This window comes from Photobacterium iliopiscarium (assembly GCF_003026395.1).
Classification (GTDB): Bacteria; Pseudomonadota; Gammaproteobacteria; order Enterobacterales; family Vibrionaceae; genus Photobacterium; species Photobacterium iliopiscarium.
Genome location: NZ_PYOO01000017.1, coordinates 1 through 57,671, shown reverse-complemented (window position 1 = coordinate 57,671; position 57,671 = coordinate 1). Strand labels below are relative to the sequence as shown.

Here is a 57,671-nt window from a genome sequence, read left to right as displayed (position 1 = left end):
CCACATCTGGTTCTTAAAGTCACTTCCATCTCGTATTGGTTTGTTAATGGACATGCCTCTACGTGATATCGAACGTGTTCTTTATTTTGAATCATACGTTGTTATCGAACCTGGTATGACCAACCTTGAGCGTAGCCAGCTGCTTTCTGAAGAGCAGTACTTGGATGCACTTGAAGAGTGGGGCGACGAGTTCGACGCGAAGATGGGCGCAGAAGCGGTTAAAGCACTTTTAGGCAATATGGACCTAAATGCTGAAATCGAAAACATGCGTGAAGAGCTAGAAGAAACTAACTCTGAAACCAAGCGTAAAAAATTAACCAAGCGTCTTAAATTGGTTGAAGCATTCCTACAGTCTGGAAACAATCCTGAGTGGATGATCCTGTCTGTACTGCCAGTATTACCGCCGGATCTTCGTCCGTTGGTACCACTAGACGGCGGCCGTTTCGCGACTTCAGATCTTAACGATCTTTACCGTCGTGTTATTAACCGTAACAACCGTCTGAAGCGTCTACTTGACCTGGCTGCTCCTGATATCATCGTACGTAACGAAAAGCGTATGTTGCAGGAATCTGTTGATGCATTACTAGATAACGGTCGTCGTGGCCGCGCTATCACAGGCTCTAACAAGCGTCCTTTAAAATCTTTGGCTGACATGATCAAAGGTAAGCAAGGTCGTTTCCGTCAGAACTTGCTAGGTAAGCGTGTTGACTACTCTGGTCGTTCTGTTATCACCGTAGGTCCATACTTACGTTTGCATCAGTGTGGTCTTCCTAAGAAGATGGCACTTGAGCTATTTAAGCCATTCATCTACGGCAAGTTAGAAGCACGTGGTCTTGCGACTACTATCAAAGCTGCTAAGAAGATGGTTGAGCGCGAAGAAGCGATTGTTTGGGATATCCTAGACGAAGTTATTCGTGAACACCCAGTAATGCTAAACCGTGCACCAACATTGCACCGTCTTGGTATTCAGGCGTTTGAACCAATCCTTATCGAAGGTAAAGCGATCCAGCTTCACCCACTAGTGTGTGCGGCATACAACGCCGACTTCGATGGTGACCAGATGGCGGTTCACTTGCCATTGACTCTTGAAGCGCAGCTTGAAGCGCGTGCTTTGATGATGTCTACCAACAACATCCTTTCACCTGCATCAGGTGATCCGATCATCGTACCTTCTCAGGACGTTGTATTGGGTCTTTACTACATGACGCGTGATCGTATCAACGCGAAAGGTGAAGGCATGTACCTTGCTGGACCAGCGGAAGCTGAGAAAGCATACCTTACTAAGACGGCTGAGCTTCACGCTCGCGTTAAAGTTCGTATTACAGAATTTGTGAAAGATGAGCAGGGTAACTTCGTCGAGAATACTGGACTAGTTGATACTACTGTTGGTCGTGCAATGCTATGGCCTATCGTTCCTAAAGGTCTGCCATTTAGTCTTGTAAACACTGAAGCACTTGGTAAGAAGCAGATTTCTATGCTTCTTAACACTTGTTACCGTACTTTGGGCATGAAAGATACTGTTGTCTTTGCTGACCAAATTATGTACACAGGTTTTGCTTACGCGGCACTTTCTGGTGTATCTGTTGGTATCGACGATATGGTTGTACCTGCGGCTAAGTACACTAAGATCGCTGAAGCTGAAGCAGAAGTTGCTGAAATTCAAGAACAGTTCCAGTCAGGTCTTGTGACTGCTGGTGAACGTTATAACAAAGTTATCGATATCTGGGCTACAGCCAACGAACAAGTTGCTAAAGCGATGATGGATAACTTGTCTTTTGAAACTGTTATTAACCGTGACGGCGAAGAAGAACAGCAAAAATCGTTCAACAGTGTATACATGATGGCCGATTCTGGTGCGCGTGGTTCTGCTGCACAGATTCGTCAGTTAGCAGGTATGCGTGGTTTGATGGCTAAGCCGGATGGCTCAATCATCGAAACGCCGATCACTGCAAACTTCCGTGAAGGTCTAAACGTACTCCAGTACTTTATCTCTACTCACGGTGCTCGTAAGGGTCTTGCGGATACAGCACTTAAGACAGCGAACTCCGGTTACCTAACGCGTCGTCTAGTAGACGTTGCACAAGACGTAGTTATTACAGCAGATGACTGTGGTACTTACGCTGGTATTACCATGATGCCTCTTATCGAGGGTGGTGATGTTAAGGAACAACTAGGTGATCGTGTTCTAGGTCGTGTTGTTGCTGAAGACGTTCTACTTCCTGGTACAGAAGAAGTTCTAGCGCCACGTAATACACTTCTTGATGAGAAGTGGTGTGAGATTCTAGAAGCTAACTCTGTTGACCAAGTTAAAGTACGTTCTGTTGTAACGTGTGAAAACGACTTTGGTTGTTGTAAGTTCTGTTACGGTCGTGACCTTGCTCGTGGTCACCTGATTAACTCAGGTGAAGCAGTAGGTGTTGTTGCCGCTCAGTCTATCGGTGAACCTGGTACACAGCTTACAATGCGTACGTTCCACATCGGTGGTGCGGCATCAGCAGCAGCAGCAGATAATAAGATCGTAGTGAAAACTACCGGTTCTATGAAGCTGCATAATGCGAAGTTCGTAACTAACAATGCTGGTAAGCTTGTAATTACTTCACGTGCATCTGAGCTAAGTATCATTGATAAGCTTGGTCGTACGAAAGAGAACTACAAACTGTCTTACGGTACGTTGCTAACTAAAGGTGATGGCGCCGAGGTTGTTGCTGGTGAAACAGTAGCAAACTGGGAAGCACACACCATGCCAATCATCACTGAAGTGGCTGGTCGTATCCAGTTCGTTGATATGATTGATGGCGTAACAGTTTCTCGTCAAACAGATGATCTAACAGGTCTATCTTCAAGCGAAGTAACTGATCCAGCAGCACGCCCAGCAGCAGGTAAAGATATGCGTCCAGCTATCAAACTTGTTGATACTGATGGTAACGATGTAATGATCCCTGGTACTGAAATGCCAGCTCAATACTTCCTACCTGGTAAGGCGATTGTTCAGCTTGATGACGGCGCAATGGTTGGTATCGGTGATACATTATCTCGTATTCCACAGAAATCTAGTGGTAACCGAGATATCACGGGTGGTCTACCACGCGTAGCTGACTTGTTCGAAGCGCGTAAGCCTAAAGAACCAGCTATCTTGGCTGAGATTACGGGTGCAGTATCGTTCGGTAAAGAGACTAAAGGTAAGCGTCGTTTAATTATCACGCCAACTGATGGTCAGCCGTACGAAGAGATGATCCTGAAGCATCGCCAACTTAACGTTTTCGAAGGTGAAAAAGTTGAGAAGGGTGACGTAATTGCTGATGGTCCTGAAACTCCGCACGATATTCTACGTCTACGTGGTGTTCACGCAGTAGCAGAATACATCGTTAACGAAGTACAGGAAGTTTACCGTCTACAAGGCGTTAAGATTAATGATAAGCACATTGAGACTATCATTCGTCAAATGCTACGTAAGGTAACTATCACTGTTTCTGGTGACTCTGACTTCCTAGAAGGCGAGCAAGTTGAATTCTCTCGCGTAACGATTGCTAACCGTCAGCTTGAAGCTGAAGGTAAGACATTAGTAAGCTTCACTCGTGACTTACTAGGTATTACTAAAGCATCGCTTGCGACTGAGTCATTCATCTCAGCAGCATCGTTCCAGGAAACAACACGTGTACTAACAGAAGCAGCTGTTTCTGGTAAGCGTGATGAGCTTCGTGGTCTGAAAGAAAACGTAATCGTGGGTCGTTTGATCCCAGCGGGTACTGGTTTCTCTTATCACCAACGTCGCCAGAATCAACGTAATGTTGAACTGGAGCCAGTAGCACCACAAGTTGATGCAGAGCAAGCCTCTCAAGACTTAGCGGCACTATTGAATGCAGGTCTTAACGACGAGAATTAATTCTTATCGTGACTGATTCTAAAAGGCATCCTTCGGGGTGCCTTTTTTATTGGCTGCGATTTAAGGTTTAGTTTTGGCAGAGTTAGAAAGTGGGAAAAATGATCCCGAGGTGCGAGGTGATAGATTTTATTCGACATGAGAAATAGGTGGCAGCAAGCTCACTGCCACAATAATGAGTGATATTGCTATGGGTGCTGGTGGTTAAGCACCGGGTGGGCAAGCAAGGCTATCACTGATTAATTCAATCAACTTATCTTCTAGCGCAAAGCGTGATTCCATTAATTCACCAATTCTTGATAAGTCATTATCAAGGGTTTCTAATGGGTCATGATCATTAATGGCGCCATAGTGATCATTAAAGTTTAATAATGGTTCGGTGGTTAGGGCGATTTTTGCATAGAGGGCAGACATTTCTTCTGTGGGTGAAAAGCCTGTTTGATGCCAGCGTGCCATTACGTTATCGTAAATCTTGAAGTGACCTGCTGAAATATAATCAACGAGATCTTCACTAAATAAACATAATTTGGACGCGGTAGGTAGATGACGATTTTCATCGTTGGGTGTGATGCCGATTAATTTACAGTAATCGATCAGAAGTTGCTGGCGCATCATTAGCCATTGATCAATAACATCGTTATGGCCGCCCCATTCTTTTTTAACTTGTTCAAATTTACTAAGCATGAGCACATCCTCATGATCTATCAGCATCTTAATGTCGATGCTTGTGCGATCCGGCTCTTGATACAAGAGATATGATTTCGGATAAATATTCCGTTTCATAATTAGATTGCCAGTAAATTTACGCCGCTGCAAGGATGAAAGTAATAAAAATGTTAAAAAATGAGAATCTGGCTTATTGGTGTGTGACTAGAAATGGCAAGTTATTGTTACAAAACGGCTGTTTGCCTTTATGTTCAAGTGAACAGCTTATTTGTAGCACAATAACGAAACGTATCATTGGGTATTTTGATTCAATACCTGTGTATTGGTTGATTGCAGAAAGTGGTTTTGATGAGGCTGATTTCTTTAATTTAAGGCTATTACTGGCTGGTGATAGTACGTTATTTGCTTTGGCGGGTAGATCTATTCAACTTGCGTATATGCAGCAAAGTCAGCGCTTTTGTTGTCATTGTGGGCATCAGCTGCAATTAGATGCCAACGTGCTAGCGATGCATTGCTCAGATTGTGACAGTGTGCATTATCCTCGTGTATCACCTTGTGTCATTGTGGCGGTTCGCAAAGGTAACCAATTATTATTAGCTCAGCATCCTCGTCATAAAACGGGGATGTATACCGTGATTGCGGGGTTTATTGAGCCGGGCGAAACTGCTGAGCAATGTGTCGCGCGTGAAGTACTAGAAGAAACCGGGATAACAGTTAACAATATTCGTTATTTTGATAGTCAGCCGTGGGCATTTCCATCTAATTTAATGCTGGGGTTTACCGCTGATTACGCTGGTGGTGAAATCAAGCCTGATTATGAAGAATTAACCGATGCAATGTGGGCCACCGCTGAGCAGTTACCTGAAATTGCGCCTGTAGGTACTATTGCACGACGACTTATCGATACCGCTTTGATGTTGAATAATGAAAACGATACGCATTAATCAAAGTTTGACAAATAATTGCACTCGGTTGTTAAGATTAATGAGTGTTACAATATGACCCAGAATTAACCCGTGGAGTCTCAAATGAGCGAATTAAAGAATGACCGCTATCTGCGTGCGTTGCTGAAGCAACCTGTAGATTGCACACCAGTATGGATGATGCGTCAGGCTGGACGTTACTTACCTGAGTATCGTGCAACACGTGGTGTTGCTGGTGACTTCATGTCGCTATGTAAAAATGCTGAATTAGCCAGTGAAGTAACGCTTCAACCTTTGAAACGTTTTCCGTTGGACGCTGCGATTTTATTTTCTGATATTTTGACCATTCCTGATGCAATGGGATTGGGATTGTATTTTGAAGCTGGTGAAGGTCCTAAATTTAGTCATCCAATTACTTGTAAAGCTGACGTTGAACGTATTGGCGTACCTGATCCTGAAGGTGAATTACAATATGTGATGAATGCAGTTCGTCAGATTCGTCATGATTTGCAAGGTGAAGTACCCTTAATTGGTTTCTCTGGTAGTCCATGGACACTAGCGACATACATGGTTGAAGGTGGTAGCTCTAAAGCTTTCACTAAGATCAAAAAGATGATGTACGCTGAGCCTCAAACATTACATCTATTGCTAGATAAACTGGCTGATAGTGTGGTTGAATATTTAAATGCTCAAATCAAAGCTGGTGCGCAAGCGATAATGGTATTTGATACGTGGGGTGGTGTTTTAACCCCTCGTGATTACAATGAGTTTTCATTGCGTTACATGCATAAAATCGTCGATGGTTTAATTCGTGAGAATGATGGTCGTCGTGTGCCCGTAACACTATTTACTAAAAATGGTGGTATGTGGTTAGAGCAAATTGCAGCGACGGGTTGTGATGCGATTGGCCTCGATTGGACGATTGATATTCGCGATGCTAAACGTCGTGTTGGCGATAAAGTCGCCCTTCAAGGTAATATGGATCCATCGGTACTTTACGCTCAACCTGAACGTATTCGTCAAGAAGTTGCTTCTATTCTAGACGGCTTTGGTGATACAGGTACTGGTCATGTCTTTAATTTAGGCCATGGTATTCACCTTGATGTACCGCCTGAAAATGCAGGCGTGTTTGTTGATGCTGTACATGAGCTATCAAAGCCATACCATAAATAATTATCACTTTAGAAGTACGTTTTAAACGGGGTATTTCTTTTGCGGTTAAAAAAACCACGCCTTTTGGGTGTGGTTTTTTTTTGTCATTATTTAAAGGGTACTTAAAAAGTCGTACAAGCCAAGCAGGATCTTACTAGGATCGTTATTGTTATTAATATGTAAGCTACTGATAATATTAATAGTTAGTGGTCTAATCTATTAATAACCTCTTTTAAAATCAATCAGATAGTTGAGTTTTTGCTGTTGTTGAAAACGGAAGTAGTTAGCTTTAAATATAGTAAATACTTGTTCTGGGAAGCTTTCTGCTGCGATGTGCGGCGTAATGGTGATCTTTGGGTGATGCCAGAATGGATGATCGGGTGTGAGTGGCTCTGTTTTGAAGACATCAATAAAAGCATGACAGAGATATTGTTGCTCTAATGCCATTATTAACGCTTGTTCATTAACAGCATTACCACGACCAACGTTAAAAAATAGCGCATTTTTGCAATGGCTAAAGCGATCTTGATCAAAAAGATCATCGGTGTCTGTGGTCGCCGGTAAAATGGAAATGACATAGTCTGCTTGAGTCAGTGCGGTGTTTAAAGCTGTGATGGAATAAGTTTGTTGAAAATCCGTGCTGGCAGTGATGCCACTGCGGTTAACACCAATGATATGGCAGCCAAACACCGCTCCAACCTTGGCTAAATGCTGGCCTATGGTGCCTGTGCCGATAATCACCATGGTTTTACCCGCCATGGATTGATAAGGATGTGATTGCCAATGTGATCGTTGTTGTTGCGCTTTATATTGAGGAAAATGACGCTGGTGGTTGAGAATGTGACCCAAGATATATTCGGCAATCAGAGGGCCAAAGATCCCGCGAATATTAGTGAGTTGATAGTCTTGCCTTATCTCCGGTTTAATGAGCGCATCAATACCTGCATAAGTGGATTGTAACCATTGTAAATGTGGATATTCTGCTAAATAAGGGGCAATTAAAGGAGGATCAGCAAGCAAGACCATTGCTTGTTGCGGATCTTCGGTTATTTCCAGTTGTGGTAACTGTGCGTTAGTCAGTAATTGTACATAACGTTGCTGTTGGCGAGAGACGATCTTAATTTTGATCATGCTTTTCCTTTTGTAGCCTTCGTTTATCAAGTAAACTTCAATCTAAATCACTACTGTAGATTATCCCATGCTTAAGAATCCAATCCAGTTACGTTTAGAAAAATTAGAACCTTGGCAACATCTGACTTTTATGGTGTCGTTATGTGAGCGTATGTATCCTAACTATGCCTTTTTCTGTGCAGAAACACAGTTTACAGATGGCCAACGTTACCGAGTGATCTTAGATAGTGTGTGGGAGATCCTCACGATTAAAAGTGCCAAAATTAACTTTGAAGGTCAGCTTGAAAAGTTAGAAGACATGGTACCAAGTGAAAATGATTACGATCTATATGCTGTACGTCCAGCGATTGATGCTTGTGTAGCACTTGCGGATCTTTTACATGCGATGTTAGATCGTGATCTGATGATGGAAACTGTCGTTAAGTTAAGTGCTTTATCTGCTGAAACTGTAGCGGATTTAGAATCTGCGCAAACAGGCATTGAAATCACTAACGAAAATCAAAAAGAAAATGAAGCGGTATGTGCTGAGTGGGATACTCAGTGGGAAATTTTCCGTGCGTTAAAAGAAGCGGAAGGCCGTGATATTGATTTGATTAAAGATTTACGTGCTGAATTGCGTGATGAGCCAATCAGTAATATCGGTATTGAATTATAATTAGCCATTAAATGGTTAAATAAAAAAAGAAGCCAATGGGCTTCTTTTTTTTTGTCGGTGTTATTTTATTGTTCAATATGTTGCTTAATCATTATTTGAACTGTAATGAATAAGTGAGCTTAATGACGCAATAACTAGACATTATATTTTTCATGTTAATTATTTGTTGAATTCACATCAGTTGTTTATTCTGTTTTTAAATTTAAAAAGCAGTGAATATGACTGGTTATAGAGTGAACTTTACGCCATTCCACTTATTTTGTTTTGGCTATTGTAATTGTAGTCCTTTGGCGTTTATAACATAACCACTGCGTAGCATTTCCGTTACGCCATTCGTGGTCTGTTAGTTAGAAGGAGGCAAGTATGAAATATTCTATCGTAAACACTGTTGTATCTTGCTTCAGTTCAACTACCGTTGTTAATAGCAAATCTATTGCTACTTCGCTCCTCCTGCTCTCTTTGAATCTTATTCAAGGCTGACAGGCCATACCTATTTTTCTGTCAGCTTGTGAGCAAGCTAGCAGGATCTACTACGTTATATCCCATCTCGCTTTCTCCAAGCTGAAAAATAATTACCAAGGAATACTATGTTAAGTGCACGTAATATCGCCGCCTTAGGCTTCATGACTTTTGCCATGTATTTAGGCGCGGGAAATTTAATTTTTCCTCCCTATTTAGGTTACCAAGCAGGGGATAACTTCCTAAGTGGTATGGCAGGTTTTTTATTAACAGGCGTTGGTTTACCAGCAATAGCATTGGTGATTGTGGCTTGGGTGCGTGGGTCTGATAATTTAACTGCGGCATTACCTAAACCGTTAGCAACCAGCTTTTGGGTGATGTTGTTTATTGTTATTGGGCCTGCCTTTATTATTCCACGTACTATTACCGTGGCTTATCAATTTAGCTTGGCGCCTTTTATTGGTGATAGTGGTTTAATTCCTTTTTCTGCTTTGTTCTGTTTAGCGGCTATTTTATTTTCGTTATATCCAGGTAAGTTAGTTGATACCTTAGGAAAATGGTTAACGCCGCTGTTGTTGACTATTTTAACCATTATGGCGGTGGTGGCGGTGTTGTATCCATCGGGTCAAGTGGACGTTGCATCAGGCCCTTATGCGACGGGCGCGATGGCTGAAGGTATGACTCAAGGTTATATGACTATGGACGCACTGGGCTCAATTGGTTTTGGTTGGGTGATTTTCAGAGCGATTGAAGGTATGGGGGTTAAGTGCCCGAAAGCTATCGCGAAATATACCTTTATTGCTGCAATTATGTATGCATCAGCGATGGCGTTAGTGTATTTATCATTGGCATATATTGGCGTGACCAGTGCTAATTTAGGGACTGATTTCTCAAATGGTGGTGAGATCCTTACTGCTTTTACCAATGCGCATTTTGGTGCTTTCGGTATTATTATCTTAGGTTCTGTGTTGGTGTTGGCATGTTTGACGACTGCGATTGGTGTTACAACCGCTGGTAGTGAGTTTTATAGTCGCAGCTTTAGTAAAGTCACTTACTCTAAAAGTGTCTGGGTAATTATGGCGCTATCAGGTCTTATTGCGAATGTTGGTTTAGCACAGTTATTAGAGGTGACCTTACCGGTTGTGGTAGCACTGCACCCGATTGCGATTGCATTGTTATTGATAGCGCCATTGCGTCATCAATTATCGCAAACTGCGGTATTAACCGTTATGGCGACAGCGGCGGTATTTGGTTGTATTGATGCGGCACATATTCTTGGTGTAATGCCAACAGCGGTTGATAACGCTTTAACTGCGCATTTACCGCTATATCATTATTATGCTGGCTGGATCTTACCAACGATAGTGGTATTGGTGGTCGGTTGGGCTGTTAGTCGCATGAGTGGCTATAGTTATTGCGTGGATAATAATTAATTTATACATCGTGATTATCGGTTGCGGTTATAATGAAATAACAACAATAAAAAAGGGACCGTAATGGTCCCTTTTTTGTGGTTAGTATTAAGGATGTTGATTACATATCATCATCATTATTTTCAATCATCTTATGTTTTTTCTTCCACTTGTCCCAACGTTGATAAGCCAGTTGCTGCATGTCTGTATTTTTGTCTGCTTCATCAACAATTTCTTCGCCGACTAAACTTTCAAAAATATCTTCCAGTGTTACAAGGCCTTGCACTGTACCGTATTCATCAACGATAAGGATTAACTGTGAACGCTCTTTCATTAAGCGCTCAAATGCTTTTGGGACACTGACATTATTCATGATCACGGGTAAGGGACGCATTAACGCCCCCAGTTCCTGACCACCTTTACCCGCTTGGCTTTCTGCAAACAGCTCTAAACGGTGGACGAAGCCGACGATGTTATCACTTTGCTCGCTGAATATTAACGGACGAGAGAAGGGACTGCTTTTATATTTGTCTAAAAATTCGTTGATGGTTTGCTCGGCATTGACACGGAATAATACCGGACGTGGGGTCATTATCTTGGTGACGCTAACATCTTTAAATTGCAGTAGGTTGGTTAGGATTTTAGACTCACCAGCACCCAATTCGCCTGATTCATGGGCTAGCATAGCCATCGCTGATAATTCATCACGTAGTTTCGGTTGGACGTGACCATGAGCAAGACGACGGGTTATTTGTTCCGAGACCCATACTAATGGCATTAATAAGACCACCATCCAACGTAAGATTATGGCACTGGTTGGCGCTAATTGACGCCAGTAAGTTGCACCGATTGTTTTTGGAATAATTTCTGACAGTAATAAAATACCAACGGTCAATGCACCTGAGAATACACCCAACCACTCACTACCAAAGACAACGGTTGCTTGTGCGCCTGCTGTTGCTGCACCGACGGTATGAGCGACAGTGTTTAGGGTTAGAATTGAGGCTAAGGGTCGATCTATATTATTTTTGAGTGCGGCAAGTTTAGCTGCTGAGGGGTGGTTTTGTTGACGTAAAGTGCCGATATATCCCGGCGAAATACTCAATAAAACCGCTTCTAAAACGGAACAAATAAACGACACCCCTATTGCTACAGAGATGTAAATCGTAAGCAGTACCATATCAACCTGTCAATTAATCAGCGAATTTCGGCTATATTAATCGGGGCTAGTGGAAATAAAAACAACTCTTTTTTGAATGTTATTAGTAACATTTTGTGAACTTTAGCTCAGTTTATGGTTAAAGAGTCTCCATTTAGACAGATAAAAGCCGACAAACCTTTGCCACATGGGCTTCTTTTGAATTAGAGTTGGACAGTATTAAGCCCAAAACCTTAGAAGGGAAACCTAATGAACAAGACCCAACTGATTGACCTGATCGCAGAAAAAGCAGACTTGTCTAAAGCACAAGCAAAATTAGCATTGGAAGCTACTCTTGAAGGCGTTACTGATGCGCTTAAAGATGGTGACCAGGTTCAACTAATTGGCTTTGGTACATTTAAAGTGAATCATCGTGCAGCACGCATTGGCCGTAATCCACAAACAGGTGCGGAAATTCAAATTGCTGCTGCTAACGTACCTGCGTTCGTTTCGGGCAAGGCACTTAAAGACGCGTTAAAGTAATTGAAAATAGCGCCAGTTTGCATTAGCGGCTGGCGTTTTTTTTATGACACGTATAACGCTTTCTCTGGCGGTTGTATTTTTACTTACAGGCTGTGCGGCAAGCGACATGGCTGAAAATGCAGTAATTACGCCAAAAACTATCACTGTTGCTCAAATGGCAACTGATGGTCCTCATTTTTATTGGTATACCTTCCGTCCTAATCTGCCTATAAAGCTCAGTGAGCGTGTTTTCACCCCAAATCAAGGACAATATCAAGCTAATTACCGTTGGCGTTCAGGACAGCTGTTTGAGCTCTATCAACAGGGGCAGCAACATATCGATGGTTCTCTGGTTCCATTCCAATTGCAATTACGGTTTGATAGCCATGGTTTAGCGGTGTTTCAGCGTTATCAGCAGGGGAAAAATATTATTCCGCTAACCAACGCTAAAATTGACAAATTACGTCAGCAAGCGAAAGTACTGGCAGCCACCGTCGAACAACTGTCTGATCATCAGCAAACGTGGGTTCAAGGGCATTGGCAACAACAGCAGTTTATTCCTTGTCAGCAACAACAGCCGGTAGAGGTGATTGCTCAATCTACCGCTGATAAATTATCGGGTCAGGGGTATATGGCGGTAAGTGGTAAGTTACAGCAGCAGCAATTGGTGGTTGATGACGTGTTATTACAACGTCAACAGCAACAGTGTTTGGTGGCACCCAACTTATTGAAAGACTGATTCGCAGCAATACTGGTTGATGAATAATATTAGTCATAAAAAAACGCGCCTTGAGAGCGCGTTTTTTAGAATTGAAGTCAGGGGTTTATTGTTCGCGAGCAATGGCACGATAACCAATATCATCACGATGGAACATGCCATTCCATGAGATTTGCTGTGTTAACGCATAAGCACGTTGCTGAGCGGCTAGAACGGTATCACCCATCGCCGTGGCACATAATACTCGCCCACCGTTAGTCACTACATCACCGTGAGCATTATTGGTTGTACCTGCATGAAAGATTTTCTCTCCCGCTCGCTCTTGTTGAGGTAAGCCGCGAATAATATCGCCTTTTTGATAATCAGCAGGATAGCCGCCAGCGGCTAGTACGATCCCAATAGCCGCGCGTGGATCCCATTTTGATTCAACACTATCAAGTTTGCCATCAATTGCCGCTAAACAAAGCTCAACTAAATCAGACTGCATACGTAGCATAATCGGTTGGGTTTCAGGATCACCAAAACGGCAGTTGTATTCAATCACTTTCGGGGTGCCGTCAGCCATTACCATCAAGCCCGCATAAAGAAAACCTGTGTAAGGAGCACCTTCTGCTGCCATACCTTCAACTGTCGGGTAAATCACTTCTTTCATTACGCGATCATGAATTTGTTGCGTAACAACGGGCGCTGGTGAGTAAGCGCCCATACCGCCAGTGTTTGGGCCTGTGTCGGCATTACCGACACGCTTATGATCTTGGCTGGTGGCCATTGGTAAGACGTTTTTACCATCGACCATGACGATAAAGCTAGCTTCTTCGCCATCAAGGAACTCTTCAATGACGACTCGATGTCCCGCTTCACCAAAGGCATTACCAGCTAACATATCACGTACAGCGGCTTCTGCTTCTTGTTCTGTCATGGCGACAATCACGCCTTTACCTGCGGCTAAGCCATCGGCTTTAACTACAATTGGTGCGCCTTTTTGTTTTAGATAAGCCAAGGCGGGTTCGATTTCAGTAAAGTTTTGGTAATCAGCGGTTGGAATGTTGTGGCGAGCTAAAAAATCTTTAGTGAACGCTTTAGAACCTTCAAGTTGCGCTGCGGCTTGAGTCGGGCCAAAAATGGCTAATCCAGCAGCACGAAAGGCATCAACAACACCAAGAACGAGTGGAACTTCAGGGCCAACAATCGTCAGTTCAATGTGGTTGTTCTGCGCAAACTCAACTAAACCCGTAATATTCTCAACGCTAATATCGATATTTTCTAATGTAGGTTCAAGAGTAGTACCAGCATTACCTGGGGCAATAAATATTTTTTCAACATCAGGGTTTTGTGCCACTTTCCAACCCAGTGCATGTTCACGGCCGCCATTACCAATAATTAGTACTTTCATCATTTTCCCTTTGAGTGCTGCGCTAAAATTAAACGTTAAGAATGTTGTCGTTGATGAGGTGCTACGGTATTACATTAACGTAATATATTCAGACCCTTGATTGAGAATCTGAATATATTTATTGGTTACAAAGTATTAATGGCGGAAGTGACGCATGCCAGTAAAGACCATTGCCATGCCATGTTCATCTGCTGCGGTAATCACTTCATCATCACGCATAGAGCCGCCCGGTTGAATCACACAAGTAATACCCGCTGCGGCTGCGGCGTCAATACCATCACGGAACGGGAAAAATGCATCAGAGGCCATTACGCTACCAGCGACTTCTAGATTTTCATCGGCGGCTTTAATACCCGCAATTTTAGCTGAATACACGCGGCTCATTTGACCTGCGCCGACACCAATTGTCATATTGCTTTTGGCATAGACAATCGCGTTAGATTTAACATATTTAGCTACTTTCCAGCAGAAGAGAGCATCACGTAACTCATCCGCCGTTGGTTGGCGTTGTGATACCACCGTTAGATCGTCTTGCGATACCATGCCTTGATCGCGATCTTGAACCAGTAAACCACCGTTAACGCGCTTAATATCAAAGCCTGTGGTTTTGGTTGACCATTCGCCACACTCAAGTAAACGCAGGTTTTTCTTGGCAGCGATAATCGTAGTTGCTTGGGCTGATATTTTTGGTGCAATGATCACTTCAACAAATTGACGATCAACAATCGCTTGTGCGGTTGCCGCGTCAAGTTCGCGGTTGAAGGCAATAATGCCGCCAAAGGCAGAGGTTGGATCGGTTTTATAAGCACGATCGTAAGCTTCAAATAAGTTATCACCTAAAGCTACCCCACATGGATTGGCGTGTTTTACAATCACACAAGCGGGAAGGTCGAATTCTTTGACACACTCAAGTGCTGCGTCAGTATCGGCAATATTATTGTATGACAGTGCTTTGCCTTGCAGTTGCGTTGCGGTTGCTACTGAGGCTTCTTGTGGATGTGCTTCAACATAGAATGCGGCTGCTTGGTGGCTGTTTTCACCGTAGCGCATGTCTTGTTTTTTCTCGAACTGTTGATTGAAAGTGCGGGGGAATGTTGACTCTTGGTCACCTTCTTTGTTATCGCCGTAAGAAGGCACCATCGTACCGAAGTAGTTAGCGATCATACCATCGTAGGCGGCAGTATGCTCAAACGCAGCAATGGCTAAATCAAAGCGAGTTGCATGGTTTAGTGAACCATCATTGGCGCTCATTTCTGTCAGAACACGATCATAATCGTCAGTATTAACCACAATCGTGACGTCTTTATAGTTTTTAGCGGCTGAGCGCACCATGGTTGGCCCGCCAATATCAATATTTTCGACCGCATCGTCTAAACTGCAATTTGGGTTAGCAACGGTTTCTGCGAACGGATAAAGGTTAACCACTACCATATCAATGGGGTTAATGCCGTGTTGTGCCATGATCACGTCATCAATACCACGACGACCTAAAACGCCACCGTGTACTTTAGGATGAAGAGTTTTTACACGACCATCCATCATTTCAGGAAAACCGGTGTAGTCAGAAACTTCAGTGACTTGAATGTTTTGTTCTGCAAGTAAACGAGCGGTACCACCCGTAGATAAAATCTCTACACCACGGTTGGCGAGGGCATGAGCGAATTCAACAATACCAGTTTTGTCGGATACGCTAAGCAGCGCACGGCGAATAGGACGAACGTTTTCCATTGCTACCATCTCTCTAATACACAGTGAATAGGATATTTTTCAATACCAATCCGCAGGGATTAGATTGGCGTTGAGAAATATCCTCGGCTAAAATCGAGCAAAGCTAAGAATTAGTAAACGATATGTATCAATCTGATGCCTATTCTACATGAATATTGCTATTGCGCAAACGTTTGCTATTTGAGTGTGATCACTGAAATATTGAGTTACTCGAAAGGGCGTTTAAATGTATTTAATAGGACAACTAGCAAAATTATGTAATGTCAGTAGTGATACATTACGTTTTTATGAAAAGAATGGTTTGATTGAACCTGCGGGTCGAAGTGACAGTGGTTATCGTCTCTACAGTGAGGATGATTTATCACGGGTTAAATTTATTTTACGGGCGAAAGCGATCGGTCTGAGTCTCGGTGAAATATGTGAGTTATTGGATATTCGACTTGAAGCAAGTCAACATAGTTGTGCTGAAGTTAAAGCGATCACGCAGGCTAAATTAGATGAAGTGGATAGTAAAATTGCTGAACTACAACGGATCCGTGGCGCGTTAAAAAAGATCAATGACGCTTGTTGTGGTCATCGTAATGATGACGCTAGCCATTGCTCTATTCTTGGCGCGTTAAATTACAGCGATGATATGGCGAATCCTGAAGTAAAACCTGAGCCTTGTCATTTAGGTCAATGTCATTGTGATGATTAATCACTTGTCGTATTTCTGATATTATCAATCATATTTTTGATGAATATTTTTCGTTAGTGGTTCATTTGAAATTGTGATAGTTTTTGGGCTTAGAAGATTTGCTTTACCTGTTTAGCAATAAGGAAATTCAATGTTAAAAGTGAATGAATATTTTGATGGCCAAGTAACATCTGTTGGCTTTGAATCTGCCGGTGATCATGCCAGTGTTGGTGTGATGGTTGCAGGTGAATATACTTTTTCGACCGCGGCCCCTGAGCGTATGACCGTCGTAAAAGGTGAACTTACCGTAAAATTACCGGGTCATGTTGATTGGGAAACCTATGGTGCTGGTGATGACTTTGAAGTTCCTGGTGATAGCGCATTCCACGTTAAAGTGACCAAAACTACAGCTTACTTATGTGACTATCTATAAGTTGCCTTAAGCGGATTAGTCAGTAAAAAAGCTTCGTTACGACGAAGCTTTTTTTATGGGTTACGTTTAAGCAGAGTCGCGGCAAATAAGTTTTGGCGTCAGTATTAAATGCTGAGTTGTATTATCATTGTTGTTCATTATTGCAAGTAAGCGCTTACCAGCTTGTTGCCCAATTTCTCTTATCGGCGAGCTGACGACGGTGAGTGATGGTTGGCTTAATGTCGCTTCGGCAATATCATCAAAACTAATAATCGCTACTTGCTGACCAATATAATTATCTTTACCAACACTCTTTCCGCTGCGTTTAACCCCATATATTGCGCCTAGTGCAATTGTCGGGCTATGGCACAATATAGCGGTTATTTTAGGGTGCTGAATTAACAGTTGCTGTACCGTTGTCGCAGCATCTAATTGATTATTATCTACTTCCACTATCCATTCATTTTTAAACGGCAATCCGTATTGGATGAGGGTGCATCCAAAGCCTCCTAATCGCTCTGCGCGGGTTAAAGACTCACCTGAACCGCCAATATAAGCAATATGACGATGGCCTTGTTCAATTAAGTATTGACTAGCAATGACTGCGGCTTGATGGTTATCGGGTCCAATATAATCGACTTCATTACTAACGGCTGCGCGTGCTAAACAAACAGCAGGGATCCCCGCTTGCTGAGCCATCGTTATAACCGTTGCCGTGGCCTCTCTGACCGGACTAAACGCAATTCCTGCCACGCCTTGCTGAATCATTGATTGCACGCATTGAATTAATTTTTGTGGGTTGCGATTAGATTGTGCCAAAAATAACAAATAGCCTTGTTGTTCCAATTGTTCGCTAATACCTGCGGTGATCTCGGTATAAAACGGATCGGTGATATCTGTTAATACCAAGCCAATTAAATTTGAGTGAGAGGTGCGTAAATTAGCTGCGGCAGTATTACGAACATAACCTAACGCCGCAACTGCTTGATTGACTTTATCAATCGTCGCGGTTGATATTCGACCTTTGTTACTGAGCACTAATGAGACGGTAGATACAGATACATCAGCATAGGCTGCGACATCAGTAATTTTTATTTTGGGTGTCTTGCTTGCCATCAGTGAATGAATCCTATTCATGCTGTTGCATTAAAAACGTTATATTGATTGCAATTATTTTAACAGGATCACAAATTTTGAAATGAGTTTTAAGTCGCTATATTTCCGTGATCTTGTTAGCGATAAAAATAGGTAAAACGTTTTATCATTCATCGCGTAATTTATCAAAAGCGTTGGCAAAATTCTTAAGGTTATCTTTGTCAGCGTTTTTTTTCAATAAAGAGCTAAAACGATTTACCTCTTTATTCTTGATGTTGAATGTTTCGTTAGTGAGTGACCCCTTATGGCTAAATCTGCACCTAAAACTACGCTTTGGGAATTTTTTCAAAGTTTAGGAAAAACCTTCATGCTTCCGGTCGCATTATTGGCGTTCTCGGGGATTTTACTCGGGATCGGTAGTTCATTATCGAGTGCCGCTGTTAAAGAAAGCCTGCCCTTTTTAGATAACACCATTTTGCAGTTGCTGTTCATGTGGATGACAAAAATTGGTCTTGTGGCCTTTATTTATCTGCCAATTATGTTTGCTGTTGCAATTCCATTAGGGTTAGCGCGTGAAGAAAAGGGTGTGGCTGCCTTTGCAGGTTTTGTTGGCTATTCCGCATTAAATCTTTCGATTAATTTCTATTTAACTGTTGCTGGGGTTATTGGTGATCCAACCGAAGAGAAAGCGTATGGGGTTAAGTTAATCCTTGGGGTTGAATCAATTGATACCGGTATTTTAGGGGCGGTTATTGTCGGTATTATTGTTGCTAAACTGCATGCCCGTTTCTATACCTATAAAATGCCTGATGCGTTAGCTTTCTTTGGTGGCGCGCGTTTTGTGCCGATTATTTCAACCTTAGTATTGGGTGTTGTGGGATTAATCGTACCCGTAGTATGGCCATATTTTGCAATGGGTATTGCCAGTATTGGTAACCTGATTTCTCATGCAGGTCCGTTTGGTCCGTTCCTCTTTGGTACTGGCGAGCGTTTATTATTACCGTTTGGTTTACATCATGTTTTAGTGGCTCTAGTACGTTTTACTGAGGCGGGTGGTTCGTTAGAAGTGTGTGGTAAAACGGTCAGTGGTGCACTTAATATTTTCTATTCTGAGTTGGCATGCCCAACGACTCAAGGCTTCTCTGGCTCTGCAACTGCATTTTTATCACAAGGTAAAATGCCAGTGTTCTTAGGGGGGTTACCGGGCGCAGCACTCGCTATGTACCACTGTGCGCGCCTTGAGAATCGTAGCAAGGTTAAAGCGTTATTATTGTCAGGTGTGATTGCTTGTATTATTGGTGGTATCACTGAGCCATTAGAATTCTTATTCTTGTTTGTTGCTCCTGCGTTATATGTGGTACATGCCATTTTAACGGGGGTGGGCTTTATGGTGATGGGCTTATTAGGCGTTACTATTGGTAATACCGATGGCAATATTATCGACTTCTTGATCTTTGGTGTATTACAAGGCACGGCAACGAAGTGGTATTTAGTACCAATGGTAGCGGCGATTTGGTTTGTGGTTTATTACAGTGTATTCCGCTTCGCAATTACGCGTTTTAATCTTAAAACACCAGGGCGTGAAGTTGAAACCAAAGAAGCATTGGCCTTTGCTGTAACGGGTGAGAAAACCACGGGGTATAAAGGCGATATTATTTTGGCAGCATTAGGCGGCGCAGAGAATTTAGTGTCTCTTGATAACTGCATTACGCGTTTACGTCTATCAGTGAACGACATGAGCTTAGTTAATGATGCCGTATTAAAAGCGAATGGTGCTTTAGGGGTGGTGAAGCTTGATGCGCATAACTTGCAAGTGGTGATTGGGCCTCAAGTTCATATGGTAAAAAATGAAATTCAAGGGCTGCTACCCGCTAGCGTATAACGTAACGAGCGGAGCTTAATGCTCCGCTTTTTTTTAACATTTTTTAAGGTAGGGTTACCTGCGAGGTTGTTATGTTTGATTTTTCTACGCCAGTGAATCGCTACGGTACTTATTGTACGCAATGGGATTATGTTGCCGATCGGTTTGGTAGTGATGATTTGTTACCGTTTACGATTTCTGATATGGATTTTGCGGTGGCACCGTGTATTCAACACGCGTTAACAACACGATTAGCTCATGGTGTGTTTGGTTATAGTCGCTGGAATCATAATGATTTTAAATCAGCTATTACAGGGTGGTTTTCTCGTCGCTACCATACTGAGATAAATCCCGATCATATCGTTTATGGGCCATCGGTCATTTATATTATTTCGCAACTGGTACAGCAATGGACGGCACAGGGTGATGGCGTATTAGTTCATACTCCGGCTTATGATGCGTTTGCCAATATGCTTAATGCCAACCAACGGCAGTTGTTAACTAGCCCGTTATTGAAAACCGATAATGGCGGTTATGAAATTGATTGGCCACAGTTTGAGGCGCAAGCAGCACGTGTTGAATGCAAGGTGTTGTTATTGTGTAGCCCTCAAAACCCAACGGGGCGAGTATGGACACGTGACGAACTCAGTCGTATGGCGCAGATTTGCCAGCAACATCAAGTGAAAGTTATTTCTGATGATATCCATATGGACATGGCATTTAATGAGTATATTCCGTGGCCAGCAGTGGCAATCGATAATCATTGGGCATTAGTTTCTTCTGGCTCCAAGTCATTTAATATTCCTGCATTAACCGGAGCATATGCTTTTATTGCTGATCCTACGGTTTGTGAGCGTTACTTAATTCAATTAAAAGCAGCAGATGGTTTATCGTCACCGTCTATTTTAGGTGTTATTGGGCACATAGCGGCTTATAACGAAGGTGAGGAGTGGCTAGAGAGCTTGAAAGAATATCTACAAGCGAACTTGCAATATGTGGCACAGCAGCTTGAATACGCGTTTCCTGAGCTTAATTACCGCGTACCGCAAGGAACTTATTTAGCATGGATTGATTTACGTCCTCTTAATATTGATATGGATGCATTGCAGCAATTATTAATTAATGAGTACCATATCGCGATTATGCGTGGTGACACTTATGGTGTTGAAGGTGTCGGGTATGTACGGTTAAATGTTGGATGTCCACGTAGTAAGGTGGAAATTGGTGTACAAGCACTGGTCGCAGCATTACATCAACTGGTAAAGCGTTAATTGTTGTTATTGATATTTAACGTTATTGATACGATAGCCTTGTTAAGGCATGTTACGTTGCTGTAGTGAGTGCGGCTAATAATGTATAACTGGCCGCACATCTATATCCTGTTCGAATACTTATTGCGGCTAACACGGTATAATCACGTGCATTTATATGTATCAAGCGAATACTAATTATGCCTAAGTGTGATAAATGCCAATCTTATGATGTTGTCAGAAAACATCGAAAATTTTTCCAACGTTTATTCATTAAGCGTGTCAGTGTTTGTAATGAATGCGGGCATGTTCATAAATGTTTTAAGTATACGTTTTAAATAAATTGGATAGTTAACGTCTGATATATCTTAAGCCGTATGTGAATTATTCATTGTTATATGTGTTACATATAACAATGAATGATTTTATTGTGCAATCTGTTTCTTTTTACTTACGTGTTAGATATGCTGTTTGATGCTTATGTGGGTATAAAGGAGTTAGGCATGAATCAGTGCAATAATTGTCAATCATATGACATTGAACGAGTACGGCGTAAATTTTATCAACGCTTTTTTATTCGACGTATTATTCAGTGTCGTCAATGCGCTCATGTGCAGAAATTTTTCAAATATGATTTTTTAAATAAATCGAATACGGCTGCCAATAAATTATAGTGTAATAATATGTTGACTAATTTAACGAAAAAGCCCATTTCATCGTGATGATGAAATGGGCTTTTTTACAATCATTAAACCAAGTTGGTTTAGTTCATGCCATATTTCTTTAGTTTCTTACGTAGCGTACCACGGTTGATACCCATCATGGTTGCAGCGCGAGTTTGGTTACCGCGAGTGTACTGCATGATTGTATCTAGTAGTGGTTGTTCAACTTCTGCAAGCACAAGCTCGTACAGATCGTCGACTTCCTGACCATTTAATTGAGCAAGGTAGTTTTTAAGGGATGCCTTCACTGAATCACGTAATGGTTTCTGTGTGATTTGGTCTTGTGAAGTTACAGTTGTTACTGTTAACGCTTCGGAAGTCAGATTTTGTTCGAACATAATTCTGTAAGCTCTTCTAGTATTTATGCAACGTTTTCGAAGTAGCCTTGCAGCGCATCGATTTGCTGTTGAGCATCCTCGAGTGCGTTGAAGGTCCGGCGGAAATCACCTGCTGGTGCATGCTCTTTCAAATACCAAGACACGTGTTTACGTGCAATGCGTAATCCTAGGTAATCACCATAAAATTGGTGAAGTTCCTTAACATGCCCCAACATAATTTCGCTGATTTCGTCAATTGACGGTGCAGCGAGGTGTTCACCGGTTGTTAAGTAATGGTGGATTTCTCTAAAAATCCACGGCTTCCCTTGTGCAGGTCGGCCAATCATTAGAGCATCGGCACCCGTATAATCGAGTACAAAGCGTGCTTTCTCCGGGCTATCGATATCACCGTTAGCAATAACTGGGATCGAGATGGCTTGTTTCACCGCTCTAATGTAGTCATATTCCGCTTCACCTTTGTACATGCAAGCCTTGGTACGTCCATGAAGGGCGAGGGCTTGTATGCCGCATTGTTCGGCGAGTTTGGCTATGTTGACACAGTTCCGATTATCGAGATCCCAGCCGGTACGGGTTTTAAGCGTAACGGGAACATCTACTGCGTCCACGACGGTACGAAGAATATCTTCGATAAGGTGGGGATATTGCAGTAGTGCAGAACCTGCTAATCGTTTATTTACTTTCTTGGCTGGGCATCCCATATTGATATCGATGATTTGCGCACCGTTTTCAACACTGAATTGCGCAGCTTCGGCCATCAATTTTGGATCAGCCCCTGCTATCTGAACCGAACGAATTCCTGATTCACCTTCATGAACCATACGATTGAGCGATTTAGACGTTTTCCAGAGATCTGGATTCGACGACATCATCTCGCTAACAGCCATGCCCGCACCGTAGCGAAGGCATAATTCACGAAATGGCCGATCGGTCACACCCGCCATTGGCGCGACTATCAGTTGGTTTTTAAGTTGATATGGACCGATATGCAAAATGTCTCTACCTGACTGTGCCAGTAAGGGCGCGCATTTTACGCATTTTTTACGCCGCTGAAAAGGCCAATAATTGAGCATGATGATTTTGTTTGTCAAAATCGCATGATTTTCAATCAATTGACCCGTTAAATTAATTAATAATAATCAACAGCAGCAACCAATTACCGTAATTTTTATGCTTTATGACCCGAGATACGACACCACTCTTCGCGTGCCATTACTGGATCTAATGTGATTTCATCGCTGTAGTAAGTTGCAACATCTTCAGCTTGGCTTTCAAGTACACCAGAAATTGCGAGGTCGCCACCATTTTTCACTAAGCTCTTAATCACTGGTGATAATTCACGCAATGGACCGGCTAGAATGTTAGCAACAACGACATCTGCTTGAATGCCTTGTGGTTGATCTTGTGGTAGGTATAGCTCTAGATCGCCAGAAACACCATTGCGTTCAGCGTTATCACGAGAAGCTAAAATAGCTTGTGGGTCGATATCAATACCGATTACTTTTGCTGCGCCTAACTTAAGCGCTGCAATGGATAAAATACCTGAACCACAGCCAAAATCGATCACAGTTTTACCGACTAAATCTTGACCGTCTAACCACTCAAGACATAATGATGTGGTTGGGTGAGTACCTGTACCAAATGCTAAACCTGGATCTAACAGTACATTGACGGCTTCAGGGTCTGGTGTTTCATGCCAGCTAGGGCAAATCCACAAACGGCGACCAAAACGCATTGGGTGGAAATTATCCATCCACTCTCGTTCCCAGTCTTTATCTTCTAATTGCTCGATTTTATAAGCAAAATCATCAGCAATTAATGGGCTGTTTTTTAGCATGTTCAGCACGAAATCCATGTCGGCTTCAGCATCATACAAACCAATCACATCAGTATCGCCCCATAGACGGGTTTCGCCTGGCATTGGCTCGAAAACTGGCGTGTCTTGTGCGTCAAGGAAAGTGGCGGACAGAGCACCAGTCTCTTCCATTAGCATATCGCCAATTGCTTCTGCATTCTCTGCAGTAGCGTTCAGTTTAATTTGAATCCAAGGCATGGTTTATTCGCTTATTTTGTGACTACTTGAACATAGGGGGCGCAGTTTAGCATGAAATTTCACCAATCCCCATTAGCAGATGCTAAACAATAGATAAAAAAAAGAGAGAGCGGGTTGGCTCTCTCTGATTAATGTGTGGTTATGTTGGCGTAATTAACAATCAAAAATCAGTTAACGTCGGCTATTTTCAATTTATTAGGACGAGCATAACTACCGATGATAAAGGCGACTAACCCAATGATTAATGTGGGAACGATAGCATGCATCCCTCCCATATCTGGCTTACCTAATGACAAGGCAAGATATGTTGTTAATCCGATAGTCATTGAAGCAAAGGCACCCGTTGCAGAGGCTTTTTCCCAATATAGCCCTAACACTAAAGGCCATAGGAATACCGCTTGTAAGCTACCAAAGGCTAATAAATTGAGCCAGATGATCATATTTGGAGGGTTCATTGCTGCTACAAACACCAATGCTGAAAAAATAGCGGTTACCCATAATGATAATTTAGGTAGCTTGGTTTCAGCGGCTTCACCTTCGGCAATCTTAGGGTTGATATAATTAATATATAAATCTTTAAGTAAGGTTGCAGATGCTTGAATTAATTGAGAATCAATGGTCGACATAATTGCGGCCATTGGACCTGCTAAGAATATTCCGGCAACCGCTGGTGGCAATACTGTCACCATTAAGATTGGCATGATCTGATCGGGACTAGCGATATTTGGCACGATGGCACGGCCTAGCGCACCGGCTAAATGCATTCCAAACATTAGTAGCGCGACGATAATGGTACTGATCACCATCCCTTTGTGCAGTGAGCGACTGTCTTTATAAGACATACAGCGTACTGCGGCGTGAGGTAAACCGATAACCCCAAAACAGACCAGAATCCAAAAGCTCAGCATAAATGGTTGGCTTAAAAAGTGGTGGGGTCCATAAGGGGAGACTAATGCTGGATCAATACTATGTAGTTTGGTGACGAGAGCCCCAATACTGCCACCAGTATGAACGATCCCAACCAGTAGCGCGATCGTACCAATGATCATCATGATCCCTTGAATGGTATCTGTCATGACGACGGCTCTAAAGCCACCAATGGTGGTATAGAGGCCAACGGTGATAGCAAATAGCATTAGGCCATGAGTATAAGATAGCCCCGTTACTGTTTGTAATAAGCGAGCTCCACCAACAAACTGGACAACCATGGTGCCAAAAAAGGCCAGTAGTAGTGACAATGAAGCAAAGATCACCACGCCCTTGTGTTGATAGCGAGCATATAAAATATCATTGAGGGTTAACGCATTATGGCGTCGAGATTCAATTGCAAATTTTTTACCTAGCACACCTAAGGTTAACCATGCTGCGGGAAGTTGGATCATGGCGAGTAAGACCCATCCAAGTCCCATTTTATAGGCAGCTCCTGGGCCACCGATAAAAGTACTGGCACTGGCGTAGGTCGCAGCGAGGGTCATAGCAAGAACGAAGCCGCCCATACTGCGACCACCGACGAGGTATTCTGTTAGGAAATTACCTTTACCCTGAAAACGGCGAGTATAAAGTGCAACGCCAAAAACGGCGGCTAAATACAGCACTAACGGAATGATAAGTTGGCTATTCATGTGGTTTATCGTCTGTGATTTCAAGCGGGAGATCGCGGTAAATAAATTTCACCATCAAGGCGCAAAGTATAGTAAAAACAATGGGACCAATAATGCACGATAGCAAAAACCATAATGGGAAACCAAAATAGAGCGTTGGCATGCTGAGGTCAGTTATTGCGGGGGCAAACCCATAGGCGGAAACATACCACCAAAGAAAATAAGCTAACGCGAGTCCTATCGCCCAGCGCGCTTCTTTATGCGCTTGACGGTAGCGTGCAGAAAGCGTTTTCATGCGGTTTCTCCAGTTATTATTGGTAAAGAACTTACCACTGAATTGTAGTGATCAGTGATAGCGGTCAAAAAAGGGGGCTATTGTGGCAAAAGATAAGGCTTTATGCCATGTCTAGTGCGTACGCATACAACTAATGCGGTTATTAAAAATAAAAAAGGCCACCCTTAGGCAGCCTTTTTAACGTTTAAATGTTAAATAACGTTATTACTGTAAACCAAGCTTCTTCTCAAGGTAGTGGATGTTAGCGCCACCTTTTTGGAAGTTTTCATCATTCATAATTTCTTGCTGAAGAGGAATATTGGTTTTAATGCCATCAATGATCATTTCACTTAATGCATTACGCATACGTGAGATAGCCACATCACGGTTTTCACCATAAGCGATTAACTTACCAATCATTGAATCATAGTAAGGCGGTACGGTATAACCAGTATAGATGTGAGATTCCCAACGAATACCCATACCACCTGGAGAGTGGAAACGCGTGATCGTGCCAGGGCAAGGAAGGAAACGCTCAGGATCTTCAGCATTAATTCGACACTCAACCGCGTGACCGCGAATTTGAATATCTTTTTGGCTAAATGATAACGGTTGGCCTGCTGCAATACGTAATTGTTCTTTAATTAAATCAACACCAGTTACCATTTCTGTTACTGGGTGTTCAACTTGAATTCGAGTGTTCATTTCAATGAAGTAGAATTCACCGTTTTCGTAAAGAAACTCAAACGTACCCGCGCCACGATAGTTAATTTCAATACATGCACGCGTACAACGTTCACCGATATATTTACGCATCTCTTCGGTTATACCGGGTGCTGGTGCTTCTTCAACCACTTTTTGGTGGCGACGTTGCATTGAACAATCGCGTTCACCTAAGTGAATTGCACCACCTTGACCATCAGCAAGGATTTGTACTTCGATATGACGAGGGTTTTCAAGGTATTTTTCCATGTAAACCATGTCATTATTAAAGCAAGATTTTGCTTCTGCGCGGGTCATGGCAATCGCTTCAGTCAGTTCATTTTCAGAACGTACAACACGCATACCACGACCACCGCCGCCACCAGAGGCTTTAATGATAACTGGGTAACCAATACGTTTAGCGAAAGATTTATTTTTCGCTTCATCGTCATCAAGTGGACCGTCAGAACCGGGTACACAAGGTACACCGGCTTTTTTCATGGCACTGATTGCTGATACTTTATCGCCCATTAGACGAATAGTTTCTGCTTTAGGACCCACAAAAATAAAGCCTGAACGTTCTACTTGCTCAGCAAAATCAGCATTTTCAGATAGGAAACCGTAGCCAGGGTGAATCGCTACTGCGCCTGTGATTTCTGCTGCACTGATAATACGAGGAATATTAAGGTAACTATCGATACTACGAGCGGGACCAATACAAACGGATTCATCTGCTAATAGTACGTGTTTAAGATCACGGTCAGCGGTTGAGTGAACCGCAACGGTCTTAATACCTAATTCTTTACATGCGCGAAGAATTCGAAGTGCAATTTCACCTCGATTCGCAATTACTAATTTATCTAACATAGCCAGGAGCCTCGATTACTCGATGATTACAAGCGGTTGGTCGAATTCAATTGCATCGCCTTCTTGAGCAAGGATAGCAATAACTTTACCTGCTTTATCTGCTTGAATTTGGTTCATCATTTTCATTGCTTCAACGATACATAGTGTATCGCCAATGTTGACTGATTGACCTACTTCAGCAAAGTTTTTTGCTTCTGGGCTTGGTGCACGGTAGAACGTACCCACCATTGGTGAAAGTATTTTATGACCCGGTGCAACAACAGGTGCTTCTGGTGCTTGGAATGATGCAGGTGCTTCTGCCACAGGTGCCGTTTGAACAGGTGCTGCTTGAACAGGTGCGGCCATAGGAGCAACAGCATATTGTTGTGGCATAGCTGTTACGGGAACGCTACGACTGATTCGAACAGATTCTTCACCTTCAGAAATCTCTAGCTCTGCAATACCAGATTCTTCAACCAGTTCAATTAGCTTCTTAATTTTACGAATGTCCATTATATTTCTCTTTATATATTGTTCAGTTAGCTGTCTGCATGCAGGCGATTAACCGCTGCCTGTAGGGCGAATTCATAACCGTCAGGGCCAAGGCCACAAATCACTCCAACGGCTTTATCCGATAAGTAGGAGTGATGACGAAAAGGTTCACGTGCGTGAACGTTAGATAAATGTACTTCAATAAACGGAATAGCAACTCCAAGTAAGGCATCACGAATAGCTACGCTAGTGTGAGTGAAAGCTGCTGGGTTTATAATAATGAAATCCACGTTGGCGTAGGCTTGGTGAATCGCATCAATTAACTCGTGTTCCGCATTTGATTGAATGTGTTCTAATGCCACGCCTAAATCGACGGCTTTGGTCGTTAATTTCTGAACCAGTTGCATGAGTGTTTGTTGGCCATAATGTTCAGGCTCACGCAGACCTAATAAATTTAGGTTGGGTCCATTAATCAATAAAATGCGTTTAATGGTTGGCATCTTGAGGTCTCATCACTTATTTATGAAGTTAAACTCGAACAACTTGTCGCTATCTACAAGTTGACTTCCATGTGTTCGTTTTTTACTACCAAACATTAATTGTGAACCAATTATAGAGAATTCAACGCAAATCGCAGCAAAATACTGGTCTAATCACCACTTTTTGCGCGAACAGGTGTAAGCCGTTGTGATAATGTTAGTAGATGTTAATACGTTTATCCTACGTCAATGTAACGTAACTAAGTGCAAGAATTTAGTAATAAAACTGTGTTTTTGTTAGTTATTATTACGGTGTGATAATTGAGCTTAAAAAAGATGATTTATGTACTTATTTTGTGATGCAATTTTAAAAAATATTCTCAATATCGAATAGGTTAACGCGATATTTTAGCGTTAGGTAGCTTATCCTAAGCTGAATTTGATTTAAATTATCATTAATAACTGCATAAAAAAAGACCACTATCGCGGTCTTTTGATCTTGGTTCTATTGATCATTGCTTCTTGGTTGGATTTAGAATAGTTGTTGTTTTTCTGCAATCAGTTTATCAACCACACTGGGATCAGCGAGGGTTGATGTATCACCGAGAGATTCGGTGTCGCCCGTAGCAATTTTTCGTAGAATACGGCGCATAATTTTTCCTGAACGGGTTTTTGGTAATGAATCAGTCCAGTGAAGAAAATCAGGGGTGGCAATGGGCCCTATTTCTTTTCGAACCCAATCTTTGACTTGTTTGTGTAATTCTGCACTTGGATATTCACCGTCATTAAGGGTGATATACGCATAAATCGCTTGGCCTTTGATGGCATGAGGGATACCGACAATTGCAGCTTCAGCTATTTTATCAAAAGCCACTAGAGCCGATTCAATTTCAGCCGTACCCATACGGTGACCTGAAATATTCAGTACATCATCAACACGCCCCGTGATCCAGTAATAACCATCCTCATCGCGACGAGCGCCATCACCAGAGAAATACATTCCAGGAAAGGTTGAGAAGTAGGTTTGTTCAAAGCGCTCGTGATCGCCCCATAACGTCCGCATTTGTCCCGGCCATGAATCGGTAATTACTAAGTTGCCATCAGTGGCGTCTGTTAAAATATTACCTATATTATCAACCAGTGCTGGTTGTACGCCAAAAAAGGGCCGTGTGGCTGAACCGGGTTTGAGGGCGGTTGCACCTGGAAGTGGGCTAATAAGAATGCCGCCAGTTTCTGTTTGCCACCAGGTATCGACAATAGGGCAACGACTGTCGCCAATGGTGCGGTGATACCATTCCCATGCTTCAGGGTTTATCGGCTCACCGACAGATCCCATGATCCGTAATGATGAACGCTTGGTACCTTTGATTGCATCATCGCCTTTGGCCATTAAAGCGCGAATCGCGGTGGGAGCAGTATAGAGAATGTTGACTTGGTGTTTATCAACCACTTCGCTCATACGGCTGGTGGATGGATAATTAGGCACACCTTCAAATAAAACCGTGGTCGCGCCATTCGCGAGGGGACCATAAACTAAATAGCTGTGACCTGTGATCCAGCCGACGTCGGCAGTACACCAATAGATTTCCCCCGGTTGGTAATCAAAAACATATTTAAAGGTCATGGTGGCATAAACCAGATAACCGCCGGTGGTGTGTAATACCCCTTTAGGCTTACCCGTTGAGCCTGATGTGTAGAGAATAAATAGCGGATCTTCAGCATTCATTGGCTCTGGTGCACAATGGCTAGAGGCGACAGCCGTTGCTTGATGCCACCACACATCACGTTCACTGTGCCATTCAACATTGCCACCAGTTCGTTTAAACACCACTACTTTTTCAATACTAGTAACCAATGGGTTAGCGAGTGCATCATCGACATTTTGTTTTAATGGCACAGCCCTGCCACCACGAACCCCTTCATCCGCGGTGATCACGACTTTTGCATTAGAATCAATAATACGTCCAGCAAGGGCTTCTGGGGAAAAACCACCAAAGACGATAGTATGCACAGCGCCTATACGGGTACATGCCAGCATGGCAACGGCAGCTTCTGCGACCATTGGCATGTAGAGACAGACCACATCGCCTTTACGTACGCCTTGGCTTTTGAGGGCATTAGCAAACTGACATACCTGTTGGTGAAGATCGTTATAGGTTAGGGTTGCGTCGTCATTAGGATCATCGCCTTCCCAAATAATCGCCGCTTGATCGCCACGATCAGCTAGATGGCGATCAATACAATTGGCCGACACATTAAGTTCACCATCTTCAAACCATTTTATGCTGACATGACCACTATCAAATGAGGTATTTTTTACTTTAGTGTAAGGGGTGATCCAATCAATGATTTGACCATGTTGACGCCAAAAGCCTTGTGGATTAATCGTTGATTGTTGGTACATCTCACGATATTGGTCGTCGTTAATATGAGCACTATTCGCTATTGCACTATCAACTGGATAAATATGAACCTCACTCATCCTTGTTCTCCTTGAGTTTTCCCTATTGGGGTAATGTTTGTGGTATGAACAAACATCGTTGTGCGGTAGTAGTGATTAAAGTGGAGGATTCTAGGGGTTACGACAATTAGACTTTAGGATGAGATCACTGCCTAATTTGATGGGCTTATGTTGTTGCACGAGGTTACATTGTATTTTGTGCGCAGCTTAAGTTGTTTGGTTCATGGTGAGGTTGGAATTGAATGTGACAGTCGTCGCATTTAGGTTGTAAATGTTTGTTATTTTAAGGTGAACATTACCGAACGATTACAGATTAGTGGTTGCTTTACGGCATAATAGAGCCGTTTTTTATCTACCACATTTTGAGACCTATTATGTTTAAAAGTAAGCCATATGGTTGGACATCCCAATATCTATTGGGATTTTTCTTTTCTTATGGGGTGTATTTACCCTTCTGGGCTATTTGGTTTAAACATATAGGCGTCGATGACTCTGATATTGGTTTATTACTCGGTTTGGGCTTTGCGGTGCGTTGTATTGCTAATTTAGTTATTACGCCAAGGATCCATAAAGTTGAACATTTAATTCCTGCCTTACGAGGGTTTACATTACTCGGGCTGGTGGCCTGTATTATCTATATTATTTGTGGTGGCAACCTCTGGGTTCTCGCTGCGGTAACGGTACTCTTTAATTTATCCGCAGGGCCAATCGTACCGATTTCAGATGCGATTACTAACCACTATGCTAAAGAAGGTCATTTAGATTATGGTCGTACTCGCTTGTGGGGCTCAATTGCGTTTATTGCGGGCTCAACTGTTGTGGGTGTATTAGCTCAGCGTTATGGGGCTGATATTATTCCTTGGGTGGCGTTAACCGGTTTAGGTTTTGCACAAATCATGGCTGCTCGTAATCCCGTGGTTATGCCTGTTGATGTTAATAGTCATCAACAAGCTCGCCCCGCATTAATGCATATTCTACGTGATAGTTCAGTGATTAAATTGATGTTAATTACCGCATTGTTGCAGGGCAGTCATGCGGCATATTATGGTTTTAGTTCGATTTATTGGCAGAAAATAGGTTTTGATGAATCTGTCATTGGTTATTTATGGAGTTTTAGTGTTGCCGCTGAAGTGGGGATGTTTCTGGTAAGTAAGCGCTTATTTGCTCATTGGTCGATTAACAATATGTTCCGCTTAGCGGCCGTTGGCGTATTAGTACGTTGGGGTTTAACAGCAACCATTACTGATCAGTGGGCAATGTTTGCGGTGCAGTCATTACACAGCGTGACATTTGCAGCGGCTCACCTCGCAGCCATTCGTTATATCGAGCGTTCACCTAGCAATCATATGGTGGCATTACAGTCGTTGTATAACGCGATTCCGTTGGGGGCGGTGATGGCTGTTTTAACCTCAATCAGTGGTTGGGTTTATGGCGATTGGGGCGCTGATGTGTTCTGGATCATGGCGGTAATGGCAGTGCCGGTATTCTTTATTCGTTTACCATTACCCGGTGAGCAACCGCAGACTTTAACGCCACAAATGAATTAAGCACGAATACAATCTAAATAGCGGTGATAAGCGAGTCCATTAATGGACTCGCTTTTTTTGTGGTTAACTTTTTTGTAATTAATATGGTGGCGGCATTAGATGAAAATAAGCCCTAGCTCTTATTTATGACCGACCTCAATTGAGCCAAGGTTAATAACTCCGTTACAGTGGAATAAGGATCATTGAGGGACGTTGATAATGGATACAAAAATCACAGTGAGGGAGCTAGAAATCTTAGCGGCAAGGTTTGTTGGTCGTAAACGTATTCAACACGCTTTTGCCCTATTTTCAAAGCAACAACAATGTCAGCTTGTTGCTGAACAACAAGCATCACCAACAATCATTTTATATACAGAGCAAGTGCTAGCATCTGTTTTTGGTGATTTATCAGCAAAGTTAGTGCTTACCTCTGCATTGCAAGGTCGTGACATGCAATTAGACGATGTTGCGACCATTGTTGACGAAGCATCGGAGATGTTTGATTTTAGTCGCGGTTTATTACAAGGTGCAATTGAACATATTAGCCAAGGCATCGCTGTGGTTGATAACCAATTACGGCTGGTGGCATGGAATCAACGCTACCTTGAATTATTTTCATTTCCGGTGGGATTAATTCAGGTGGGATGCCCAATTGCTGATTTGATTCGGCATAACGCTAATCAAGGATTATGTGGCAGTGGTGATTCGGAACAGCATGTAGCCAAGCGGATCCAGCATCTACAACAAAGAACTCCGCATACTTCATCCCGAGTTCGAGCTGATGGACAGGTGATTGAGGTGCAAGGTAACCCGATGCCAAGTGGTGGCTTTGTGATGAGTTTTAGTGATATTACGGTGTTTCGCCAAGCTGAAATGGCATTAAAAGAATCAAATGAAAACCTAGAAGCTCGGGTTAAAAAACGCACGCAACAATTAGAACAACTCAATAAGAAATTGGTTGTTGCGACGCAACAGGCAGAATCTCAAGCACATTCTAAAAGCCGATTCTTAGCTGCGGTCAGCCATGATTTAATGCAACCACTTAACGCCGCTCGATTATTTTCATCATCACTCGTTGAGGTAAGTTCTGATCCACAAAGTGCTCGCCTCGCGGCCCATATCACCAGCGCATTAAGTGCCGCTGAAGATTTGATTGGTGATCTATTAGATGCATCACGCTTAGAAGCCGGTAAGCTGGAAGCTCATATTGTGCCATTACGTGTTAGTGATGTATTGAGTATATTGCAGGCTGAATTTGGCGTATTAGCTCAACAACAGCAAATTGCTTTTAGTGTGGTAATGAGTGAGGCCGTGATCCTTTCGGACAGTAAATTACTGCGACGTGCATTACAAAATTTTCTAACTAATGCTTTTCGTTATAACCCTAAAGGGCGGGTGTTATTAGGTGTACGTCGACAGGGTGAACGGATTTTAATTGAGGTTTGGGATAATGGCCCTGGGATCCCAACGGAGAAACAAGCGAATATTTTTGATGAATTTACGCGGATAGATCAGGCGGGTGCTGAACACGGCTTAGGATTAGGGCTTGCGATTGCACGTGGTATTGCTCACGTTTTACATCATCCATTAGGGCTGCGTTCATGGCCGCAACAAGGTACGGTCTTTTCCTTATCTGTACCACGAACCACACCATCAATCTTGCCACGATCAGTCATGGCATCACCGCAAGCACTTGGTTCGTCATTAGGTGGGTTGAAGATCCTTTGTATTGATAATGAGCCGGATATTCTAGAAGCGATGATGACGTTATTAGAATTGTGGCATTGTGAGGTGCGTATTGCTGAGGATAGAACGCAGACTCAAGCGTTATTCGCTGAGGGCTGGCAACCTGAGGTGATCATCAGTGATTATCATCTTGCAAAACGACAAACAGGATTAGAAATATTACAACTATGTCGATCTCAACTTAAACGTCCTTTTAAAGGGATTGTGATTAGTGCTGATCGGCTCACTGAAAAACAAATATTGATTCGTCAACAAGGCTTTAGTTTTTTAAGTAAGCCCGTTAAGCCACTTAAATTACGGGCAATATTAAATCAATGTGTGGTGGATAAGCGTGAGTGTTAAAGGTTAATTTGTAAGATGACGCTCAAACGAGAGCGTCATTATTTAAAGCGGCTAAAAAGCAACGGGATAACTAATGTTGAGATTGAATTTGTTATGTACCGAATTAATTAATTTCTAATTGTTGTAATAATATCACTGCTTGAGTGCGATTTTTTACTTCAAGCTTACGAAATATAGCCGTTAGATGTGCTTTGATTGTCGCTTCTGAAACATTGAGATCATAGGCAATTTGTTTGTTCAATAGACCTTCGGTTAGCATGGTTAACACTTTATATTGTTGAGGTGTTAAGGCTGATATTTTAGTCGTAAGTTGTTGTTGATGATTGTTATGACTTATGGTCGCTGGAAAATAAGGTTCACCATTGATGATTTGTTTTAAGGCATTTAACAATACTTGCATCTCGCTAGATTTAGGAATAAATCCAAAGGCACCATGGTTATAAACTTGTTGTACAACCTCATCTTCTTCACTTGCTGAAACCACTACAATGGCAAGTTCTGGGTATTGCTGGCGTAGTTGGATTAGACCTGAAATACCACTGGAGCCGGGCATTTTTAGATCCAGTAACAGCAAATCAATATCATCTGTTTTTTCTAGCAGTGAAAATAAAGAATTCTGTGAGTCAGCTTCTAGGAGGTGAGTATCACTGATGGCCATATGAATCGATTGCAAGAGAGCATTTCGAAATAATGGGTGATCATCGGCGATAACAATGGTGTATTGAACGTCCATAGTTGAGCCTATTCTTATTGTTAGTATTTTACGCTAACATTTCAGTAACAAAGGTGCAATTTACTCACCGTTGAGATTGGATCTTGATCATACTTGAGTGCTCGGTTTTGTAATTGTAGTTGTTATTGCGGATTATTTTGTGAGGCTGAGAAGGGATGGGGAAATATGATGGGTTGTTGTAAATAACGGCTAAATGTCTCTGCATTAATAAAGCCACTTATTTTTATTTGTGGTAATGGATTTCCTTGAGTATCCCAAAATAATAAGCTTGGAAAACCGATGACTTCGAGGTATTGCATTAATGCGATATCAGCGCTGGTATTGGCGGTAACATTGGCTTTTAGACGCGTGAATTTATTGAGTTGTGGAATAACATTGGCAGCAGGAAAGGTCTGTTGAGTTAGGGCTATGCAGGGGGAACACCATTCAGCATAAACATCGAGTAGGACAGGACGTTGTTGTTGAGCGGCTATTTTAAGTGCCTGTTTGAGTTCAGAGATTGAATTAACCGCGGTAAAGGTAAGTGCAACGGGGGTTGGTTTACTCTTAAGTAAGTAGCCACTCACTATGGTTATGATCGTTATAATTAATATCATTAAGGCGTATTTTATTTTAATAGTAGCCACTCAATAACGTCCTTATTGTCGTTGGTCTTTGTTATACGTAAGTGCGTATGACCTTATCATCAGTTTAGCAATGATTTATGACCTGCAAAAAAAAAGCTGCTCGAAAGCAGCTTTTTAATCATTCATTATCAATAACCAATTATAAAATAAAGCTACCGAATAAGAAGCCTAAAGCCACTGATGTAGAAATGGTAACTACACCTGGTACAAAGAATGGGTGGTTAAAGACTAAGTTACCAATTCTCGTTGAGCCTGTGTCATCCATCTCTACCGCAGCTAATAGCGTTGGGTAAGTGGGTAATACAAACAATGCACTTACCGCAGCAAAAGAAGCCACCATGGTTAATGGAGCGACACCAATAGCAAGCGCTGCTGGCATCAATGCTGTGGTGGTTGCACCTTGTGAATATAGCAACATTGAAGCAAAGAATAGAATTAATGCTAGCATCCAAGGGTGGCTACTTAATAGTGATCCTGCGATTTCTTTAATGCCATCAACGTGCGCATTAACGAAGGTTGCGCCTAACCATGCAACACCAAGTACACAAATACAAGCTGTCATACCAGAGCGGAATGTTGGTGCTGATGGGATTTCAGCAGCATCGATTTTAGTTACCCATACCGTTACCGCAGCAGATGTTAGCATTACCGCAATAATTGCTTCGTTACGACCTAATGTTGGATCGGTAATCAAACCAATAGAGTTAGAAATAGCAGCTGCATAGCAAACAACTAAAACAATAGCAGTGATAAAAATATACGTTGCTTTACGTGCTGTTGGTTTAATCTCACGCTTGCCAGCTTGTTCAATATTAACCAAACCTTTAGCTAAACGATCTTGATAAACAGGATCATCTTTTAATTCACAACCCATAAAGTTAGCCACGAAAGCACCAACCATGCAGGCAATAAAAGTTGTTGGAATACAAATAGCCAGTAGCGTAATGTAACTTACACCTACAGGCTCAAGGATTCCTGAGAAGAAGACGACTGCGGCTGAGATTGGTGAGGCAGTGATTGCGATTTGTGAGGCAATAACAGCAATAGAAAGTGGGCGAGAAGGACGAATGCCTTGGCCTTTTGCGACTTCAGCAATAACGGGAAGTGTTGAAAAAGCAGTGTGTCCTGTGCCCGCTAATACAGTCATTAAATACGTGACGATAGGTGCATAGAAGGTGATACGTTTAGGGTGTTTACGAAGGAAGTTTTCAGCAATTTCTACTAGCCAATCCATACCACCGGCAACTTGCATTGCGGCAATGGCAGTGATAACAGACATAATAATTAGAATAACATCGATGGGGATTAATGATTCACTGGTGGGCATACCAAAAACGAGTGATAACACCAACACACCAGCACCGCCGGCAAAACCGATACCAATACCGCCAATTCTGGAGCCTAAATAAATAAAGCCCAGAACGACCAAGAGTTCAATTCCAGTCATAGAATTTTTCCTGTCTAAAAGTTTAAAAGATAAAAATCAAAAGGAGGATTTAGTTGCAAAAAAAAAGCGGATAATCAAGTGACAATCCGCTGTTATTCTCAGGCGTTAACGTATTTAGTTATAACGTTTAGCTTTATATTGAGGATGCATTAAGTTCTCGATAGAGAAGATATCATCTAATTGCTCTTCAGTCAGTAATCCACGCTCAAGTACGACTTCACGTACATTCTTACCTGTTTCTGCACAAATCTTACCAATAATGTCACCTTCGTGGTGGCCAATGAATGGATTTAGGTAAGTTACGATACCGATAGAGTTAAAGACGTGGCTTTCACACACTTCTTTATTAACTGTAATACCTTCAATGCACTTATCACGTAGGTTAATACATGCATTTTTAAGTAGGCTAATTGATTCGAAAATCGCTTGACCAATAACTGGTTCCATTACGTTTAACTGTAATTGACCCGCTTCTGCTGCAAAAGTAATTGTGGTGTCGTTACCAATAACTTTAAAGCAAACTTGGTTAACCACTTCAGGGATAACTGGGTTTACTTTAGCTGGCATAATTGAAGAGCCCGCTTGCATTTCAGGTAGGTTAATTTCGTTTAGACCAGTACGTGGGCCAGAAGAAAGTAAACGTAAGTCGTTACAAATTTTAGATAATTTAACAGCAGTACGTTTTAGCGCACCGTGAACCATTACGTAAGCGCCACAGTCTGATGTTGCTTCGATTAAATCTTCTGCAGCAACAACAGGTAAACCTGTGATTTCAGCAAGACGCTGAACTGATAATTGTTGGTAACCAGTAGCTGCGTTTAGACCAGTACCAATCGCTGTTGCACCTAGGTTAACTTCAAGCAATAGTTGTGCAGTGTATTGAAGGTTTTTGATTTCTTCTTTTAGTAATACGCCGTACGCATGGAATTCTTGACCAACAGTCATAGGCACTGCGTCTTGAAGTTGAGTACGACCCATTTTAAGAATGCTAGCAAATTCAGTTGCTTTAACATCAAATGCTGTTTTTAGGTAATCGAGTGCTTCTAGCATGTTGATGATGCTGTTGTATACCGCAACGCGGAAACCAGTAGGGTAAGCACAGTTAGTTGATTGTGATTTGTTAACATGATCATTTGGGTTAACGATGTCGTAGCGACCTTTCTCTTCACCCATAATTTCAAGTGCAAGGTTAGCGATAACTTCGTTAGTGTTCATGTTTACAGATGTACCAGCGCCACCTTGGAAAACGTCAGATGGGAATTGATCCATGCAACGGCCGCTTTCAAGAATAAGATCACACGCTTGAACAATGTAATTACCAATATCAGAAGGAATTGCGCCAAGTTCTTTGTTGGCCATTGCTGCTGCTTTTTTGGTGTATACCATGCCACGTACAAGTTCAGGAACATCAGAAATTGTTGTGTTAGAAATGTTGAAGTTCTCGATCGCACGTAGGGTGTGAATACCCCAGTAAGCATCAGCAGGAACATGACGTTCGCCAAGTAGATCTTCTTCTATACGTGTTGCGACATTGATTGTTGCTTCATTTGTTTCAAGATCAATCATTTGAGACATAAAATAGCCCTTTGCAAAACTTTATAATTAAAAATCAATAAGTAAACCAACAGTTTTAGCGATAATCCATTGTCGCAACGTTGTGGCGAGATGATCATTCCTGACACCTTAATTGGTGCCGATAATACTCCCCTCAACCGCTAAAAACATAATCCAGATCACTTTTTACGAGAGCTTGTTAATCTTTGCACAGAAACGCGATCTCTTTCACAGTTTCTGTTAACAGTAGCACGTTGTTTTACGCAGAAAATGAATAAAAATGACAAGATGTGAATGAAATGTAGGTATGGTTCTGACTTTTTTGGAACCAATTCAAATTGTAATTTGTTTTATTTGTTAACACATTTGAATGAGCTAATGGAATTTGTAATGAGTAATTAAATGGATAATCAGGTAATGTCTATTGCTGTGCGTCAGCATAAAATCATTTAAAGATAAGGGGCGGGGTGTGTTTCCACTATTAATGTTACTGTTTATTGTAGTGCCAATGGTTGAAATTGGCTTATTTATTCAAGTGGGGGGCTTATTAGGGCTATGGCCAACGATAACGATCGTTTTTTTAACGGCAGTTATTGGGGCATCGTTAGTAAGAAGTCAAGGTATTGCAACCTTAACCTCCGTTCAGAACAAGCTGCAACAAGGTGAGATGCCCACTCAAGAAATCATTGAAGGGATGTTGTTAGCAGTGGCTGGCGTATTATTATTAACCCCAGGATTTATGACTGATGCGTTAGGATTAGTTTTATTATTGCCACCGTCACGGGCTAAAGTCGCGCAATTATTAATGCAAAAAGTGACCTTGAAAAATAGTTTTAATCAATTTGGTGGTGGGTTTTCACATCATACTCATGCAAAAGATGCCGCTAATGGTGATGTGTTTGATGGTGAGTTTGAGCGTAAAGATGACCATAATAATAACAATTCCAATCCTCGTCTGCCTTAAATGCAACAGACACGAAGCGAAAATGTTACCAATAAAAAAAGCAGCTGAGGCTGCTTTTTTTTATTCATGCTATTCATATCTATTACAGTAATAACGGCATGTTTGCACGGAGTTTTCGAGCATAACAATAAGCACCAATACCACTGATGATATTGGCAATAGCGATACCCATAAACAGCCCATTAGTACCATAAATATAACTGCCTACCCATGCGGCGGGTACGAGCAGTACAAATAAGCGGAATAAATTCCAGCAGAGTGCATCAATGGTTTTATGTAAGGCATTTAATGCACTAATTAACAACATACAAATAGCCTGTAACCCATAACTGGCGGGAACCACTAATAAGTAATGCCATAATTGATTTTGAACCATTGTATCTTTTGAAAATAGTGCGGCTAATGGCATGCTGAGCGGTACCATCGCAATAAACACCAGTAACTGGAATCCTATAGCAAAGTGCATGGCGGTAAATAATGCACTAAATGCACGTTGTGGTTTTTGTGCCCCTAGGTTTTGCGCCATAAAAGGCATTAATGCAGAACTTAATGCCATCATCACAATGACGAGTAATGATTCAACCCGCATTGCTGCACCATAAGCAGCCACAGAAGCCGTACTTTGACTGGCCAGTAATGCCATTAAGAATGCGCCAGATAGTGGGTTAAGTGCGGTTGATAACCCCGCAGGTGCACCAATGTGTAATATTTGTTGCCAATCATTTTTCAATAATCGCCATTGCGGAAAAATCAGCAGTTTTTCACGGTTATAAAGCAGGTGCAGTGAGACAATAAGTGCAAATATCCAACTTATACCACTGGCAATAGCGGCACCTTTTACACCTAACGCAGGAAAAGGACCATAACCAAAGATCAATAGCGGATCTAATAAGCCGTTAATAACCCCCGCGATCACCATTATCTTGGCGGGGCTTTTAGCATCACCAGTGGCACGAATGGCACTATTGCCCGCCATCGGGATCACCAGCAAAGGGATCGCGATGTACCACACTGTCATATATTGTTCGATAATGGGCAATAACTCAGCTGACGCACCCATTAAGGTAAATAGCGGTTTAATGGTGAGTAAGCCGATAATCGATCCTATGATCATCAACAATAGGCTCAATAACAGTCCATGAGTGGTAATACGTGCGGCACTGTGGTTATCACCTTGACCGAGCATACGTCCAATACTGGTTGATATGCCGACGTTCATTCCCATGGTAATGCAGTTTAAGCCAAAGGTGACTGGGAAGGTAAAACTGACGGCGGCGAGTGCGTTAGTGCCCAAGCGTGAAATAAAGAAAGTATCGACTAAATTAAACATTAAAATCGCGATCATGCCAAACACCATTGGCACCGTTAACCGACGTAATGCATCAGGAATTGGAGCTGATAATAATCCATGTTTATCTGACTTGGGTAATGTTGCCATAATGGTCTCAAAAAAAGGATGCCTGCATACCCTAATGCAAAGTGTGTGATCGGGCAAAATTTCTCAAATAAATAACAAAAAAAAGCCGCCTAAACCTTGCGATTTAGAAATTAGACCCAACATCTTACCCATATAGAAAGTCATACAAGTGAAAGCTTGTGGGCTTCAAATCATGGACATTACCTTAATTATCAGGAGAGACGACCAATGAACATTCGTCCTTTACACGACCGTGTTATCGTTGAACGCCAAGAAGTTGAATCTAAGTCTGCCGGTGGCATCGTGTTAACGGGTTCTGCGGCTGAAAAATCTACTCGCGGTAAAATCCTTGCAGTAGGTAAAGGTCGTATTCTTGAAAATGGCACCGTACAACCACTAGATGTACAAGTGGGCGACGTCGTTATTTTTGCAGAAGGCTACGGCACTAAGACTGAAAAAATTGACGGTAAAGAAGTTCTTATCATGTCTGAAAATGACATTATGGCAATCGTTGAATAATCCGATCACATTAAATTAAAAATTAAGAAAGGAAATCCTAAGATGGCTGCTAAAGACGTTAAGTTTGGTAACGACGCACGAATTAAAATGCTAGAAGGTGTTAACATTCTGGCTGATGCGGTAAAAGTAACATTAGGGCCTAAAGGCCGTAATGTTGTGCTTGATAAATCATTTGGTGCACCTACTATCACTAAAGATGGTGTATCTGTAGCGCGTGAAATTGAATTGGAAGATAAGTTCCAAAACATGGGCGCACAAATGGTGAAAGAAGTTGCTTCACAAGCGAATGACGCTGCGGGCGACGGAACAACAACAGCAACAGTACTTGCACAAGCGATTATCGCTGAAGGTTTAAAAGCCGTTGCTGCTGGCATGAACCCAATGGATCTTAAGCGTGGTATCGACAAAGCAGTTATTGCTGCGGTTGAAGAGCTAAAAGCACTATCTGTTCCTTGTGCTGATACTAAAGCTATCGCGCAAGTAGGTACTATCTCTGCAAACTCTGACACAACTGTTGGTAACCTTATTGCAGAAGCAATGGAAAAAGTAGGCCGTGACGGTGTTATTACGGTTGAAGAAGGTCAAGCACTTCAAGACGAGTTAGATGTTGTTGAAGGCATGCAGTTTGACCGTGGTTACTTATCTCCATATTTTATTAACAACCAAGAAGCGGGCTCTGTAGATTTAGAAAGCCCATTTATCCTATTGGTAGATAAGAAAGTTTCAAATATCCGTGAACTTCTTCCTGCACTAGAAGGCGTAGCTAAAGCTTCTCGTCCATTACTTATCGTTGCAGAAGACGTTGAAGGCGAAGCGCTAGCAACATTGGTTGTGAATAACATGCGCGGCATCGTTAAAGTTGCTGCTGTTAAAGCGCCAGGCTTTGGTGATCGTCGTAAAGCAATGCTACAAGATATCGCAGTACTAACAGCTGGTACTGTTATCTCTGAAGAGATTGGTCTAGAGCTTGAGAAAGTTCAGTTAGAAGATCTTGGTCAAGCTAAGCGTATTACTATCACTAAAGAAACCACTACTATCATTGATGGTGCTGGTGAAGAAACAATGATTCAAGGTCGTGTGACTCAGATCCGTCAACAAATTGAAGATGCGACTTCTGACTACGACAAAGAAAAACTTCAAGAGCGTGTAGCAAAACTTGCTGGCGGCGTTGCGGTTATTAAAGTTGGCGCTGCAACTGAAGTTGAAATGAAAGAGAAAAAAGACCGCGTAGAAGATGCATTACATGCAACACGTGCTGCGGTTGAAGAAGGCGTTGTTGCTGGTGGTGGCGTAGCACTTATTCGTGCGGCATCTAAAGTTATTGGTCTTGAAGGTGATAACGAAGAGCAAACAGTCGGTATTCGTTTAGCACTTCGTGCAATGGAATCACCATTACGTCAAATCGTTAAAAATGCGGGTGATGAAGAATCTGTTGTTGCTAATAACGTACGTGCTGGCGAAGGTAACTACGGTTACAACGCTGCAACGGGTGAATACGGCGATATGATTGCAATGGGTATTCTTGATCCAACGAAAGTAACGCGTTCAGCGCTTCAGTTTGCAGCGTCTGTAGCGGGTCTTATGATCACTACTGAAGCGATGATCACTGATAAAGCCTCTGATGCTCCATCTATGTCTGATATGGGCGGCATGGGTGGTATGGGCGGCATGGGTGGTATGATGTAATCCATTTATAACCGTAGAGATTAACGTCTCTTTGTTATAAAAACAGTATCAAAAAAGTCGAGCATAGCTCGGCTTTTTTATTGCCATTATTTTGTTCTCTTCCTTCTTTATTGTTTATTACCCTACGCGCACAGTTCACAGGGAATATTCCTCAAAAAGCTGCACGCAAATAAATCCAAATAAAAACAATGAGTTATGTGTATATCTTCGATCCCGACAAAACAAAAATAATACGTACACCTATTAACTGTTCTTTTTGTAAAAAGGTGATCGTGATTCAATGGTTGAGAGTAATAATCTTTATGAATTTATAGCCGTAAGCGTTTAATGAATTAAACCTGATCATGATTGGAATAAGATCATGGAGAAAAACACAAAAAAATCCAAGTACAGTTTTATTTGTAAATTTAATATTTTTGTTAATTTATATCATTTAAGTGTATTTTACTGTTATTTTGTTACGGTACTATATTTTGCTTTAAAGAAGGTTGTTTGCAAAATATAAGTTATTTTATATATGGATAGTTATTTGCTTATTATTTTGCTTTTAGCTGCTTATTTTAAAATAAATTGAACAGTGAAGTGTGGTGTTAATATTTTATGGTGTTATTCGAGAGGACGGCTAACATTTATTTATCAGGGAGGAAGAATAGTGGCAGAGTTAAAATAACACGACTAACCATTGCTTGGCGGATAAAAAGCACGAAAAGCTGTACGCTTATTTAGTTCTTTATTATCAGTAACTTATATGTGAGTTGTGTTTTTTGGTTGCAGTGTGATTTTTTGTACATAAAATAGCTGTCATTTTTATATCTAGCTGTACGTTTTGTGTGGCATTGTTAGATTAAAGAGTCCATTAATCATTGAGGTGTAAAAAAGCCCCAGTAATAAACTGAGGCCATTAAAATATAAATATGTACGCTAGCCAAGAAACTAATAACTGATTAACGAGGTAGATGCTCTTGGTTTAAAGCGACCCACGCCGCCATAAAACAAATTACAAATGATTGAATATAACCACGTAAATCAACATCGCCTTGCACGAGTACATCATCAGCATTTGGCTCCATGTTGAATGAAACCTTGCTTTCTTTGATGCTAAAGAAGACACGGCCAATTAAAACAAAATTGTCACCATTATCATCTGGGTTATAGACCATGCCCGCACCAATTTGATCGTGCTCTGTAATTTGTAAGGCACTGAATGCTAATTTTTCTGCGCCGTCAAAGCCAAAGCCAGCATAACGTTTGCCTTGTTCTGGTTGTTGCAGTAATTGTGACAGTAGTTGAGTGTAAGTTGTCAGAGCTTCCGCGGGAACATCATTAGTATTTACTTGTCCCATACTATATGCCTGCTCATCCTCTACCATTTCAACCGTATAATTAAAATCAATCATTACTTATCCTTTATTTGTCTTATTCTTACGATATTTTTTATACGTTAGCGTAATTTGACAGCATGAGGTAGCACTAATCAATAGATTGATTACTGAGTGTTTTAAAGGTCACATTTATTATAGATAACACTATCTTCTTAGGAGGATTTGCGGGTGTTTTTTGAATAGAATAGTTATTTTAAGTATTTATAACATGACAAACCTAAAGCATTAGTTCGCTGAGTGAAAAGCCAAAAAGGCTGTACGTTTTTTTGTTATTTAATATCAATTACTTATGAGCATTTTTATTTAAAACAACACTGGCTGTAAAATGCTCACCTTTTAGCTGCTATTTTTATTAAAAGCTGATCGTTATTGTTTGCGGAATAAAAAAGCAGCTGAAGATAGCTGCTTTTTAAGAAAACGTTCGTTATAACTTATTGATTTTGTAAATTACGACGACTTTTTTCTGCATTCTTTTCAATGTACTCAATGATCATACCTGCAATATCTTTACCTGTTGCCGCTTCAATACCTTCAAGACCTGGTGATGAGTTTACTTCCATGATCAATGGTCCGCGTTTAGATCGCAATAAATCAACGCCAGCAACACTGAGTCCCATCGCTTTGGCAGCAGCAATCGCTGTTTTGCGCTCTTCTGGCGTAATCTTAATTAATGATGCACTGCCACCACGGTGTAAGTTTGAACGGAACTCGCCTTCTGCGGCTTGACGTTTCATTGAAGCAATGACTTTATCACCAATGACAAAACAACGAATATCAGCACCACCGGCTTCTTCTATATATTCCTGCACCATAATGTGAGCCTTAAGGCCCATAAATGCTTCAATAACACTTTCGGCTGCTTTTTGAGTTTCAGCAAGTACAACCCCAATGCCTTGAGTGCCTTCTAAAAGTTTGATAACTAATGGTGCGCCTCCAACCATTTTGATCAGATCTAAGACATCATCAGGCTTACTGGCAAAGCCTGTAATTGGCATACCAACACCTTGGCGACTTAATAATTGTAATGAACGTAGTTTGTCACGAGAGCGTGAAATCGCAATAGATTGATTTACAGCAAACACACCCATCATTTCAAATTGACGTAATACCGCACAACCATAAAAGGTAATGTCTGAGCCAATGCGAGGAATGATGGCATCAAAGCCAATCAGATCAGTCCCTTCAAAATGAATTGAGGGTTGAACTGAGTTGATATTCATGTAACAGCGAAGGGCATTGATAATAACCGCCTCATGGCCTCGTTGTTGACAAGCCTCATGCAGACGGCGGGTTGAATATAAGTTTGCGTCCTGTGACAAAATGCCAATTTTCATTGCGATACTCATGTAAGGGAGCGGGTTGGCAGCAGCGACGACGTTTGGCGACGCCTAGAACAATAACGGGCTGCTGTATGAGGCGCGACTATGCACGTAAATCATTAAAAAATCGAGATCTGCCACGATGATTTTTTTTAATGGTGAACTGTAATAAAATTGGTAGAACATTAAAAGTAACATCATAGGCCAATAGCTTTTGAGATATATAGCTAGTAAAGCTGCACAAGCTGTACAGCTCTTATAAAACAATGGTTTACATTGGTTTGTTGCATGACCTATCATAGGCTAAAAGATAAGTGTATGTTTTTGGTGTTTTTAGCAAGGAAAGCTGTACGTTGTGAGTTTTTCGCTGATATTGAGGTGGATATTCTGCTGACTCGTAATAACAAGTCAGCATTAATTCGATGAAATAATCAGAGAAATTAGGTGGTGAAGGGCAAGAATATCAATCAATAGCGGTTATTCAAGGTGAAGATCGAGTGGGGTTTTGCTGCTTCTGCCGCCGATTTCACGGGTTAATGTTGGAACTAAATAACCTGAAACATTATTGATTAATCCGGCCATTAAGATACGTGCCTGTTGATCACTGACAAAGAAGTGTGCAGCGCCTTGTACGTGATCCAGTACGTGTAAGTAGTACGGTAATATTCCTGCATCAAATAAGGCTTCGCTGAGGTCTGTTAGCGCTGTGACGGAGTCATTAACCCCTTTAAGGAGCACACTTTGGTTTAGCAGGGTAACGTTAACGAGCTTGAGCTGTGTCATCGCCGAGGTTAGCTCATTATTGATTTCATTGGCATGGTTAATATGGGTCACCATGATAATTTGTAAACGACTGCTAGCAAATAACTCACACAGTGCTGGTGTGATGCGATGTGGTATCACAACGGGTAAGCGGCTGTGAATACGCAACCGTTTAATATGTGGAATTGCGGCAATATGTTCGAGCAACCATGTTAATTCGTGATCTTTAGCCATTAGTGGATCACCACCAGATAAGATCACTTCGTTAATGTGTGGTTGGGTTGCGATGTAATCAATACTTTGCTGCCAGACGGTTTTATTGCCTTTGTTATCTTGATAAGGAAAGTGGCGTCGAAAGCAATAGCGGCAATTTACTGCACAACCGCCTTTAACGATCATCAACACACGATTGTGATACTTGTGTAATAGCCCAGGAATGAGGTTATCTTGTTCATCAAGAGGATCGGTTGAGTAGCCTGGATGAACCTCAAATTCTTGCTCTAGCGGCAGTACTTGGCGCAACAATGGATCGTATGGGTTGCCAACTTCCATTCTTTCGACAAAACTTACAGGAACGCGAAGTGCGAATGAATTTTTAGCCGCGAGGCCTTTTTGCCAAGGTGTTGGATCAATTTTAAGCCAATTGAGTAGCTTTAAGGGATCAGATATCGCATTAGCTAGATCATTCAGCCAGTTTTGCTCAACAGATGGCACGTTTCGGGGTATGATATGTGACATTAAATACAACTCGAAGATGTTAAGAGGATTAGAATGGCGTCTTTCAGCACCAATGAATTCCGCAGCGGAATGAAAATTATGCTTGATAATGAACCATGTGTCATTATCGAAAACGAATTTGTTAAACCTGGTAAAGGTCAAGCGTTTAACCGTGTACGAATTCGTAAACTAATTTCAGGTAAAGTTCTTGAAAAAACGTTTAAATCAGGCGAATCAGTTGAAGCTGCGGACGTAATCGATACTGAACTTGATTACCTATACAACGACGGTGAATTCTACCATTTCATGAACAATGAAACATTTGAGCAAATCGCAGCAGACGTTAAAGCTGTTGGTGATAATGCGAAATGGTTAGTAGAAAACGATGCGTGTACGCTAACGCTTTGGAACGGTAACCCTATCGTTGTTACTCCTCAAAACTTTGTTGAGCTTGAAGTAACAGAGACTGATCCTGGTCTTAAAGGCGATACACAAGGTACTGGTGGTAAGCCAGCGACACTAACTACAGGCGCTGTAGTACGTGTTCCTTTATTCATCGCAATTGGCGAAGTTATCAAAGTTGATACTCGTTCAGGTGAATACGTAAGCCGTGTGAAGTAAATTCATATTGAGCTTTAAAAAAGGTCGCTTTGGCGGCCTTTTTTGTTGGCTGAAATTCAGGGTTATGATGTTTTAAATCTTTAAATAACAGCCATAAAAAAAGCACCGCAAGCGGTGCTTTTTTAGATTGTGTATCAGTGATTATTTAATCATGAACACAAAGATGATTGATAGTGCAGTCACTAGAAACGCAGCAGCGTAACAAGCGATTTTTCCTACAACACCAGTATGAAACTTAAGGTCGTGCATACCATGGTGTAGACGGTGCATACCATGCCACATTGGTAGTGATAAGGTAGCAATGACAAATAATGCGCCAATAAAGCTGGTAGCAAAATCTGCGGCGCGATCATAGCTCATCGCTTCTGGGCTAATAATACCCAGTGGAACCATGATACCTAGTACTAAAATAGTAACTGGAGAGATCATTGCAAACCAAGTACCACCGGCACCAAATAAACTCCACCATACTGGTTCATCGGAACGTTTTGGATGTAAATTAATCACGAGCGGCTCCTTAAACTAGCGCTAAAACAATGGCTGTGATGACAGCAACAACTGCCCACTGTGCAAGAACGATAATCTTCTTATCTAATTTCTTACCTTTGATGCGAATTGGCACCACTTGCGGCATCATGCTAAAGAACGTTTGTGCGTGGAATAAACTTCCCGCTAACGCAAGAATATTTAGAATGATCACAATAGGGTTAGCCATGAAATTTAGCCAACCTTGCCATGCTTCAGGACCTTTTACTAAACAACCTAAGCCAAAGGTTAAGCAGATAGTAAAGAAAATTAGCGGTAATACAGTGGCTTCACGCAGCATGTAAAAACGGTAGAAAGAACTGTCTTTCCACCATGTACGCGTCATTTCACGAACGTAAGGTTTACGGTTGCTCATCCTTATGCCTCCTGAGGCTTCAACATTGCAATAACGAAATCTTTCGATGATTCGACTTTGCCTTGGTTTACAGCAGCTGCTGGATCAACGCTCTTTGGACATACTTCAGAACAGTAACCGACAAACGTACAACCCCAAGCACCATTTTCACTGTTGATAAGTTCCATACGCTCATGTTGACCATGGTCACGGCTATCAAGATTGTAACGGTGTGCCAGTGTTAGTGCAGCTGGACCGATAAATTCAGGGTTTAGGCCGAATTGCGGACACGCTGAGTAGCAAAGACCACAGTTAATACAACCAGCAAATTGCTTGTATTTTGCCATTTGCTCCGGTGTTTGGATGTTTGTACCATCTTCTAGTGTGCGGGTATTACCAATAATGTATGGCTTAATCGCTTCAAGACGTTCAATGAATGGTGTCATGTCTACGATCAAATCTTTTTCAATCGCAAAGTTTGCTAACGGCTCAATTTTTACGCCATTAGGGTAATCACGAAGGAAGCTCTTACAAGCTAACTTAGGAACGCCATTAACCATCATGCCACATGAACCACAGATCGCCATTCGGCAAGACCAGCGGTAGCTTAGGTGTTTATCAAGATGATCTTTGATGTAACCAAGCGCATCAAGCACTGACATAGTGTCATTGAACGGTACTTCAAATGTTTGTAAATACGGTTCTGCATCTGTCGCTGGGTCATAACGCAGAATTTCAACTTTTTGAATGCGATTGTCTGACATTATGCCTTTTCCTCTTGATCTTCTGACTGTGCTGCTTGCTGCGCTTTTTCATGTGCTTCGTGAGCTTCAGCTTCAGCACCGTATAGACGCGCTTTTGGCTGTGATTTCGTGATCTTTACATCGCTGTAATCAATAATTGGCGCATCGCCATTGTTATAGAATGCTAATGTATGTTTTAGGAAGTTCACATCATCACGTTCAGTACAACCGTCATCTAGGCGTTGGTGTGCACCACGAGATTCTGTACGTAGAATCGCTGAGCAAGCCATTGCTTCTGCAACATCAAGACCGTAGCCCACTTCAATGGCATATAGCAGATCAGTGTTAAAGACTTGGCCTTTATCTTGAATGCTAATATGTTTAAAGCGCTGCTTAAGTTCAGCTAGCTTATCAATGGTTGCTTGCATCAAATCTTGTTGACGGTAAATACCACAACCCGCTTCCATGGTGTGACCCATTTCAGTACGGATTTGAGCCCAGTTTTCATCACCTTCTTGTGCCATTAGGGCATCAATACGTGCTTGTACTGCGTCTATTTGGGTATTGATTGAAGCGTCGTTCCAACCTTTGAATTCTTCAGCGCGTTTTACAGCGTGTTCACCTGCAACGCGGCCAAATACTACAAACTCAGCCAGTGAGTTTGAACCAAGACGGTTAGCACCGTGAAGACCAACAGAAGCACATTCACCAACAGCAAATAGACCTTTAATACGCGTCTCACAGGTACCGTTAGTTTCAATACCACCCATGGTGTAGTGTACGGTTGGGCGAATTGGAATTGGCTCTTTTGCTGGATCAACGTTTACGTATGCTTTAGCGAGTTCACAGATGAACGGTAGACGCTCATGTAAGTACTCTTCACCAAGGTGGCGTAAATCAAGCATTACTACATCACCTAGTGGGTGCTGAATAGTGTTGCCTTTTTGCTGTTCATGCCAGAACGCTTGTGAAACTTTGTCACGAGGACCCAGTTCCATGTATTTGTTTTTTGGATGACCCACTGGTGTTTCAGGGCCCATGCCATAATCTTGTAGGTAACGGTAACCGTTTTTATTAACGATAATACCGCCTTCACCACGACAACCTTCAGTCATCAAAATACCAGTACCTGGTAGACCTGTTGGGTGGTATTGAACAAATTCCATATCACGTAGTGGTACACCGTGACGGAATGCCATTGCCATACCGTCGCCAGTTACAATACCGCCGTTAGTATTACAGTGGTAAACGCGACCCGCGCCACCTGTTGCTAAGATCACTGATTTTGCTTTAATACAAACCAGCTCACCTTCCGCCATGTGAATTGCAATTAGACCTTGAACTTCGCCATCTTCAATTAAAAGATCAACCACGAAGTATTCATCGTAACGTTTGATTTGTGGGTATTTGATAGAAGTCTGGAATAGGGTGTGTAGCATATGGAAGCCAGTTTTATCTGCCGCGAACCATGTACGCTCAACTTTCATACCACCAAAACGACGTACGTTCACTTCACCGTTTTCTTTACGGCTCCATGGGCAGCCCCATTGTTCCATTTGAATCATTTCGCGGGTTGAATTCTCTACGAAATATTCAACCACATCTTGTTCGCATAGCCAGTCACCACCACCAACGGTATCGTTGAAGTGATTATCAAAGCTATCTTCGTCTTTGATAACAGCAGCAGAGCCACCTTCAGCTGCAACTGTGTGCGAGCGCATTGGGTAGACTTTTGAAATAAGTGCAATTTCTAGTTCTGGGTTTGCTTCTGCAGCAGCGATGGCAGAACGTAGGCCTGCACCACCCGCGCCAATTACAGCGATATCTGTGGTAATAGTCTTCACAGCTATCCTCCGAAGATTAAGACGGTAAAAAAATGAAAAGGTACGTCATGCGTACCTATCCTTGAAATCCAACGCGTATTTTATGAAACCTCATTAAGAGAAAATATGATGTAGACGCGTCTTTTTAACTAAATAATCAAAAAATGTAATCTGATTACAGACTTTGTGATTATTGTCACAAATTTTCATGTTTGTTCATTGTTAATAGTTTGTTTTATTTGGCGTATATTGTTTATAGCTCATTAATGATGTGTTTCATGATTTCGTTATAATGCTTTGTAGTAAAAGATTTAATAAGCCATAGGCTGCACAAGGTGAATGTTTGATTCGATTATTACGCTAGTGGTTGTGTGTTATTTGTTATTTTTATGGACGGTTAATGGTGTTTTTCAATGTCAATTTTTATGATTAGAATGTGATTTTTTATTAATGCTGTTCATTTGTATTCATAACCTTTGGCGATTATCAATAAATTTAAATGGTCAATATTTGGTTAATAGCGTGGCTTTGTTAGAATAATGACATTATTTCTATTTATATTAAGAAGAATGGTTATGTCTCAGCCTTGGCAACCTACAGCGGAGATTACACAATTAAGACAACGAGCAAGGTTACTTGCGACAATTCGTCAGTTTTTTGCAGATCGTGATGTTATAGAAGTAGATACACCAGCGATGAGTCAGGCCACAGTGACGGATGTACATTTACATGCGTTTAAAACTGAATTTGTCGGCCCTGGTTATGCTGCGGGTCAAACATTGTATTTGATGACCAGTCCTGAATTTCACATGAAGCGCTTACTGGCAGCGGGCAGTGGTGCTATTTACCAAATTTGTAAGTCATTCCGTAATGAAGAATCTGGACGCTATCATAATCCGGAATTTACGATGTTAGAGTGGTATCGCCCAGGATTTGACCATTATCAACTAATGGCTGAGATGGATCTGTTGTTACAGCAAGTATTAGATTGTGGCATAGCAGAAAAAATGACCTATCAACAAGCCTTTATTAATGTATTAGGTGTCTGTCCACTTGACGGTTCGATGGCTGAGTTAAAAACTGTTGCGGCTCGATTAGGGTTGGCTGATATTGCCGAGTCTGAGCAAGATCGCGATACTTTATTACAGTTATTATTTAGCATTGGCATTGAAGCTGAAATCGGTCAAAAAACACCCGCTTTTGTCTATGATTTTCCTGCATCACAAGCGGCTTTGGCGCAGATAAACCCACAAGATCCTCGAGTAGCAGAGCGATTTGAGGTTTATTTTAAAGGCATAGAGTTAGCGAATGGCTTTCATGAACTCGCTAATGGTGACGAGCAATTACAACGTTTTGAAGGTGATAATAAAAAACGAATCAGTATGGGGTTGCAACCTCAACCGATTGACATGCACCTTGTTGATGCATTGAGGGCAGGTTTTCCAGACTGTGCAGGGGTTGCATTAGGCATAGATCGCGTGATTATGTTGGCATTAGAACGCGATCATATTGATCAAGTTACCGCTTTTCCAATTGAAATAGCATAAATATTATTCTTATCCTTATCCTACAGCTTGATTCTAAAGATGTAGACGTAAAAAAGCACGGTAATGATAACCGTGCTTTTTTGTCATCAAATATCCACCATGCACCAGTTGATATGAGTAACGATGAATCACTCGTTTCATACTGAGGGAACGTGCATTTAGTATCGAAGATCTGATTTAGTGTAAATAATGATTAAGCTAAACGACGAGTTGGATTTCAAGGCGTTTTAACCGTGAAAGAACTATACCGTTACTTTTTCACTAATGCAACTGGTTATCATTTGCATCTTTGGTCTAGTCGATCACAACGCGAGCATTGATGGGTTGTAATGGGCGATTATTATCTCCCATCATTTGATTCAGTTGTTCTATTTGAGCGGCTGAGCTGGTGAGATGGCTTTGCATAACATACCAACGAACACCTTCTGTACATGGTGGTGTGGTTAACGAACCATTATAACGGAAATATTGACGCTCACGAGGCAATAGTGCGTTAGGGGTCAGATCACCATTAAAGTCAATGGTTTCACCTTTAGTTGGAATTGTTTTTAATAAAGTACTTAATTCATTATTAGCGCGCGGGCCATTTTCAAACATCACTGAAATAACCGCGATATGGCCGGTGGCATCAACGTTAACGAAATGCGCTTCTAGAGGATATTGTTTACCATCGATATAGTTTTCGGATGGTGTATGAAAATGGAATTGTTTAAGCGTGTACGTATCACCATCAATCACCAAGGTATTATCGCCACTAACATTCGCTTCGATAGTGTGACCGTTATTGGTGATGCTGGTTATTTTACCATCATAGCTGATTTGTAATGGTTGTGTTTGAGCTTGAATAGGTGATTGAATATCAATTGGACTTTGGTTTTCACCACCACAAGTAGGGTAACTGTTAACCCAGTGTTCTGTTCCTTGTTGGTTGCCATAGTCCCATGCGGCATTAGCATGTGCAGAAAGAGAGAAACAAGTCGCTAAAGCAAGCACTAATGCTGACACTGTGTTTTTTTTCATGATGATTACCTATGAGTATGAGAATTATCCCGACCTAAGCGTAGCATTTAATGCTGAGAGCATATGCTAACAGTTACTACTGTAATCTTTTGATTTGGTATTGAAAAGAACCGTAAAGCAATAGTTTTAGGCGATAATGGTAAAAATAAGGTGAGAAAAGTCGGTAAGTTAAGAAATATAGCTGTAGGTATATGGTCATAAAAACACAGGGTAATTGCTACCCTGTGTCAGGGTGTTTTTTAGATAGTCTATTTCACTAAATGTTCAGCATAGGGTTGCCCCATACGTGTTACTTGACGTGGCTGCATGTTTTCTACAAAGCGAATGCTGTCTTTTGGAAATAAATTAATCACAGTTGAGCCGAGTTTGAAACGGCCCATTTCTTGGCCTTTCTTTAAACTGATCGTTTGTTCACCCGTTGTTGAGTAATTCCAACGACGAATCTCCGGCCCTGTTGGCGGTGTTACGGTGCCTGCCCATACTGTTTCGATGCTACCAACAATTGTGGCACCAACCAGAATTTGAGCTAATGGACCAAATTCAGTTTCAAACACGCATACAACACGCTCATTACGGGCAAATAAATTAGGTACGTTAGCCGCGGTCAGTGGATTTACCGAAAAGAGATCACCCGGAATATAAATCATTTGGCGTAGTACGCCGTCACATGGCATATGAACACGGTGGTAGTCACTCGGTGAAAGATATAATGTCGCAAACTCACCCCCCATAAATTCATCGGCTAATGCACTATCACCACCTAATAATTCACAAGCATTAAAATAGTGCCCTTTTGCTTGAAATAAACGTCCTGCTTCAATTGGGCCAAATTGGCTTACGCAGGCATCGGCTGGATGGCTAATAATTTGTGAATCATTATTGATTGGACGTGCACCTTCCATCAGTTCGCGAACAAAAAAAGCATTGAAGGTTGGGTAAGCAGTTGGATCAGGATTACGTGCTTCTGCCATATTGACGTTATATTGTTTGATGAACCAACGAATAATGGTAGTGGTTAGTTTTCCACCTTCATAAGCGGCCAGTTTACCCACGAGACGGGTTAATGCATGTTTTGGCGTACTATATTGAAGGCCAATCTTGATTTTATCTAACACAATCATTCTTCCAATAAATTTTAATTAATCAATGGGTTAGTTATTCTTTACTTATTTGGAAGAATAACGACAACCCTTAATAATACCGAACTATTTAAACAATGTCAGTTATTCTAGTGTTACGCAGAGAGAGGGTAAGGCAAGCTTGTCAGTATTTATTAGCATTGTAGTTGATAAAAAATAAGCCTAAGAAAATAATCAGTTCTCTTAGGCATATATTCATTATCAGTTTGGCTTGTTACGTGAAAATTGACGGTTTGCGACAGTTTCAGACATGCTTTCAATAATTTTATGGTAACTGTTATAACGTGCACGACTAATATCACCACGTTCAACTGCTTCGCGAATGATACAACCAGGATCGTTACCGTGTTTACAATCACGGAATTTACAGCCACCTAAATACGGACGAAACTCAACAAAGGCTTCAGTAATTTGTTCAGGCTCTAGATGCCATAAACCAAATTCACGCACACCTGGGGAGTCAATTAAATCACCGCCATCAGCAAAGTGATACAACCTTGCTGCTGTGGTGGTATGTTGACCTAAACCAGAGTTTGTCGAAACATCACCAATATCGGCTTCAACGTCAGGCATTAATGAGTTAACCATGCTGGATTTACCAACACCAGATTGACCAGCAAAAATACTGACATGATCTTGTAAATCAACTTTTAGGTCATCAAGTCCTTCACCCGTATCGGTACTGACTAAACGTACGCTGTAACCAATGTTTTGGTATTGCGTTAATTTACGTTCAACATCAACCCGTTGTTCAGGTGTCAGTAAGTCGACCTTGTTAACCACAATTAATGGTTTAATGCCGATGGTTTCAGCTGCAATAATGTAACGGTCAATAATGTTCAGCGATAGCTCAGGCAGTATTGAAGATACAATCACAATTCGATCAACGTTAGCGGCAACCGCTTTTACACCGTCATAGTAATCAGGACGGGTTAACATTGTTTTGCGTTCATGCACCGCTTCGACTACACCAGCAATACCCTGTAGTGTTTCAACACCGGGACGCCAAACGACACGATCTCCAGAAACAAGGCTCTGAATACTGCGACGTAAGTTACAGCGGTGAATAATACCCGTTTGCGGATCTTCAACATCAGCGTGTTGACCGAATCGAGTAATAACTAGCCCTTCACGGGCATTTTCCAATAGAGCTTCGTCCCATTGGACTTCATTTTTAGCACGATCTAAGCGCTTATTTTGGTTAGAGCGGACACGTCGGCTCTGACCTTGAGTTAATTTTTTCTTTTTTGCCACAAGAATATCGTTCTATTTGGTTGGCTTTCGGTATTATCATACATGGTTTAGTCACAAAAGAGGCAATATCGAATGACAATCAACGATCAGAACCTTATTTGGATCGATCTGGAAATGACCGGATTAGATCCAGAAACTCATAAAATCATTGAAATCGCCACAGTTGTGACCGATCCACAGCTTAATGTGTTGGCTGAAGGTCCAGTTTTAGCTATTTATCAGCCAGAAGCTGAATTATTAAAAATGGATGATTGGTGTACAACCACACACACTAATAGTGGTTTAGTCGAGCGTATTCGTCAAAGTACCATTACTGAAGCACAAGCAGTTGCTCAAACTGTGGCTTTTTTAGAGCAGTGGGTACCAAAGGGTGTATCACCTATTTGCGGTAACAGTATTGGTCAAGATCGTCGTTTCTTGTATAAGCACATGCCTGTACTTGAACAGTATTTCCATTACCGCTATCTTGACGTGAGTACACTTAAAGAATTAACGCGTCGTTGGAAGCCCGAGTTACTTGATGGCTTTTCTAAGCAAGGTAGTCACTTAGCATTAGATGATATTCATGATTCAATTGCTGAGTTACGCTATTATCGTGAGCATATTTTCAATATCTGATGTGAAAATAAGCAGTTAGAAAAAAATCTGCGTTTTTTGGTTTAAGAACTATTGCATCCGACAATTTTAGTCGTATAATGCGCAGCCTCGAAAGGAGATAACGAGTTTGTTTTCTTTCGTTGTAAATCGGACGCGGGGTGGAGCAGCTTGGTAGCTCGTCGGGCTCATAACCCGAAGGTCGTTGGTTCAAATCCGGCCCCCGCAACCAATCCTCTTTTTTTAAAGAGATGTGATGCGACACTAGCTCAGC

At 41.7% G+C, this 57,671-nt stretch carries 48 protein-coding genes, 1 tRNA gene and 1 pseudogene (1 of these 50 running past the window's edge); 20 read left to right on the top strand and 30 right to left on the bottom strand.

The features are described 5' to 3' along the window. Positions 1–3,883 carry the 3' portion of a DNA-directed RNA polymerase subunit beta' gene (gene rpoC, locus C9J51_RS17480; protein WP_045038850.1) on the top strand. Its footprint begins 335 nt before the window's first position, so the window shows 3,883 of its 4,218 coding nt (coding positions 336–4,218); its start codon lies off the left edge, out of view; the stop codon is at positions 3,881–3,883. A 201-nt stretch (positions 3,884–4,084) separates the two neighbouring features. Here the strand turns inward: rpoC and C9J51_RS17475 are convergent, their stop codons facing one another. After that, a complete protein-coding gene (locus tag C9J51_RS17475; RefSeq protein ID WP_045038142.1) occupies positions 4,085–4,564 on the bottom strand; it encodes an Rsd/AlgQ family anti-sigma factor in 480 nt (159 codons plus the stop codon). Positions 4,565–4,713: 149 nt separating this feature from the next. On the opposite strand from C9J51_RS17475, the gene nudC reads away from it, so the two are divergent. Both nudC and hemE read left to right on the top strand, forming a co-directional pair. After that, positions 4,714–5,490 (top strand): NAD(+) diphosphatase, encoded by a 777-nt coding sequence (gene nudC, locus C9J51_RS17470; RefSeq protein WP_045038141.1) that lies wholly within the window; start codon positions 4,714–4,716, stop codon positions 5,488–5,490. Between the two features lie 84 nt (positions 5,491–5,574). After that, the gene (gene hemE, locus C9J51_RS17465) at positions 5,575–6,642 is read left to right on the top strand and encodes a uroporphyrinogen decarboxylase (RefSeq protein WP_045038140.1); all 1,068 of its coding nucleotides are present in this window, start codon (positions 5,575–5,577) and stop codon (positions 6,640–6,642) included. Between the two features lie 198 nt (positions 6,643–6,840). Here hemE and C9J51_RS17460 read toward each other — a convergent pair whose 3' ends face one another. After that, positions 6,841–7,752 carry a D-2-hydroxyacid dehydrogenase gene (locus C9J51_RS17460; RefSeq protein WP_045040597.1) on the bottom strand — a complete coding sequence of 304 codons (912 nt, stop codon included), beginning with the start codon at positions 7,750–7,752 and terminating at the stop codon, positions 6,841–6,843. A 67-nt stretch (positions 7,753–7,819) separates the two neighbouring features. Here C9J51_RS17460 and C9J51_RS17455 point away from each other — a divergent pair, with 67 nt between their 5' ends. Continuing rightward, positions 7,820–8,407 (top strand): YjaG family protein, encoded by a 588-nt coding sequence (locus tag C9J51_RS17455; protein WP_045040598.1) that lies wholly within the window; start codon positions 7,820–7,822, stop codon positions 8,405–8,407. A gap of 587 nt (positions 8,408–8,994) precedes the next feature. Next, on the top strand, positions 8,995–10,299 hold the full coding sequence (gene brnQ / locus C9J51_RS17450) for a branched-chain amino acid transport system II carrier protein (RefSeq protein WP_107275256.1): 1,305 nt from the start codon (positions 8,995–8,997) through the stop codon (positions 10,297–10,299). Between the two features lie 100 nt (positions 10,300–10,399). Here brnQ and C9J51_RS17445 read toward each other — a convergent pair whose 3' ends face one another. Further along, positions 10,400–11,458 (bottom strand): CNNM domain-containing protein, encoded by a 1,059-nt coding sequence (locus tag C9J51_RS17445; RefSeq protein ID WP_045038136.1) that lies wholly within the window; start codon positions 11,456–11,458, stop codon positions 10,400–10,402. 228 nt (positions 11,459–11,686) lie between these two features. On the opposite strand from C9J51_RS17445, the gene hupA reads away from it, so the two are divergent. Together hupA and C9J51_RS17435 are read left to right on the top strand one after the other, a co-directional pair. Beyond that, positions 11,687–11,959 (top strand): nucleoid-associated protein HU-alpha, encoded by a 273-nt coding sequence (gene hupA, locus C9J51_RS17440; protein WP_045038135.1) that lies wholly within the window; start codon positions 11,687–11,689, stop codon positions 11,957–11,959. A gap of 43 nt (positions 11,960–12,002) precedes the next feature. Then, positions 12,003–12,677 (top strand): DUF1481 domain-containing protein, encoded by a 675-nt coding sequence (locus C9J51_RS17435; protein ID WP_045038134.1) that lies wholly within the window; start codon positions 12,003–12,005, stop codon positions 12,675–12,677. 85 nt (positions 12,678–12,762) lie between these two features. On the opposite strand, the gene purD is transcribed toward C9J51_RS17435, so the two are convergent. Both purD and purH read right to left on the bottom strand, forming a co-directional pair. Continuing rightward, the gene (purD, locus tag C9J51_RS17430) at positions 12,763–14,049 is read right to left on the bottom strand and encodes a phosphoribosylamine--glycine ligase (RefSeq protein ID WP_045040599.1); all 1,287 of its coding nucleotides are present in this window, start codon (positions 14,047–14,049) and stop codon (positions 12,763–12,765) included. A 135-nt stretch (positions 14,050–14,184) separates the two neighbouring features. Continuing rightward, complete coding sequence (purH, locus tag C9J51_RS17425; RefSeq protein WP_045040600.1) at positions 14,185–15,777, bottom strand: bifunctional phosphoribosylaminoimidazolecarboxamide formyltransferase/IMP cyclohydrolase; 1,593 nt, start codon at positions 15,775–15,777, stop codon at positions 14,185–14,187. Between the two features lie 226 nt (positions 15,778–16,003). On the opposite strand from purH, the gene zntR reads away from it, so the two are divergent. Continuing rightward, the gene (gene zntR, locus C9J51_RS17420; RefSeq protein WP_045038131.1) at positions 16,004–16,474 is read left to right on the top strand and encodes a Zn(2+)-responsive transcriptional regulator; all 471 of its coding nucleotides are present in this window, start codon (positions 16,004–16,006) and stop codon (positions 16,472–16,474) included. A 130-nt stretch (positions 16,475–16,604) separates the two neighbouring features. Continuing rightward, the gene (gene ppnP, locus C9J51_RS17415; protein ID WP_045038130.1) at positions 16,605–16,886 is read left to right on the top strand and encodes a pyrimidine/purine nucleoside phosphorylase; all 282 of its coding nucleotides are present in this window, start codon (positions 16,605–16,607) and stop codon (positions 16,884–16,886) included. A 66-nt stretch (positions 16,887–16,952) separates the two neighbouring features. Here ppnP and malI read toward each other — a convergent pair whose 3' ends face one another. Beyond that, positions 16,953–17,981 (bottom strand): Mal regulon transcriptional regulator MalI, encoded by a 1,029-nt coding sequence (gene malI / locus C9J51_RS17410; RefSeq protein ID WP_045038129.1) that lies wholly within the window; start codon positions 17,979–17,981, stop codon positions 16,953–16,955. A 283-nt stretch (positions 17,982–18,264) separates the two neighbouring features. Between malI and malX the strand changes: the two genes are divergently transcribed. Continuing rightward, complete coding sequence (gene malX, locus C9J51_RS17405) at positions 18,265–19,842, top strand: maltose/glucose-specific PTS transporter subunit IIBC (protein WP_107250841.1); 1,578 nt, start codon at positions 18,265–18,267, stop codon at positions 19,840–19,842. Positions 19,843–19,913: 71 nt separating this feature from the next. After that, entirely contained in the window at positions 19,914–21,092 is a 1,179-nt protein-coding gene (locus tag C9J51_RS17400) for a MalY/PatB family protein (RefSeq protein WP_045038127.1), read from the top strand. A gap of 742 nt (positions 21,093–21,834) precedes the next feature. Here the strand turns inward: C9J51_RS17400 and fis are convergent. The 9 genes from fis to acs all read right to left on the bottom strand — a co-directional run bounded on the left by fis (position 21,835) and on the right by acs (position 31,057). Beyond that, positions 21,835–22,131, bottom strand: a complete 297-nt coding sequence (gene fis / locus C9J51_RS17395; RefSeq protein ID WP_005372656.1) for a DNA-binding transcriptional regulator Fis — start codon at positions 22,129–22,131, stop codon at positions 21,835–21,837. Between the two features lie 23 nt (positions 22,132–22,154). After that, entirely contained in the window at positions 22,155–23,120 is a 966-nt protein-coding gene (gene dusB / locus C9J51_RS17390; protein ID WP_045038146.1) for a tRNA dihydrouridine synthase DusB, read from the bottom strand. A gap of 176 nt (positions 23,121–23,296) precedes the next feature. Next, positions 23,297–24,181 carry a 50S ribosomal protein L11 methyltransferase gene (gene prmA, locus C9J51_RS17385; RefSeq protein WP_045040601.1) on the bottom strand — a complete coding sequence of 295 codons (885 nt, stop codon included), beginning with the start codon at positions 24,179–24,181 and terminating at the stop codon, positions 23,297–23,299. 167 nt (positions 24,182–24,348) lie between these two features. Next, positions 24,349–25,803 (bottom strand): sodium/pantothenate symporter, encoded by a 1,455-nt coding sequence (panF, locus tag C9J51_RS17380; protein WP_045040602.1) that lies wholly within the window; start codon positions 25,801–25,803, stop codon positions 24,349–24,351. Further along, a complete protein-coding gene (locus C9J51_RS17375; RefSeq protein ID WP_045038124.1) occupies positions 25,796–26,077 on the bottom strand; it encodes a YhdT family protein in 282 nt (93 codons plus the stop codon). Before C9J51_RS17375 ends, panF begins: the two co-directional genes overlap by 8 nt. 204 nt (positions 26,078–26,281) lie before the next feature. Further along, entirely contained in the window at positions 26,282–27,625 is a 1,344-nt protein-coding gene (accC, locus tag C9J51_RS17370; RefSeq protein ID WP_045038123.1) for an acetyl-CoA carboxylase biotin carboxylase subunit, read from the bottom strand. A gap of 15 nt (positions 27,626–27,640) precedes the next feature. Beyond that, positions 27,641–28,117: an acetyl-CoA carboxylase biotin carboxyl carrier protein gene (gene accB / locus C9J51_RS17365; protein ID WP_045040603.1), complete on the bottom strand. Its 477-nt coding sequence runs from the start codon at positions 28,115–28,117 to the stop codon at positions 27,641–27,643. Between the two features lie 26 nt (positions 28,118–28,143). Next, entirely contained in the window at positions 28,144–28,596 is a 453-nt protein-coding gene (aroQ, locus tag C9J51_RS17360) for a type II 3-dehydroquinate dehydratase (RefSeq protein WP_045038121.1), read from the bottom strand. Positions 28,597–29,107: 511 nt separating this feature from the next. Continuing rightward, positions 29,108–31,057 (bottom strand): acetate--CoA ligase, encoded by a 1,950-nt coding sequence (gene acs / locus C9J51_RS17355; protein ID WP_045040604.1) that lies wholly within the window; start codon positions 31,055–31,057, stop codon positions 29,108–29,110. A 353-nt stretch (positions 31,058–31,410) separates the two neighbouring features. Between acs and C9J51_RS17350 the strand changes: the two genes are divergently transcribed. Together C9J51_RS17350 and C9J51_RS17345 are read left to right on the top strand one after the other, a co-directional pair. Then, on the top strand, positions 31,411–32,583 hold the full coding sequence (locus tag C9J51_RS17350) for a 3-phenylpropionate MFS transporter (RefSeq protein ID WP_045040605.1): 1,173 nt from the start codon (positions 31,411–31,413) through the stop codon (positions 32,581–32,583). Between the two features lie 195 nt (positions 32,584–32,778). Next, positions 32,779–34,650: pseudogene (locus C9J51_RS17345) on the top strand (hybrid sensor histidine kinase/response regulator); the annotation flags it as partial. A 103-nt stretch (positions 34,651–34,753) separates the two neighbouring features. Here the strand turns inward: C9J51_RS17345 and C9J51_RS17340 are convergent. The 4 genes from C9J51_RS17340 to aspA all read right to left on the bottom strand — a co-directional run bounded on the left by C9J51_RS17340 (position 34,754) and on the right by aspA (position 39,031). Then, positions 34,754–35,383, bottom strand: coding sequence for a response regulator (locus tag C9J51_RS17340; protein WP_107275255.1), 630 nt, complete (start codon positions 35,381–35,383; stop codon positions 34,754–34,756). Positions 35,384–35,505: 122 nt separating this feature from the next. Further along, a complete protein-coding gene (locus tag C9J51_RS17335; RefSeq protein ID WP_052668182.1) occupies positions 35,506–36,009 on the bottom strand; it encodes a thioredoxin family protein in 504 nt (167 codons plus the stop codon). A 139-nt stretch (positions 36,010–36,148) separates the two neighbouring features. Further along, positions 36,149–37,456, bottom strand: coding sequence for an anaerobic C4-dicarboxylate transporter (locus C9J51_RS17330; RefSeq protein ID WP_045040606.1), 1,308 nt, complete (start codon positions 37,454–37,456; stop codon positions 36,149–36,151). Positions 37,457–37,570: 114 nt separating this feature from the next. Further along, entirely contained in the window at positions 37,571–39,031 is a 1,461-nt protein-coding gene (gene aspA, locus C9J51_RS17325) for an aspartate ammonia-lyase (protein ID WP_082064242.1), read from the bottom strand. A gap of 448 nt (positions 39,032–39,479) precedes the next feature. Between aspA and C9J51_RS17320 the strand changes: the two genes are divergently transcribed. Beyond that, positions 39,480–39,974: an FxsA family protein gene (locus C9J51_RS17320; protein ID WP_107275254.1), complete on the top strand. Its 495-nt coding sequence runs from the start codon at positions 39,480–39,482 to the stop codon at positions 39,972–39,974. Between the two features lie 82 nt (positions 39,975–40,056). Here the strand turns inward: C9J51_RS17320 and C9J51_RS17315 are convergent, their stop codons facing one another. Then, entirely contained in the window at positions 40,057–41,412 is a 1,356-nt protein-coding gene (locus C9J51_RS17315; protein WP_045038116.1) for an MATE family efflux transporter, read from the bottom strand. A 207-nt stretch (positions 41,413–41,619) separates the two neighbouring features. Here C9J51_RS17315 and C9J51_RS17310 point away from each other — a divergent pair, with 207 nt between their 5' ends. Then, positions 41,620–41,910 carry a co-chaperone GroES gene (locus tag C9J51_RS17310; protein ID WP_036788874.1) on the top strand — a complete coding sequence of 97 codons (291 nt, stop codon included), beginning with the start codon at positions 41,620–41,622 and terminating at the stop codon, positions 41,908–41,910. Positions 41,911–41,952: 42 nt separating this feature from the next. Next, complete coding sequence (groL, locus tag C9J51_RS17305) at positions 41,953–43,596, top strand: chaperonin GroEL (RefSeq protein ID WP_045038115.1); 1,644 nt, start codon at positions 41,953–41,955, stop codon at positions 43,594–43,596. 944 nt (positions 43,597–44,540) lie between these two features. Here the strand turns inward: groL and C9J51_RS17300 are convergent. The 3 genes from C9J51_RS17300 to epmB all read right to left on the bottom strand — a co-directional run bounded on the left by C9J51_RS17300 (position 44,541) and on the right by epmB (position 47,797). Further along, complete coding sequence (locus C9J51_RS17300; RefSeq protein WP_045040607.1) at positions 44,541–44,993, bottom strand: hypothetical protein; 453 nt, start codon at positions 44,991–44,993, stop codon at positions 44,541–44,543. 416 nt (positions 44,994–45,409) lie between these two features. Continuing rightward, positions 45,410–46,312 (bottom strand): 30S ribosomal protein S6--L-glutamate ligase, encoded by a 903-nt coding sequence (rimK, locus tag C9J51_RS17295; protein ID WP_045038113.1) that lies wholly within the window; start codon positions 46,310–46,312, stop codon positions 45,410–45,412. 462 nt (positions 46,313–46,774) lie between these two features. After that, positions 46,775–47,797 (bottom strand): EF-P beta-lysylation protein EpmB, encoded by a 1,023-nt coding sequence (gene epmB, locus C9J51_RS17290; protein ID WP_045038112.1) that lies wholly within the window; start codon positions 47,795–47,797, stop codon positions 46,775–46,777. 33 nt (positions 47,798–47,830) lie between these two features. Here epmB and efp point away from each other — a divergent pair, with 33 nt between their 5' ends. Next, on the top strand, positions 47,831–48,397 hold the full coding sequence (efp, locus tag C9J51_RS17285; protein WP_045038111.1) for an elongation factor P: 567 nt from the start codon (positions 47,831–47,833) through the stop codon (positions 48,395–48,397). 141 nt (positions 48,398–48,538) lie between these two features. Here the strand turns inward: efp and frdD are convergent, their stop codons facing one another. From frdD to frdA, 4 genes are read right to left on the bottom strand one after another with little or no spacing between them, the layout of a single operon-like run. Next, a complete protein-coding gene (gene frdD / locus C9J51_RS17280; RefSeq protein WP_045038110.1) occupies positions 48,539–48,904 on the bottom strand; it encodes a fumarate reductase subunit FrdD in 366 nt (121 codons plus the stop codon). A gap of 10 nt (positions 48,905–48,914) precedes the next feature. Then, positions 48,915–49,298, bottom strand: coding sequence for a fumarate reductase subunit FrdC (frdC, locus tag C9J51_RS17275; RefSeq protein ID WP_045038109.1), 384 nt, complete (start codon positions 49,296–49,298; stop codon positions 48,915–48,917). 2 nt (positions 49,299–49,300) lie between these two features. After that, positions 49,301–50,041, bottom strand: a complete 741-nt coding sequence (locus tag C9J51_RS17270; protein WP_045038108.1) for a succinate dehydrogenase/fumarate reductase iron-sulfur subunit — start codon at positions 50,039–50,041, stop codon at positions 49,301–49,303. Continuing rightward, positions 50,041–51,864 carry a fumarate reductase (quinol) flavoprotein subunit gene (gene frdA, locus C9J51_RS17265; protein ID WP_045038107.1) on the bottom strand — a complete coding sequence of 608 codons (1,824 nt, stop codon included), beginning with the start codon at positions 51,862–51,864 and terminating at the stop codon, positions 50,041–50,043. The genes C9J51_RS17270 and frdA overlap by 1 nt, the downstream gene beginning before the upstream one ends. Before the next feature lie 554 nt (positions 51,865–52,418). Between frdA and epmA the strand changes: the two genes are divergently transcribed. Beyond that, entirely contained in the window at positions 52,419–53,390 is a 972-nt protein-coding gene (gene epmA / locus C9J51_RS17260) for an elongation factor P--(R)-beta-lysine ligase (RefSeq protein WP_045040609.1), read from the top strand. 294 nt (positions 53,391–53,684) lie between these two features. Here epmA and C9J51_RS17255 read toward each other — a convergent pair whose 3' ends face one another. The 3 genes from C9J51_RS17255 to rsgA form a co-directional block, all read right to left on the bottom strand. Further along, a complete protein-coding gene (locus tag C9J51_RS17255; protein WP_181314837.1) occupies positions 53,685–54,410 on the bottom strand; it encodes a carbonic anhydrase in 726 nt (241 codons plus the stop codon). 248 nt (positions 54,411–54,658) lie between these two features. Continuing rightward, positions 54,659–55,525 (bottom strand): archaetidylserine decarboxylase, encoded by an 867-nt coding sequence (gene asd / locus C9J51_RS17250; protein WP_045040612.1) that lies wholly within the window; start codon positions 55,523–55,525, stop codon positions 54,659–54,661. 225 nt (positions 55,526–55,750) lie between these two features. Then, positions 55,751–56,803 carry a small ribosomal subunit biogenesis GTPase RsgA gene (rsgA, locus tag C9J51_RS17245; RefSeq protein WP_045038104.1) on the bottom strand — a complete coding sequence of 351 codons (1,053 nt, stop codon included), beginning with the start codon at positions 56,801–56,803 and terminating at the stop codon, positions 55,751–55,753. A 72-nt stretch (positions 56,804–56,875) separates the two neighbouring features. On the opposite strand from rsgA, the gene orn reads away from it, so the two are divergent. Continuing rightward, entirely contained in the window at positions 56,876–57,421 is a 546-nt protein-coding gene (orn, locus tag C9J51_RS17240) for an oligoribonuclease (protein WP_045038103.1), read from the top strand. A 131-nt stretch (positions 57,422–57,552) separates the two neighbouring features. Next, positions 57,553–57,629: transfer RNA gene (locus C9J51_RS17235), tRNA-Met, on the top strand. Positions 57,630–57,671 lie beyond the last annotated feature (42 nt).

Bases quoted from the DNA above. Each gene is read 5' to 3' on its own strand.
- aroQ (WP_045038121.1), bottom strand. From the start codon at position 28,596: ATGCCAACCATTAAACGCATTTTATTGATTAATGGACCCAACCTAAAT.
- malI (WP_045038129.1), bottom strand. From the start codon at position 17,981: ATGGCAAGCAAGACACCCAAAATAAAAATTACTGATGTCGCAGCCTAT.
- epmA (WP_045040609.1), top strand. From the start codon at position 52,419: ATGTCTCAGCCTTGGCAACCTACAGCGGAGATTACACAATTAAGACAA.
- epmB (WP_045038112.1), bottom strand. From the start codon at position 47,797: ATGTCACATATCATACCCCGAAACGTGCCATCTGTTGAGCAAAACTGG.
- orn (WP_045038103.1), top strand. From the start codon at position 56,876: ATGACAATCAACGATCAGAACCTTATTTGGATCGATCTGGAAATGACC.
- aspA (WP_082064242.1), bottom strand. From the start codon at position 39,031: ATGTCTCAAATGATTGATCTTGAAACAAATGAAGCAACAATCAATGTC.
- C9J51_RS17460 (WP_045040597.1), bottom strand. From the start codon at position 7,752: ATGATCAAAATTAAGATCGTCTCTCGCCAACAGCAACGTTATGTACAA.
- C9J51_RS17300 (WP_045040607.1), bottom strand. From the start codon at position 44,993: ATGATTGATTTTAATTATACGGTTGAAATGGTAGAGGATGAGCAGGCA.
- prmA (WP_045040601.1), bottom strand. From the start codon at position 24,181: ATGCCTTGGATTCAAATTAAACTGAACGCTACTGCAGAGAATGCAGAA.
- groL (WP_045038115.1), top strand. From the start codon at position 41,953: ATGGCTGCTAAAGACGTTAAGTTTGGTAACGACGCACGAATTAAAATG.
- C9J51_RS17310 (WP_036788874.1), top strand. From the start codon at position 41,620: ATGAACATTCGTCCTTTACACGACCGTGTTATCGTTGAACGCCAAGAA.
- malX (WP_107250841.1), top strand. From the start codon at position 18,265: ATGGCTAAATCTGCACCTAAAACTACGCTTTGGGAATTTTTTCAAAGT.
- C9J51_RS17475 (WP_045038142.1), bottom strand. From the start codon at position 4,564: ATGCTTAGTAAATTTGAACAAGTTAAAAAAGAATGGGGCGGCCATAAC.
- efp (WP_045038111.1), top strand. From the start codon at position 47,831: ATGGCGTCTTTCAGCACCAATGAATTCCGCAGCGGAATGAAAATTATG.
- zntR (WP_045038131.1), top strand. From the start codon at position 16,004: ATGTATTTAATAGGACAACTAGCAAAATTATGTAATGTCAGTAGTGAT.
- hupA (WP_045038135.1), top strand. From the start codon at position 11,687: ATGAACAAGACCCAACTGATTGACCTGATCGCAGAAAAAGCAGACTTG.
- fis (WP_005372656.1), bottom strand. From the start codon at position 22,131: ATGTTCGAACAAAATCTGACTTCCGAAGCGTTAACAGTAACAACTGTA.
- ppnP (WP_045038130.1), top strand. From the start codon at position 16,605: ATGTTAAAAGTGAATGAATATTTTGATGGCCAAGTAACATCTGTTGGC.
- rimK (WP_045038113.1), bottom strand. From the start codon at position 46,312: ATGAAAATTGGCATTTTGTCACAGGACGCAAACTTATATTCAACCCGC.
- nudC (WP_045038141.1), top strand. From the start codon at position 4,714: ATGTTAAAAAATGAGAATCTGGCTTATTGGTGTGTGACTAGAAATGGC.
- C9J51_RS17435 (WP_045038134.1), top strand. From the start codon at position 12,003: ATGACACGTATAACGCTTTCTCTGGCGGTTGTATTTTTACTTACAGGC.
- C9J51_RS17445 (WP_045038136.1), bottom strand. From the start codon at position 11,458: ATGGTACTGCTTACGATTTACATCTCTGTAGCAATAGGGGTGTCGTTT.
- brnQ (WP_107275256.1), top strand. From the start codon at position 8,995: ATGTTAAGTGCACGTAATATCGCCGCCTTAGGCTTCATGACTTTTGCC.
- C9J51_RS17315 (WP_045038116.1), bottom strand. From the start codon at position 41,412: ATGGCAACATTACCCAAGTCAGATAAACATGGATTATTATCAGCTCCA.
- accB (WP_045040603.1), bottom strand. From the start codon at position 28,117: ATGGACATTCGTAAAATTAAGAAGCTAATTGAACTGGTTGAAGAATCT.
- C9J51_RS17255 (WP_181314837.1), bottom strand. From the start codon at position 54,410: ATGAAAAAAAACACAGTGTCAGCATTAGTGCTTGCTTTAGCGACTTGT.
- C9J51_RS17330 (WP_045040606.1), bottom strand. From the start codon at position 37,456: ATGACTGGAATTGAACTCTTGGTCGTTCTGGGCTTTATTTATTTAGGC.
- C9J51_RS17400 (WP_045038127.1), top strand. From the start codon at position 19,914: ATGTTTGATTTTTCTACGCCAGTGAATCGCTACGGTACTTATTGTACG.
- frdC (WP_045038109.1), bottom strand. From the start codon at position 49,298: ATGAGCAACCGTAAACCTTACGTTCGTGAAATGACGCGTACATGGTGG.
- purD (WP_045040599.1), bottom strand. From the start codon at position 14,049: ATGAAAGTACTAATTATTGGTAATGGCGGCCGTGAACATGCACTGGGT.
- C9J51_RS17340 (WP_107275255.1), bottom strand. From the start codon at position 35,383: ATGGACGTTCAATACACCATTGTTATCGCCGATGATCACCCATTATTT.
- panF (WP_045040602.1), bottom strand. From the start codon at position 25,803: ATGAATAGCCAACTTATCATTCCGTTAGTGCTGTATTTAGCCGCCGTT.
- C9J51_RS17455 (WP_045040598.1), top strand. From the start codon at position 7,820: ATGCTTAAGAATCCAATCCAGTTACGTTTAGAAAAATTAGAACCTTGG.
- acs (WP_045040604.1), bottom strand. From the start codon at position 31,057: ATGAGTGAGGTTCATATTTATCCAGTTGATAGTGCAATAGCGAATAGT.
- C9J51_RS17270 (WP_045038108.1), bottom strand. From the start codon at position 50,041: ATGTCAGACAATCGCATTCAAAAAGTTGAAATTCTGCGTTATGACCCA.
- C9J51_RS17375 (WP_045038124.1), bottom strand. From the start codon at position 26,077: ATGAAAACGCTTTCTGCACGCTACCGTCAAGCGCATAAAGAAGCGCGC.
- C9J51_RS17350 (WP_045040605.1), top strand. From the start codon at position 31,411: ATGTTTAAAAGTAAGCCATATGGTTGGACATCCCAATATCTATTGGGA.
- accC (WP_045038123.1), bottom strand. From the start codon at position 27,625: ATGTTAGATAAATTAGTAATTGCGAATCGAGGTGAAATTGCACTTCGA.
- hemE (WP_045038140.1), top strand. From the start codon at position 5,575: ATGAGCGAATTAAAGAATGACCGCTATCTGCGTGCGTTGCTGAAGCAA.
- purH (WP_045040600.1), bottom strand. From the start codon at position 15,777: ATGGAAAACGTTCGTCCTATTCGCCGTGCGCTGCTTAGCGTATCCGAC.